Below are 56,862 nucleotides of genomic sequence, written 5' to 3' on the forward strand. Positions count from 1 at the left end.
CCGGTTCGTACACCGGCCAGGGGCAGGCCGCGTGGAGCCTGGCGGGCAACAGTCAGTACCTCGCGGTCGGCGGTGAGTTCCCGTTCGTCAACGGTGTCGCCCAGTACGGGCTCACCCGGTACGCGTTCGACAGCGTCGTGCGCAGCAAGGTCGGGCCGAACAACAACACCGCCGCCACGCCGAACGCCACCTCGCCCGCCGCAGGGCAGGCCAGGATCACCTGGACATCGACGTACGACCAGGACAACACCAACCTGAACTACAAGCTCGTCCGCGACGGCAACACCGCCAGCCCGGTCTACCAGACCAACCAGCTGTCGACGTTCTGGAACCGTCCGGCGATGGGCTTCACCGACAGCGGGCTCGCCGGGGGCAGCCAGCACACCTATCGCCTCTACGTCACCGATCCGGACGGCAACCAGATCAACCGAACGGGCAACACGGTGACCATCGCGGGCGGAGGAGCGAACCAGAACCCGGTCGCGTCGTTCGTGGCGACGCCGAACGGGCTGTCCGTGTCCGTCGACGGCAGCGCATCCAGTGATCCGGACGGCTCCATCGCCTCGTACGCGTGGACGTTCGGCGACGGGGGCACGGCGACGGGCGCCACGGCAGGCCACACCTACCCGGCCGCCGGCACGTACACGGTCGCCCTCACGGTGACGGACAACAGGGGCGGCCAGGCCAGCACCTCCAAGTCGGTGACGGTCACGGCGGCAACCGGCAACACGGTGGCACGGGATGCGTTCGAACGGTCGGTCGCGAGCGGCTGGGGCACCGCGGATGTCGGCGGCGCCTGGACGGGCGCGGGGGTCGCCACGGCGTACACCGTCGCCTCCGGGACCGGGCAGATGATCGTGCCGGCCGGGAACACCAAGACGGAGACGCTGAACGCGGTGTCGTCGAACAGGACGGACACGACGGTGACCTTCACCACCGATGTCGCGTCGTCGGGTGGCGGGATCTTCGTCTCCGCCATCGGACGCCAGGTCGGTTCCGTCGGCTACGAGGGCCGCGCCTGGATCAGCTCGAGCGGGGCCGTGCAGGTGCAGCTGCTGCAGAGCGGCAACACCCTGCAGGCCGTGCCGGTCTCCGGGCTGACATACGCGGCGGGCCAGCAGCTCTCGCTGCGCGTCCAGGTGTTCGGCACGTCGCCGACCACCGTGCGCGCGAAGCTCTGGCCGGCCATCCAGGCCGAGCCCGCCGCCTGGCAGGCGAGCGTGACGGACGCGACCGCCGCCCTCCAGGCGAAGGGCGCCGTCGGCCTGCGCGTGTACGTGTCGGCGGCGGCGACGCTCACCCCGGTGACCACCCGGTTCGACAACTACGCCGTGGCGGTCGTTCCGTGACGTCGGCTCCGGGCGAGGGGGCGCCCGAAGCCGCGCACGGGGCGGCACCGGCGGCGACCGGTCATCGGTACCGCTCCCTCGATGGCCTCCGCGGGGTCGCCGCCCTGTCTGTGGTGCTCTATCACGCACTGCTCGTGGTGCCGGCGGTCTCCGTGCTCTACATCGAGAAGGCGGACGCGACGCCGCTGACCCCGGAATGGTGGCTGTTCCGCACGCCGTTGCGACTGGTCATGCCCGGGCACGAGGCCGTGCTGATCTTCTTCGTGCTCTCCGGTTTCGTGCTCACGCTCCCGCTGCTGACGCACAGGCAGAGTCCGAGGAGCATCCTGGCGTACTACGGCAGGCGCATCCTGAGGCTGTACGTCCCGGTGTGGGGTGCCGTGGCGTTCGCGCTGCTGTTGGCCGTGGCCGTGCCGCGCGACCCATCGGTGGGGAGCAGCTGGCTGGCCACCCACCTCCCGCCGACTTTCTCGGCGGTGTGGCACGACCTGGTGCTGGTGCTCGGCACCTCCAACCTCGACAGCCCGCTGTGGTCGCTGACCTGGGAGGTGTGGTTCTCGCTGCTGCTCCCCGTGATGTTCGTGCTGCTGAAGGTCGCGCGCGTGCACGACTGGTGGCTGGGCGGCATCGCGTTGCTCATCGTCCTGTCCGCCGTCTCGCGCTTCCCGGCCGTGCTCGACGCACTCCCGCAGTCGTGGCTGACCGGAGGGATGCTGCAGTACCTGCCGGTGTTCGGGATCGGGATGATCGTCGCCTCGCGGCGGGAGACGATCACGCGGCTGGCCACGCGCATCCGGAGCTGGTGGCCGGTGATCGCGGGAGCGCTGCTGCTGATGATCTCGCCGAGCCTCGTGCCGACGGGCGCGGTGTACACGCCGCTGTCCGCGGCGCTCGCCGCTGTGAGCCTGATCGGGGTGGCCGGGGTGGTCTTCATCGCGCTCGAAGCCCCGGCAAGGCGGGTGCTGGAGACCCGGCCGGTGCAGTGGGCGGGCACGCGCTCGTTCAGCGTGTACCTCATCCACGAGCCGATCCTGGTGGCTGCCGCGCTGGTCACCAGGGCGGACGCATGGCTGCCCTGGCTGTTCGTCGCGCTGGCGCTGCTGCCGGTGATCCTGCTGGCGGCGGAGGGGTTCTACCGGGTGGTCGAGCGGCCGTCGATGCTGCTGTCGCAGCGGGTCGGGCGGGCGATCCTGGCGCCGCCGGCCGCGACACGGCGCGTGCTCGCACCGGCGCATCCGGATTCGCTCTCCCAGTAAACGCAGGTAATATACCCGGATGCGCGAATCGGACCAGCCCGATATTGGCATGCCGGACGGCTCTGAGCCGGAATCGGCCGACACCCCCGCCACCATCGTTCCCCCAGCGGACTCGGCATCGCCGAGCGATCCCGCCACGGCGTCGACCCGCGCGGCCAGGCGCTCGGAGGAGCGCGCAGGGTCGGGCGCAGGCGTCGGCGCCGGTGCGGCCGCCGCCTTCGGCGGCGTGCTCGCTGCGATCAGGAACCACCCGAAGGCGTGGATCATCGCCGGGGCATCCGCTGCGTTCGTCATCCTCGGCGCAGGATCGGTCGCCCTCGGCGCGACCGTCGGCTCGTCCGCCGAGGCGGCGGCGGTCCCGACCCACAGCGCGACCCCGACTCCCACGCCCACCCCGACCAAGACCGCCGACCCTGTGCGTCCCGTCCCCGCCAACCAGCCGGCGGCGAGCCGCGTGCGCACCTGCTCCGTCGCCGGGCTGTCACAGGACGGCAGGCTCGGCAACCTCGAAGCCCAGGTGGTGGATGCGCGCACCGGCGAGGTCGTCTTCGACAGGAACGGCGGAAAGCCGGGACCCACCGCGAGCGTGCTGAAGACCCTCACCTCCGCTGCCGCCCTGCAGGTGCTCGGCCCCGACTATCGGGTGGCGACCACCGTGGTCAAGGGAAGCGCGCCCGGCCAGATCGTCATCGTCGGCGGGGGAGACGTCACGCTCTCCCGGCTGCCGGACGGGCAGGCGTCGTTCTACACCGGCGCCCCGAAGATCCAGGATCTCGCGAACCAGGTCAACCAGGCGATGGGCGGCCAGCCCATCACCTCGATCGTCACGGACACGTCGCTGTTCGGCGGCCCGGTCTGGCAGCCGAGCTGGGACGAGCGCGAGGAGCGCGTCGTCGAAGGCTCGACCTCGTACATCACGGCGCTGCAGGTGGACGGCGACAGGGACGACCCCACCGCCGTCGAGTCCCCGCGCAGCACCGACCCCGTCGCCCGTGCCGTGCAGTACTTCCAGCAGTACCTCGGCACGAACGTCCCGGTCAGCGCAGGCACCGCCCCGGCGGGGGCCCCGCAGCTCGCGGCCGTGCAGTCGCAGCCGGTGACCACGCTGATCGACCAGGCGATGCGCGTCTCCGACAACACGATCATGGAGGAGCTGGCCAGGCTCGTCGCGATCAAGACGGGCGCTGGCAACACGTTCGACGCCGAGAACGCCGGGGTGCTCGCCGCGCTGAAGCCGTACGGGATCGACACCACGGGCATCCACATCGCCGACGGGTCGGGGCTCAGCGCGGACAACGCCGTGCCGCCGTCGTACCTGACGCAGCTGTTCATCAAGGTGCTCAACAAGCAGAACGGGCTCGGCGTCGTCTACGACGGCCTGCCGGTCGCCGGGCAGTCCGGCACGCTCGGGCCGGGATACAGCAGGTTCACCGGAGCGAACTCGGTCGCCAGGGGAGCCGTGCTCGCCAAGACCGGGTGGATCGACAACGGGTACACGCTGTCCGGGATCATCAACGCGGCGGACGGCACCCCGCTCACGTTCGCGGTGTTCGCACTCGGCAATGTGGGAGACAATGCCAAGCAGGCGATCGACACGCTCGTCACCGGCTTCTACAAGTGCGGCGGCAACCTCTCCAACCAGTGACGGAGGCCATCATGGGCAAGGCTCTGTTCATCATCGACGTGCAGAACGACTTCACGGAGGGCGGCGCCCTGGGCGTCGACGGCGGCGCTGCGGTGGCCGCGGGGATCACCCGCTACCTCGCCGAGCACGCCTCCGAGTACGCGGAGATCTTCGCCAGCCGCGACTGGCACGACGCCGACAATGACAACGGCGGGCACTTCGCGACGGAGGCGTCCCCGGACTTCGTCGTCACCTGGCCGCAGCACTGCGTGGCGGCCACGACGGGCGCCGAATACCACCCGGCGCTCGACACCTCTGCGGTGACGTTCCACATCCGGAAGGGCCAGGGCGTCCCGGCGTATTCGATCTTCGAGGGGCACACCGAGGCGGGGTCGAGCGTGCACAACCTGCTCGACGAGCACGGCATCGACCAGATCGACGTCGTCGGCATCGCGACCGACTACTGCGTGCGGGCGTCTGCACTGGATGCGCTGAGCCAGGGTCAGCGCGTCCGCGTGCTCACCGATCTGGTGGCGGGGGTGGCGCCCGCATCGTCGGAGGCGGCGCTGGCGGAGCTGGCCCGCGCGGGAGCGGAGCTCGTCACCGCGGGGTGATAGCCGGGATGCGGGGTAGCACCCCCGCGTTATGCGCGCTAAGCTGATTACTAACTTGGCTAGCTAATCCGGAGGCGCACTGATGAAGACCCGATCCGACTGGAATCCGGCACGCTGGCTGCGCATCGTGCTGCCCGCCGTCGTCATCGTCATCTGGTTCATCGCCGCGGGCGTCGGCGGACCCACCTTCGGCAAGCTCTCCTCCGTCTCCGAGAACGGCCAGGCCGCCTTCCTCCCCGCCAGCGCGGAGTCGACCGAAGTGCAGGAGTGGCAGAAGAAGTTCACGGACTCGAACGCGATCCCGGCGATCGTCGTCGTGCAGTCGGACACGAGCATCCCGAAGTCGGACCTGGCGGAGTACGCGAGCCTCGGCGTGAAGCTCGGTCAGGTCGACGGCGTGCAGAAGCCGGAAGGCGATGCGGAGACCAGCGTCGCGGGGCCGATCCCGTCCGAGGACGGCAAAGCGGTCGAGTTCATCGTTCCGATCGCGGACTCCGACCACGTCAAGACCGTGGTGGCCGACCTGCGCACCGTGGTCGCCGACAACCTGCCGGACGGCACGCAGGGCTGGGTGACCGGACCCGCCGGGCTCACCGCCGACCTCGTCAACGCGTTCGGCGGCATCGACGGCATCCTGCTGCTGGTGGCCGTCGGCGCCGTGTTCCTCATCCTGCTGCTGGTCTACCGGTCGCTCGTGCTGCCGTTTCTCGTGTTGTTCACGTCGATCTTCGCCCTGTGCGCCGCGATCCTGGTGGTCTACCTGTTCGCGCTGTGGGGCTGGATCAAGCTCAGCGGGCAGAGCCAGGGCATCCTGTCGATCCTGGTGATCGGCGCCGCCACGGACTATTCGCTGCTGCTGGTCGCCCGCTACCGGGAGTCCCTGGAACACGTCGAGTCGCGCTGGGCGGCCATCGGGCGGGCCTGGCGTGCGGCGTGGGAGCCGATCGCCGCTTCCGGTGCGACCGTGATCCTAGCCTTGCTGTGCCTGCTCTTCTCCGACCTCAACTCCAACAAGAGCCTCGGCCCCATCGCCGCCATCGGCATCGTGTTCTCGCTGCTGTCCGCCCTCACCCTGCTCCCGATGCTGCTCGTCGTGTTCGGCAGGGTCTCGTTCTGGCCGTTCCGCCCGAAGTTCGTTGGCGAGCATCCGGCGGAGCACAAGCACGCCGATGGCCGGCGCATCGCGGGCCTCGAAGGCATCACGGGACTCTGGCGCAGGGTCGGGACCCTCATCGCCCGCCGCCCCAGGGTGACCTGGGTCGTCGCCCTCGTGCTTCTCGCGGCGTGTGCTGCGGGCGTCACCCAGCTGAAGGCGAACGGGGTGCAGCAGACCGACCTCGTGCTCACCCAGTCCGACGCGGCAGACGGGCAGAAGATCCTCGCGAAGCACTTCGATGCCGGCTCCGGCAGCCCCGTGCTCATCGTGGCTGCGGAGGACGACGCGGATGCTGTCCTCTCCGCTGTCGAGAACACGGACGGCATCGCGACGGCCACGCTCTACACCGGCAACGCCCGGCCCGCCTCGGCCGGCGGCGCATCCGGTCCGGCCGGTTCGGCGCCGGAGCCGATCGTGAAGGACGGCCGCGTGCTCATCAACGCGACCCTCTCGTCGGAGGCGGACTCCGCCGCGGCGGAGCAGACGGTCCGCGATCTGAGGGAGACCCTGCCGAAGACGGACCCGACGGTGCTCGTCGGCGGCGTCACCGCCATAGCGCTCGACACCAACGACACTGCGCAGAGCGACCTGATCAAGATCATCCCGATCGTGCTCGCGGTCATCCTGGTGATCCTGATGCTGCTGCTCCGCTCGATCCTCGCCCCCGTGCTGCTCATCGCGAGCGTCGTGCTCTCGTACGCGGCAGCGCTCGGTGTCTCGGCCCTGGTGTTCAACCACCTGTTCCACTTCCCCGGAGCGGACGCCGCGGTGCCGCTGTTCGGCTTCGTGTTCCTGGTGGCGCTCGGCGTGGACTACAACATCTTCCTGATGACGCGGGTGAGGGAGGAGTCCCTCCGCATCGGGACGCGCCCCGGCATCCTGCGCGGCCTCGGCGTGACGGGCAGCGTCATCACGTCGGCCGGCGTCGTCCTGGCGGCGACGTTCGCGGCCCTCGGCGTCATCCCGATCCTGTTCCTGGCGCAGATCGCCTTCATCGTCGCCTTCGGCGTCCTGCTCGACACGGTCATCGTGCGCTCGCTGCTGGTGCCCGCCGTCTCCTACGACATCGGCCGCGCGATCTGGTGGCCGTCGAAGCTGTGGAAGGAGACCACGCACGACGAGAAGCGCGGGGCGGAAGCGGTGACGACCGCCGAGTAGGCGGTAGCGCAATCCGCCTGCCGTGCCCGAGGCCGACTGTGCACATTGTGCAGTGTCGGCGACGCATCCATATCCGGAATAGACAGGATGAGCAGCGCACGCTGAGCGTGTTGCCCACCGCATCCACCCCTGCGAGCATGGCGGCATGACCCTGACCACTCCCGAGAGCGCCGTTGGCGAGCGTGGCGACGATGCTGCGCTTCTCCGGCGGCTGTATCGCACGATGGTGACCGTGCGGCGGCTCGACCTCGATGGTGTCGCCATGCAGCGGCAGGGCATCGTGCCCGGCTATGCGCCGATGCGCGGGCAGGAGGCCGCCCAGGTGGGCAGCGCCGCCGCCCTCGACCTGGCGCGCGACTTCGCCTTCCCGACCTACCGGGAGCTGGGCGTCGCCGTGGCGATGGGGGTCGACCCCGTCGCCTATCTCGCCTCGCACCAGGGTGCGTGGCACGGCGGGTTGTGGGATGCGGCCGCCGCCAGGCTCGCCCCGATCAACGCCGTCGTCGGCGGAGCCGTCACGCACGCCGTCGGGTGGGCGCTCGGCGCCAAGCTGGACCGCAACGGAGGATGCGCGATCGCGTACTTCGGCGACGGCGCCAGCTCGCAGGGCGACATCCACGAGGCCATGAACACCGCAGGCGTCTCGCAGCTGCCCGTCGTGTTCTTCTGCCAGAACAACGGCTGGGCCATCTCGGTCCCCACCAGCAGGCAGGTCGCGGGCGGCTCGGTCGCCGCGCGCGCCGCCGGGTACGGGATGCCCGGGGTGCGGATCGACGGGAACGACGTCGTCGCCGTGTACGAAGCGACCCGCGACGCCCTTGACCGCGCCCGCGACGGGGGCGGCCCGACCGTGATCGAGGCGATGACCTACCGTCTCGGCCCGCACTCGACCTCCGACGACCCCGGGCGCTACCGCAGCCTGGACGAGGAGCAGAGCTGGCTCGCGCGCGACCCGCTGTCGCTGTGCGAGGAGCGGCTGCGGGCCACAGGGACCGTCGGCGACGACTTCTTCGCCGAGGTGTCCGACACCGCGAACGCTCTCACCGAGCGGGTGCGCGCCGACGTCGCAGCGCTCGGCGGACGGCCGGGTGAGGAGATGTTCGATTTCGTGTTCGCCGAAGCGCCTGCTGCGCTGCTCGGGCAGAAGCGCGCGTGGGAGGAGTCACGACATGGCTGAGATCACCAGGGAGCGTGAGCGACCAGCAGCGGCCGAGGTCACCACGATGCAGCGCGCGCTGAACCGCGCGCTCGACGACGCCCTCGCCGCCGACGACCGCACCCTCGTGTTCGGGGAGGACGTCGGCACGCTCGGCGGAGTGTTCCGCGTCACGGACGGGCTGAACGCCAAGTACGGCGACGACCGCGTGTTCGACACCACGCTTGCCGAGTCGGGGATCATGGGCATGGCGGTCGGCCTCGCGATGGCCGGATGGCGTCCGGTGCCGGAGATCCAGTTCGACGGGTTCTCCTATCCGGCCATCGACCAGATCGTGAACCAGGTCGCCAGGATGCACTACCGCAGCCGTGGGGCGTTCACGATGCCGATCACGCTGCGGCTGCCCAGCTTCGGCGGCATCCGCGCGCCGGAGCACCACGGAGAGAGCCTGGAGGCGCTGTTCGCGCACGTTCCTGGGCTCAAGGTGGTGTCGCCGTCGACCCCGGCGGAGGCGTACACGCTGCTCCGGCAGGCGATCGACGACCCGGACCCCGTGATCTTCCTCGAACCCAAGTCGCGGTACTGGCACAAGGCCGCCGTGGACGAGGCCGAGCTGTCCGAGCGGCTGCCGGTGGGCGCATCCCGGGTCGTCAGGCAGGGCAAGCACGTCACGCTGGTCGCCTGGGGCGCGATGGTCGCCCGCTGCCTGCAGGCCGCCGAGCTCGGCGCGGAGGACGGCGTGGAGATCGAGGTGGTCGACCTGCGCTGGCTGAAGCCGATCGACGCCGACGGGCTCGCCTCGTCGGTCGCGAAGACCAAGCGCGCCGTCGTCGTGCACGAGGCGCCGCTCACCGCCGGACTCGGCGCCGAGGTCAGCACGCTCATCACCGAGCGCTGTTTCGGCGACCTGCGCGCACCCGTGCAGCGCGTGACAGGGTGGGATGTGCCGTACCCGTCCCCGGTGCTCGAAGACGAGTACCTGCCGAGCATCGACCGCATCCTGGAAGCCGTACAGAAGACGTTGGAGTATCGCCGTGGCTGAGATCACGTTCGCCCTGCCAGACCTCGGCGAGGGCCTGCAGGAGGCGACCGTGCTGGAATGGCTGGTCGCCGAGGGGGACTTCGTCGAGCGGAACGCGCCGCTCGTCGAGGTGGAGACGACGAAGTCGGCCGTCGAGCTGCCGTCGCCGCAGTCCGGGACCGTCGCGCGGTTCCATGCGGAGGAGGGACAGACGCTCGAGGTCGGGGCGTCGCTGATCACCTTCACCGTCGACGACGACACCGCCGGGATCGTCGGCACCGTGCCCGTCGACGAGGCGCCTGCGCGTCGGGTGCGCCTCCAGCTGCCGGAGGACTGACATGACCGACTCCGGACACGAGGGCGTCGCGACCACCGGCGACGGGATGCGCATCGCATACGTCCGCCACCCGGGCGACGACCCCGTGCTCCTCGTGCACGGCTTCGCCACCACCGGAGCGCTCACCTGGGAGGCGACCGGCTGGGTCCGCGCGCTCGCCGAGGCCGGCCGTGGCGCCATCGTTCCCGACCTGCGCGGCCACGGCGGCAGCTCGGCGCCGCACGACTCGGCCGCGTACTCCCCGGAACTGCTCGCCGGCGACCTCGTCGCCGTGCTGGACGCGGAGGGTCTCGACCGCGTGGACGTCGTCGGGTACTCGATGGGGTCGTGGGTGACGCTGGCGCTGGTCGGGCTCGCGCCCGAGCGCATCCACCGGGTGGTCGTCGGCGGCATCGGAACGGTCGAGCAGTTCGCACACTGGGGGGTGGATGCTGTGCGCTCCGCCCTGCTCGACGGCACGGACACCGTTCCTCCGGAGTCTCCGCTCGCCCCGCTGCTGTCGTCGCTGCGGCAGGCGCCGGGCGTCGACACGGCAGCGCTCGCCGCGTGCGTGTCCGGGATGGCCGCGCATCCACTGCCGCTGCGGTCGAGCGCGCCGACGATGCTCGTGGTCGGCGAGGTGGATCCGGTGACCGATGGGCGGGAGGACGCGGCGGCCGCGCTCGGCGCCGAACTGGTCGTACTGCCCCGTCGCAACCACGTGACGTCGCTGAGCGCGCGAGCGTTCAAGCAGGCTGCTCTGCCGTTCCTGGGAGCCGCCGTCAGCGTGTAGGCGTTCGCACTTTCGAGTCGTACGATGTGCGAGGACCGTAGGAGGCCGCATGCCGATCGACAAGCTGGACGCCGAGCTGATCGCGCTGCTCACCGCTGAGCCGAGGCTCGGCGTGTTCGAGGCATCCCGCAGGCTCGGCGTCGCCCGGGGCACCGTTCAGGCGAGACTCGACCGCTTGCAGCGCTCCGGCATCGTCAAGGATTTCGCACCGACCATCGACAGCGAACGGCTCGGCTATCCGGTGACGGCGTTCGTGACGGCGGAGATCGCGCAGGGCGACAGGGACGTGACGGTCGTCTCGCACCTGAGCGAGATCCCCGAGGTGCTCGAGGTGCACACCATCACCGGCGCCGGCGACCTGATGATCCGCGCCGTCGCGCGCTCGAACGCCGACCTGCAACGGGTGATCGACCGCATCGTCAGCGACCCGGGCATCACGCGCACCTCGACGGTGATCGCGCTGGCGACGAAGATCGACCACCGCGCCGTGCCGCTGGTGGCCGCTGCAGTGGAGGAGCGCGCAGGCGCAGAAGACATGGGAGAAGAGAGATGAACGAGCAGGAACTCCTGGCGAAGGTCCCCGACCGGCTGTACATCGGCGGCGCGTGGGTCGACGGCACGTCGGGCCGCAGCATCGACGTCTTCGACCCGGCGACGGGGGAATCCATCAAGACCATCGCGGACGCGTCGGAGGCGGACGGTGCTGCCGCTCTGGATGCTGCCGTCGCCGCTGCCGACGACTGGGCGGCCACGGCGCCGCGCGTGCGCGGGGAGATCCTGCGCAGGGCGTTCGACCTGCTGCAGGAGCGTCGAGACGAGTTCGCCCTGTTGATGACGCTCGAAATGGGCAAGCCCCTCGCCGAAGCCAACGGCGAGGTCACGTACGGCGGCGAGTTCCTGCGCTGGTTCGGCGAGGAGGCCGTGCGCATCGCCGGTCGCTACGCCACCAGCCCGGAGGGGACAGGGCGGATGATCGTCTCGCAGCATCCCGTCGGCCCGTGCTTCCTCATCACGCCGTGGAACTTCCCGCTGGCGATGGCCACCCGCAAGATTGCGCCAGCGCTGGCGGCCGGATGCACGGTGGTCGTCAAGCCCGCCGCCCTCACCCCGCTCACCACCCTCTACTTCGCGAAGCTGCTGGAGGACGCGGGGCTGCCGGCCGGCGTGGTGAACGTGATCACCACCTCCACGTCCGGGAAGGTGTCCGGGCCGATCATCGCCGACCCGCGCCTCCGGAAGCTGTCGTTCACCGGCTCGACCGAGGTGGGGCGCTCGCTGCTGAAGCAGTCCGCACAGAACGTGCTGCGCACCTCGATGGAGCTCGGCGGGAACGCACCGTTCGTCGTGTTCGAGGACGCAGACCTCGACAAGGCGGTGGAGGGCGCGATGCTCGCCAAGTTCCGCAACATCGGGGAGGCGTGCACCGCGGCCAACCGCTTCATCGTGCACGAGTCGGTCGCCGACGAGTTCGCGGCACGCGTCGCCGAACGGGTGCGCGGGATGCGCGTCGGCCGCGGAACGGAGGAGGGCGTCACCATCGGCCCCCTGATCGACCAGGATGCGGTCGACAAGGCGGCGACGCTCCTCCAGGATGCTGTCTCCCGCGGCGCGACCGTGCTGGCGGGCGGGTCGCGCATCCCGGGCACCGGCACGTTCTTCGAGCCGACCGTGGTCACCGACGTTGCGGCGGGGAGTGACATCCTCCGCGAGGAGATCTTCGGGCCCGTGCTCTCGATCGTGCGCTTCGCCGACGAAGACGAGGCCGTGCGGATCGCCAACGACACCGAATTCGGGCTGGTCTCCTACGTGTTCACGAAAGACCTGGCGCGCGGACAGCGGATGATCGAGCGGCTGCAGACCGGGATGATGGGCCTCAACGTCGGCGTCGTCTCCAACGCGGCAGCACCGTTCGGCGGGGTGAAGCAGTCCGGGCTCGGCCGCGAGGGCGGCCTGGAGGGCATCCACGAATACCTGTCCACGAAGTACACGCTCACCCCCGACCCGTTCGGAGCCTGAGATGGCAGCCGAAGCGGTCATCGTCGACGTGATCCGCACCCCCTCCGGGCGTGGCAAGCCGGGAGGGGCGCTCTCGGACATCCACCCGGCCGACCTGCTCGCCGGGGTGCTGGTCGAACTGCTGCACCGCAACGGGCTCGACCCCGCGCTCGTCGACGACGTGATCGGCGGATGCGTCACCCAGGCGGGCGAGCAGGCCGGCAACATCACCAGGACGGCCGTGCTCAGCGCCGGCTTCCCGGAGAGCGTCCCCGGCGTCACCATCGACCGGCAGTGCGGGTCGAGCCAGCAGGCGGCGGCATTCGCGGCGCAGGGCGTGATCGCGGGCGCGTACGACATCGTGATCGCGTGCGGGGTGGAGTCGATGAGCCGCGCGCCGATGGGATCGAACGTGGGCGGCGCATCCATCGGAGGGGCGCTACTGAAGCACCGCTACCCGGACGGGCTGGTCAACCAGGGCGTCTCCGCCGAGCTGATCGCCGAGCAGTCGGGGTTCGCCCGCCCCGAGCTCGACGACTTCGCCGCCCGCTCGCACGCGCTCGCCGCGGAGGCCGCCTCGTCGGGAGCGTTCGACGGCGAGCTGGTGCCCGTGCCGACACCGGACAGCGGAAGCGTCACGGCCGACGAGACCATCCGGCCGGGCACGACACCGGATGCGCTGGCTGCGCTGAAGCCGTCGTTCCGCACCGAGGCGCTCGCCGAGCGCTTCCCGCAGCTGGACTGGCGGATCACGCCGGGCAACTCCTCCCCGCTCACCGACGGGGCGTCTGCGGCGCTCATCATGAGCGCTGAGGCCGCCGAGCGGCTCGGGCTGCGGCCGCGGGCGCGCTTCCATAGCTTCGCGGTGGCCGGGAGCGACCCGCTTCTGATGCTCACCGGCGTGCTCCCTGCGACGCGGAAGGTGCTCGACCGCAGCGGCCTGCGGCTGGACGAGATCGACGCGTACGAGGTGAATGAGGCGTTCGCGCCCATCCCGTTGCTGTGGCAGCGCGAGTTCGACACCGATCCGGCCAAGCTGAACCCGCACGGTGGCGCGATCGCGCTCGGGCACGCGCTCGGCTCGTCCGGCACGCGGCTGCTGGCCACCCTGCTGAGCGAGCTCGAAGCATCCGGTGGCCGCTACGGCCTGCAGGCCATGTGCGAAGGCGGAGGCACCGCCAACGCCACCATCATCGAAGTCCTCCGCTGACCGCGGCACACGCGAAAGGGAACACCATGCAAATCGACGGATGCTCGGCCATCGTCACCGGAGGCGCCAGCGGGCTCGGCAACGCCACGGCCCGTGCCCTCACCGAGGCCGGCGCGCACGTGGTCGTGCTCGACCTGCCCGGCTCGGAAGGCGAGAAGGCGGCGACGGCCCTCGGCCCGACCGCGCGGTTCGTGGCTGCCGACGTGGCGAACGAGGATCAGGTGCGGGCGGCGGTGGAGGTCGCGTCGACGCTCGGCCCGCTGCGGGTGGTGGTCAACTGCGCGGGGATCGCCACGGCCGCCAAGGTGCTCGGCAGGGATGGCGTCCTCCCTCTCCAACAGTTCGAGAGGGTGATCAGGGTGAACCTCATCGGGACGTTCAACGTGGTGCGGCTGGCCGGGGCAGCGATGGTGCAGACCGAGGCGCTGGGGGAGGAGCGCGGCGTGATCGTGAACACCGCATCCGTCGCCGCGTTCGACGGCCAGATCGGGCAGTCGGCGTACTCGGCGTCGAAGGGCGGAGTGGCGGCCATGACGCTGCCGCTGGCCCGCGAGTTCGCCAGGGACCTCATCCGGGTGGTCACGATCGCGCCCGGCATCTTCGAGACGCCCATGATGGCGGGCCTCCCGCAGCCTGCCCAGGACTCGCTCGCCGCTCAGGTGCCGCACCCCTCCCGCCTCGGCAAGCCGGCCGAATACGCCGCCCTCGCCCTCCACATCATCGCCAACCCCATGCTCAACGGCGAGACCATCCGCCTCGACGGAGCCATCCGGATGCAGCCCCGCTGACCGGCCGCCCCCATTGCTGGGGAAGCGGTCAGGAGGCGGAGTGGGCCTCAAGGAAGGTGTAGACGTCGGAGTCGTCGACGCCGGGGAACGAGCCGGAGGGCAACGGAGAGAGGATGTGCGCGTGCAGGCGCGCGCTCGGCCACGCCTGGCCGGCCCAGCGGCTCGCGAGCCCGGCAGGCGGGCGCTTGCAGCACGACTCGTCCGGGCAGTGCGACTCCGCCCGCGCCGTCGTCTCCCTCCCGCGGAACCACTTGGCCTGGTCGAACGGCACGCCGACGCTGATCGAGAACCCGCCGGCCGAGGTCGTGCCGGTCTGGGTGGCGCACCAGTACGTGCCGGCCGGAGTGTCGGTGTACTGGTACATCTCCGTGGTTCGGTTGGTGTGCGTGAACGCCGACCGCGCTCCCCACTTGCGGCAGACGATCTGGCCCTCGATGGATCCGGTCACATCCGTCGGCAGCGGAAGGCCGTCGTTCTCGTAGCCCTTGTAGAGCGCCCCGTCGTCGCCGACGCGCAGGAAGTGCAGCGTCATGTCGAGGTGCGTGGTCGCCAGGTTGGTGAGCCGGAGCGCCGCGGCCTCGTGGGTGACGCCGAACGCATCCCGGAAGTCCTCGACCGCGATGTCCTTGTCGTCCTTGGCCTGCTTCAGGAAGCCGACGGCCGCCTCCCTGGGCATCAGGCACGACGCCGCGAAGTAGTTGATCTCGAGCCGCTGCCGCAGGAAGTCCGCGTAGCTCTGCGGGCGCTCGTGGCCGAGCAGCCGGTGCGCCATCGCCTGCAGCGCCATCGACCGCAGGCCGTGACCGCCCGGGATGCTCGCGGGCGGCAGGTAGATGCGCCCGTTGGCGAGGTCGGTGATCGAGCGGGCGGAGTGCGGCAGGTCGTTGACGTAGATCAGGTCGAAGCCGAGCTGCTCGGCCATGATGCTGACCTCGCGGTGGGTGAGCGCGCCGTGGGTGTGCCCGGATGCGCGCACGCGCTCCTCGGCCAGCTCCTCGATCTCCGCGATGTAGTTGTTCTGCGCTCGCATCCGCTCGCGCAGCTCGGTGTTGGCCCTGCGTGCCTCCTCCGGGGTGGCGATGGCCTCCGATGCGCGCCTGCTGAGCTCCCTGTGCATCCCGACGAGCGCTTCCAGCGTCTCCGTCGGCGTGCCCTTGGTCGGCTTGACGGACGGGAGCCCGAGCGAGTTGTAGAGCGGGCCTCGCTGCGCCCTGGCGAGCTCGATCTCGAGGGCGGCCCGCGCATCCGGTGGCTCGGCGGACAGCAGATCGGCGAGCTGGACCCCGAGCGCTGACGCCAGGGTGGTGAGCAGCGTGACGCGCGGCTCGCGCTTGCCGTTCTCGATGAGCGACAGCTGGCTCGCCGCGACCCCGGTGGCCGCGCTCAGCTCGTCGAGGGTGAGGCCGCGCTGGGTGCGGAAGTGCCGGATGCGGTGGCCGAGCGTCGCAACGTCGGCGGTGGACTGCTCCATGCCTTCACGATAGCGAAAGAATCGCGATTCTTTCCAGGCTTTCGACGCAGATTAAGCCGGAAAACTCACGGATGCTTGGTTCACAGCCAAACTTTCAACCCGAGAGGACTCCGGAATGACACTCGCCGAGCTCCCGCTCTCCGACCTCGATGACCAGCCGGACGGCCTGGACGCCCTGCGCGCCTGGGTCGCCGACATCGCCGCCATCACGCAGCCGGACGATGTCGTCTGGTGCGACGGATCGCTCGCCGAAGCAGACAGGCTCACCAAGCAGCTCGTCGCGGAAGGCAAGCTCATCCGCCTGAACCCGGAGTGGCGGCCGAACAGCTTCCTCGCCCGCACGGACCCCGGCGACGTGGCCAGGGTCGAGGACCGCACCTTCATCTGCTCCGTCGACGAGACCGATGCAGGCCCCACCAACAACTGGCGCGAACCGGAAGGGATGCGCGCAGAGCTGCGCGAGGTCTTCACCGGCAGCATGCGCGGTCGCACCATGTACGTCGTCCCGTTCTCGATGGGCCCGGTCGGCGGCCCGATCTCGCAGGTCGGCGTGCAGCTCACCGACTCCGCGTACGTCGCCGTCAGCCTCGGGATGATGACCCGCGTCACCTCGACGGTCCTCACCCTCATCGAGGCAGGGCAGCCGTGGGTCGCGACCGTGCACAGCGTCGGCGCACCCCTGGTGGATGCGGGCGGCACGCGCCACGACGACGTCGCCTGGCCGTGCAACGAGACCAAGTACATCGTGCAGTTCCCGGAGACCAGGGAGATCTGGTCGTACGGTTCCGGCTACGGCGGGAACGCGATCCTCGCCAAGAAGTGCTTCGCCCTGCGCATCGCATCGGTGATGGCGCGGGACGAGGGCTGGCTGGCCGAGCACATGCTGATCGTCAAGGTGACGTCGCCGGAGGGGCGCGCGTTCCACATCGCCGCGGCGTTCCCGTCCGCGTGCGGCAAGACGAACCTCGCGATGCTCCGTCCGAGCATCCCGGGCTGGACGGTGGAGACGGTCGGAGACGACATCGCCTGGCTGCGTCAGGGGCCGGACGGCCGGCTGCGCGCGATCAACCCGGAGGCGGGCTTCTTCGGTGTCGCTCCCGGCACGGGGCCGGCCACCAACGCCACAGCGGTCGACACACTGTGGGGCAACACGATCTTCACGAACGTCGCGCTGCGCGACGACGGCGACGTGTGGTGGGAGGGCCTCACCGAGGAGCCGCCTGCGCACCTCATCGACTGGCGCGGGGAGGACTGGACGCCGGCGAGCGGCCGTCCCGCCGCGCATCCCAACTCCCGGTTCACGGTGTCGGCCGCACAGTGCCCGGCGATCTCCGACGACTGGGACGCGTTCGACGGGGTGCCGATCGACGCGATCCTGTTCGGCGGGCGCCGGGCCACCAACGTGCCGCTCGTCGCGCAGTCCCGTGACTGGAACCACGGCGTCTTCCTCGGTGCGACCATCTCGTCCGAGCAGACGGCCGCCGCGGAGGGCACCGTCGGAGAGCTGCGCCGCGACCCGTTCGCGATGCTGCCGTTCTGCGGATACAACATGGCCGACTACTGGGGCCACTGGCTCCGGATGGGGGAGAAGCTCGGCTCGAACGCCCCGGCGATCTTCCAGGTCAACTGGTTCCGCAAGGGGGAGGGCGGCCGGTTCCTCTGGCCGGGATTCAGCGAGAACGCCCGCGTGATCGAGTGGATCGTGCGTCGCGTGGAGGGCAGCGCAGGGGCAGTGGATGCTCCGATCGGCCGCCTGCCGCTCCTCGCCGAGCTCGACCTCGATGGGCTCGACCTGCCGGACGCCGACGTGGATGCGCTGTTCGACGTGGACAGGGACTCCTGGCTGGCCGAGTGCGACCTCACCGAGGAGTTCTTCTCCCGGTTCGGCGACCGGGTGCCCGCCGCGCTGCGCGCCGAGCTCGCGTCGCTGCGCTACCACCTGCGCGCCTAGCCGCAGCCGCGCCGCGTCCGCGCCGCCCCGACCCCCGCGCCTGACCGCGGGTACACAATCGAGTCCGAACCTCTTCGCTCCGCTCCCCGGCGTGTCTCGTGAAGAGGTTCGGACTCGATCTTCGTGCTAGACGAGCAGCTGGTGCTTGGCGAGGTCGCGGTAGAGGGGGGTGGAGGCGACCAGCTCGGAGTGGGTTCCGGTATTGAGCACGCGGCCGTGGTCGAGCACGACGATCTGGTCGGAGTCGACGACCGTCGAGAGCCTGTGCGCGATGACGATGAGGGTCCGGTCCTCGGCCACGGCGTCGATCGCCTCGCGCATCAGCTGCTCGTTGCGTCCGTCGAGGCTCGACGTCGACTCGTCGAGCAGCAGCACGGGAGGGGCGGCGAGCAGCGCGCGGCCGATGGCGAGACGCTGGCGCTCGCCTCCGGACAGCATGATGCCGTCTTCGCCGACCGGAGCATCCAGGCCCTTGTCGTCGCGTTCGAGCACCTCGGTGAGGTTGACGGCGTGCAGCACCTGGATGCACTCCTCGTCCGTCGCATCCGGAGCCGCGAGCTTGAGGTTGTCGCGCAGCGAGCCGGCCAGCACGGGGGCGTCCTGCTCGACGTAGCCGATCTGGCCGCGCAGTGCTGCGCGGTCGAGGGTGCGCACGTCGAGGCCGCCGAAGCGCACCTCGCCGGCGGTCGGGTCGTAGAAACGCTCGATCAGCGCCAGGATGGTCGACTTGCCTGCGCCGGACGGCCCGACGAGCGCGGTGCGCTTGCCGCGCGGGGCGGAGAAGCTCACGCCGTGCAGCACACCGGAGAGTCGGTGCTTTCCTGCCCCGTCCGTTTCCCCGTCTCCTCGCCCGGCGGCGACCTCGGCCTCGGCGACGATGTCCGTGCCGCCCATCGCCTCGAACGCGAGCCGCTCCATGCTGGCGGCGTCGTCGGCCGCGGTTGCTTCCTGCGGCGTTCCGTCCGGCGTCGGCTCCGCCTTCACCGAGGAGTCCGGGTAGGAGAAGTGCACGTCCGCGAACTCGATCGCGGGCGCATCCGGTGCGAGCCCTTCGTTGGCGGCGCCGATGCTGAGGGCGAGCGGGGCGATGTCCCTGTCGTGCTGGTCCTCGGCAGGCAGGTCGATGATCTCCTGGATGCGACCGAGCGCACCGAGCGCGGAGTTCACGGCCGTGACGGCCCCGAACGCCTGGCCGAGCGGCAGGATCATCATGAACAGGAACAGGATGAACGCCACCAGGTTCGCCACCGTGATGGCGCCGCTGGCCACGCGGAAACCGCCGACGCCGAGCACGACCAGGAACGACACCTGCATCGCGATGCCGGCGACGGGGACGACGAGTGCCGAGATCTTCGCGACCTGGATCCCCATCTTCCAGGCGCCGGTCGCGTCGGCGTCGATCGCCGCGATCTCGCGGTCCGTCGCGTTGGCGGCACGGATGGTGCGCACCGAGCTGATCGCCCGCTCGACGGAGGCGGCGAGATCCCCGACCTTCGCCTGAGCCCGCTGGCTGGCCACCCGGATGCGCCCGGAGAGCAGCGTGACGACCACGATCGACACGGCGATGACGAGCACGGTCAGCCCGAGCAGCACCGGGTCGATGATGAGCATCGCGATCAGAGCGCCGATGAAGGTGAGGGCGCCGCCGATGGCCTCCACCAGGCCCTGCGTGAGCACGGCGCGCAGCAGCGTGGTGTCCGAGCCGACCCGCGACACCAGATCGCCCGTGCGGCGGGTGTCGAACTCGCTGATCGGGAGGTTGAGCATTCGGGCCACCAGCCTGCGGCGGGAGGAGAGCACGACGCCCTCACCCGTGCGCTGCAGCAGGTAGTGCTGGTAGCCGGAGATCAGGGCGGAGACCACCACGAGGATCACGAGCAGCCAGACCAGGCCGCCGAGCGGCTGCTGCTTGCCGACGATGTCGATCACCTGGCTGACCAGCAGCGGCTGGGCGAGGCTTGCCGCAGCGCCGAGCACGCTGAGCACGATGACGACGCTCAGCACGGCCTTGTGCTCGAACAGGTATGGGAGGAGCTGGCTGAACTTCGCGCGGGGGCCTTCGTCGTCGCCCTTGCCTGGTCGGCCGAGGCGTCGCCGCGGTTGGCTGGTCTGTTCGGTGGTCATGACTGTCTCGTTCGTCTTTTCGGGATTCGTGGGGAGGTTCGGGGTGCGCCGGGAACCGAGTGCTACTTCGACCGTACTTCCTGCCGACTGCTTGTTTGCTCAGATGTCCGGGGATCGGTCTATCGTGATGAACTATGCCAACGCCTGTCATCACCGCGAACAACCTCGTCAAGAAGTACAAGGAGTTCGCCGCCGTCAACGGCATCAGCTTCGAGGTCGCGCCCGGGGAGTCGTTCGGGCTGCTCGGCCCGAACGGCGCTGGCAAGTCGACCACGATGCGGATGGTCGGGGCGGTCTCAACGCGCACGGGCGGTGAGCTGAGCATCCTGGGCCTCGACCCGAACAGCCACGGGCCGGAGATCCGGTCGCAGCTGGGGGTCGTCCCGCAGGCGGACAACCTCGACACCGAGCTCCGGGTGCGCGACAACCTCATCGTCTACGGCAGGTACTTCGGTCTGCCGGGCACCCGCGTGCGGAAGCGGGCGGACGAACTGCTGGCGTTCGCGCAGCTGGAGGACAAGGCGAAGGCCAAAGTCGACGACCTCTCCGGCGGCATGAAGCGGCGCCTCACCATCGCACGCGCGCTCATCAACGACCCGCGCATCCTGTTGCTGGACGAGCCGACCACCGGCCTCGACCCGCAGGCGCGGCACATCCTCTGGGACCGCCTGTTCCGGCTCAAGGAGCAGGGAACGACGCTCGTGCTCACCACGCACTACATGGATGAGGCCGAACAGCTCTGCGACCGGCTGGTGGTCGTGGACAAGGGCAGCATCATGGCGGAGGGCTCTCCGGCGTCGCTCATCCGCGAGTACTCCTCGCGCGAGGTGCTGGAGGTGCGATTCGGGTCCGATCGCAACAGCGAGGTGGCCGAGCGGCTCGACGGCATCGGGGAGCGCATCGAGGTGCTGCCCGACCGCATCCTGGTCTACAGCGACGACGGCGAGGCGGAGCTGGTGCGCATCACCGAGCGCGGCCTGCACCCGATCACCAGCCTGGTGCGGAGGTCCAGCCTCGAAGACGTGTTCCTCCGGCTCACCGGCAGGAGCCTGATCGAATGACGACGACAGCAGGCACAGCGCCGGATGCGCAGCTCGCCATCGCGGCCGCCGTCAAGCCGCGCAGATTCGGGGCGTGGTACGTCGCGGAGCACCGCTTCCGCGTGATGCGCTCCTACCTGCAGACGGTGCTGATGACCGCGATCGGCTACCCGCTGCTCTACCTCTTCGCGATGGGCGTCGGGCTCGGCAGCCTGGTCAGCAAGAACCTGGGGGAGCAGGGCGTCGACGGCGTCAGCTACCTTGCGTTCGTCGCGCCGGCACTCCTCTGCACGGCCGCGGTGACGATCGCGAGCGAGGAGTTCACATACCCGGTGATGCTCGGCTTCAAGTGGAACCCGACGTTCTACGGCATGAACGCCGCCCCGATCGCCGCCGGTCAGATCATCGACGGGCTGGTGATCTCGGTGGTCGCGCGCCTGTTCACCGCCAGCATCATCTACTACGTGGTCATGGTGCTGTTCGGCGCCGTCCCGTCCGCCGCCGGGTTCCTCGCCATCCCGGTCGCCGTGCTCGCCGGGGTCGCGTTCGGCGTCCCGGTGATGACGTACGTGGCAACGCTCGAACAGGACACGGGGCAGCTCGCGCTGGTGATGCGCTTCGTGCTGCTGCCGATGACCCTGTTCTCCGGCACCTTCTTCCCGCTGACCGCGATGCCGTGGTTCCTGCAGTGGATCGGCTGGCTGTCCCCGCTCTGGCACGCCTCGGAGCTCGCCAGGGTGTTCACCTACGGCATGGCGGAACCGCTCTGGCTCACGATCACGCACGTGCTCTATCTGGTCGCCCTGTTCGTCGTGTTCTGGATGTGGACCCGCCGGATCGCGGCGAGGAGGCTGAACAAGTGAGCGGGCAGAGACAGACCACCGCCGACGAGCCGTTGATCGCGACCGTGGCGCACACCAGGCCGCTGAGCGCGCTCTACGCGGGGAACGCATCCAGTGTCATGCAGCGCGGCTGGCTCGCCACCCGCAGCACCAACTGGCTCGTGATCGTCTCCGGGTTCTTCGAGCCGATCTTCTACCTGCTGTCGCTCGGCGTCGGCCTTGGGGCGATGGTCGGTCAGGTGACGACGTCGTCCGGGCAGGAGGTCGGGTACGCGGCGTTCATCGCCCCGGCGCTCCTGGCGACGGCGGCGATGAACGGCGCGGTCTACGACTCCACCTGGAACGTGTTCTTCAAGATGCACTTCGCGAAGCTCTACGAGGGGATGCTCTCCACCTCGCTCGGCCCGCTCGACGTGGCTCTCGGCGAGATCCTGCTCGCGCTCGCGCGCGGGGCGCTCTACGCTCTCGGCTTCATGCTGGTGATGCAGGCGCTCGGGCTCAACCTGTCGTGGTGGGCGATCCTCGCGCTCCCCGCCGTGCTGCTGATCGCGTTCGGCTTCGCCAGCTTCGGGATGGGCATCACCAGCTACATGAAGACCTTCCAGCAGATGGACTGGATCAACTTCGTCATGCTGCCGATGTTCCTGCTCTCGGCCACGTTCTACCCGATCACGGTGTACCCGCCCGCGATCCAGGTGATCATCCAGGCTCTCCCGCTCTGGCACGGCGTCGAACTGGTCCGCAGCCTGACCACCGGCGCCGTCGACGCCGGCCTGCTCTGGCACGTGCTGTACTTCGTGGTCATGATCGTGCTCGGGCTCATCCTGACCACGCGGCGGCTGCGCGCGCTGTTCCTGGACTAGCCGCCGCGCCGCCGCTACGAGACGTTCTCGGTGAAGTCCACGTCCTTCGTCTCCTTGCTGAGGAACAGCGCGATCAGCGTCAGCACTCCGGCGAGGGACAGGTAGACGCCGACCCAGACCGTCGAGCCGTGCGCCATCGTCCACAGCCAGACGGCGATGGTCGGTGCGACGGCCGCGCCGAGCACGCTGGCCAGGTTGTACGCGATGGCCGAGCCGGTGTAGCGCACGTTCGTGGGGAACAATTCGGGCAGCTGGGCGCCCATCGGGCCGAAGGTGAGGCCCATCAGGGTGAAGCCGACGATGAGCAGGGCCATCGTGCCGACGAAGCCGCCTCCGAAGAGCGGGACGAACAGCAGGCCGAAGACGATGATCCCGAGCGTCACCCAGATCAGCGTCTTGCGGCGGCCGTAGCGTTCGGCGAGCGGTCCGGCCACCAGGGTGAAGATTCCGAAGAACACGACACCGACGATGAGCATGATGAGGAACTCGTTGCGGGTGTAGCCGAGGCCGGGGACGAAGGCGGCGGGATCGAACGCCTTGCCCGCCTTCTCCGCCGCCGCGCGGGCGGACGCCTCGGTGGCGGCCGTCGTGCCGTATGTGAGGGTGAACGCGGTCATCAGGTAGAACAGCACGTAGGTGGCCAGCATGATGAACGTGCCGAGGATGATCTGGTACCAGCTGGTCTTGAACACGCGGGCGAGCGGCAGCTTGGCGACCTCGCCCGTGTCGACGACCTTCTGGAACGCGGGGGTCTCGACGAGCTTGAGCCGCACGTACAGGCCGACGATCACCAGGATGGCGCTGAGCAGGAACGGCACACGCCAGCCCCACGCGCTGAACGCCTCCGCGCTCATCGAGAGGTTGAGGACCAGGAACAGCAGGTTGGCGATGATGAAGCCGATCGGGGCGCCGAGCTGCGGGAAGGTGCCGTAGATCGCGCGCTTGCCCGCCGGTGCGTTCTCGGTCGCCAGCAGGGCGGCTCCGCTCCACTCGCCGCCGAGGCCGAGCCCCTGGCAGAAGCGCATGATCACGAGGAGGAACGGCGCCCAGAACTCCCAGCCCGGCACCTGAGCGGTGGGCAGGCAGCCGATGAGGACGGTCGCGATGCCCATCGTCAGCAGCGAGCCGACGAGGGTGCCCTTGCGGCCGATCCTGTCGCCGAAGTGCCCGAACAGGATGGAGCCGACCGGGCGCGCGATGAAGGCGACGCCGAAGACGGCGAACGACGCGAGCAACGCGGTGGTCGGGTCTTCGTTCGTGAAGAACAGGGCGGGGAACACCAGGACGGCGGCGGTCGCGTAGACGTAGAAGTCGTAGAACTCGATCGACGTGCCGATGAGGCTGGCGAGGATGACGCGGCCGCGCGTGTTCGCTGGTGCGGCTGGTGGGGTGACGGAGGCCGTCGAAGACATGGGGGTGCTACTTCCGGGGTGCGTGACGAACAGTGAACGATGCTGTGGATGCGGGCGTCGGTCGGGCGTCTCGCGAACTCGTGAGCAGAAAATCGGTGGGTACGGCGCTTGTGGCGCCCCTCCACCATACGTCGGAGCCGCGGCAGGCCAGAAACCGGGCGACGGACCGGATCGCTACGCTGGAGGCATGGATACTCTGTTCGCTGTTCTGCACGTCGTGTCTGCCGTCTTCATCGTCGGCCCGATGGCCATCCTCCCGATGACCGCCATGCGCGCCGTCCGCGCCGGAAACGCGGGACAGGTGACCACCCTGGCGAAGTCGACCAACATCTTCTCGCTGCTGTCGCTGCTCGTGGTCGTCTTCGGCTTCGGCGTGATGGGGATGTCCGACCCGAAGTACAAGACCTCGGTCACGACGCCCTGGATCCTGTGGTCGATCATCGCCTACGTCATCGCCCTCGGCCTGACGCTGTTCGTGGTCGTGCCCGCCATGAAGCGCGCGGCCGAAGCGCTCGAGGTTCGTGCGACATCCGGTGCACCAGCCGCCGTCGCGGCCGGGCAGACCCCGGCGGCCGAGGCCGCCGACCTGTCTTCCCGCGGCTACCCGGCGATCGCGGCGGGTTCCGGCGTCGCCTCGCTGCTGCTCGTGCTCGTCGTCGTGCTCATGGTCTGGAAGCCGTAGGCCGACCTGCCCCGCCCGTTGGCGAGATGCCACTATCTGTCGAGCATCCCGGGCGTTTCGCCGCAGTTACTGGTATCTCGCTGCCGGAGGGGGCGACCCTGTGGATGAGGGTCAGGCCCGCAGCGCCCGGAGGGTCAGCGCCGTGCTGAGCGCGGCGTGCGCCGCCTCCGCGCCCTTGTCCTCGCGCGAGCCGGGCAGGCCGGCCCTGTCGATGCCCTGCGCCTCGTCGTCGAGCGTCAGCACGCCGAAACCGACCGGCTTGCCGGTGTCGATGGCGACACGCGTGAGCCCGTCCGTCGCGGCGGAGGACACGTACTCGAAGTGCGGCGTGCCGCCCCGGATGATGACACCGAGGGCGACCACGGCATCCGCGCCCGACTCCAGCGCGGCCTTGCTCGCCACGGGCAGCTCGAAGCTGCCGGGCACGCGCACCAGCGAGAACGTCGCTCCAGACGCCTCCAGCGTGCGCTGGGCTCCCGCGATCAGGCCGTCGGTGATCTGGTCGTGCCAGGTCCCGGCCACGATGACCACGTTCAGGCCGGTTCCGTCGACGGTCTCCTCGGCGTTCGGGGCTCCCGCTCCGCTCATCGTGCTGTCCTTTCGGCTGTCTGCTCTGCAGGGGTGAAGAGGTGACCCATGCGGTCACGCTTGGTTTCGAGGTATCCCTCGTTGAAGGTGCCGACGCCCACGACGAGCGGCACGCGCTCCTCGACGGCGATGCCGTGCTCTTCGAGCTGGCGCACCTTCTCCGGGTTGTTGGTGAGCAGGCGCACCGACTGGATGCCGAGCTCCTGCAGGATGGCCGTGGCCGCCCCGTAGTCGCGGGCGTCGATCGGCAGGCCGAGGGCGAGGTTCGCATCCAGGGTGTCGAGACCCTCCTCCTGCAGCTTGTACGCGCGCAGCTTGTTGATGAGCCCGATGCCCCTGCCCTCGTGACCGCGCAGGTAGACGACCACGCCGCCCTCCCGCTGGATCGTGTCGAGCGCAGCGTCGAGCTGCGGACCGCACTCGCACTTGAGCGAGCCGAACGCCTCGCCGGTGAGGCACTCGGAGTGCACCCGCACCAGTGTTCCGGATGCGCTGGGCTGGCCGGACACGATGGCCACGTGGTCGGCGCCGGTCATCCTGTCGCGGTATGCGCGCATTTTGAACGAGCCGTGCGTGGTCGGCACCGTGGTCTCGACCTCGAAGATCACCCGAGAGGTCTCGGGGATCGGGGTGACCGTCTCGAGCTGCTGGTCGCAGTGGAACTCCTGCAGGTAGGCGATCAGCGCCTCGATGGTGATGACGAGCACGCCCTCGCGCTCGCCCAGCTCGATCAGCCCGGGCAGGCGCATCATCTCGCCGTCGTCCGCGACGATCTCGGCGATGGCTCCCACCGGGGTGAGGCCGGCGAGCTTCAGCAGGTCGACCGCAGCCTCGGTGTGGCCGTCGCGCTCCCGCACGCCGCCGTCGACGGCGCGCAGGGGCAGGATGTGGCCCGGCCGGTGCAGGCTGGCCGGCACGGAGTCGAGGTCGGCGAGGACGCGCAGCGTGTGGGCGCGGTCCGCGGCGCTGATGCCGGTGCTGAGCCGGTCGGCCGCATCCACGCTCACCGTGTAGTTGGTGCCGCGCGAGTCCTCGTTGGTGGCGACCATCACCGGCAGGTCGAGCCGGTCGGCGATCTCGTTGGTCATCGGTGCGCAGATGAAGCCGGACGAGTTCTTGACCGTCCAGGCGATCCACTCCTGGCTGGCCAGCTCCGCGGCGAGGATGACGTCGCCCTCGTTCTCGCGGCTCTCGTTGTCCGCGACGATGACCGGGCGGCCGGCGCGCAGTTCGCTCAAGGCCTGGGGGATGGTGGCGAGGCTCATGATGCGCTCCGTTCGGGTTCTGCTGTCAGTGGTCCGTAGCCGAGGCCGAGCATCCGCTCGACGTGCCTGGCCAGGATGTCGGTCTCGATGTTGACGCGGTCGCCGACGACGCGCTCGCCGAGGGTGGTGGCCGCGAGCGTCTCCGGGATGAGGGACACCTCGAACCAGCCGTCGTCGATGGTCCCGCCGACCTCGCTCACCGTGAGCGAGACGCCGTCGATGGCGATCGAGCCCTTGCGGGCGACGAGCGGGGCGTGCTCCGGGTCGAGGCTGAGCCGCACGACGCGCCAGGCGCTGCCGTCCGTGATGGCGATGACCTCCGCCGTTCCGTCGATGTGGCCCTGCACGATGTGGCCGCCGAGGCGGTCGCCCACCTGGGCTGCGCGCTCCAGGTTGACCGTGCGGCCGGGCTGAACGCCGTCCAGCGTGCTCATCGCGAGTGTCTCCGCCATGACGTCCGCCGTGAACGTCTCCGCATCCTGGTCGATGACGGTGAGGCAGACTCCGCTGACCGAGATCGAGTCGCCGTGCTTCGCGTCGCTGACGGCGATGGGGCCGCGCACGGTGATCCGTGCCGCGTCGTCGCCGAGGTCGACGGCGACGATCTCGCCCAGCTCTTCGATGATTCCGGTGAACATGCTCAGTTGCCTTCTCTCTGTGACTGCTCTGGATGCTGTCGTTCCGGCACGGCCCGGATGAACAGGTCGGCCCCCAGCTGCTCGATCGAGTGGATGTGCAGCAGCCGCTGGTCGGCGATCGTCCCCACGCCGATGTCCCCGATGGCGACCTTGCTGCCGCCGAGCAGGGTGGGCGCGAGGTAGATGGCGTACTCGTCGACGAGTCCGGCCTCGATGAACGCGCTCGCGAGGGTCGGCCCTCCCTCGACGTACACGCGGCGGAAGCCGCGCTGGTGCAGGTCGGCGACCACGTCGTGAACGTCGTGCGTCCCCTCGAAGATCACCGGGTTGGGGTGCCGGAAGACCGCCGCATCCTTGGGGACGGCGCGCATCCCGACGACGACGGGGGTGGGCTGGGTGCGCAGGAGTTCTCCGGCGTCTCCGCGGGCGGTGAGGCTGGGGTCGTCGGCGAGCACGGTGCCTGTGCCGACCACGATGGCGTCGGACGCTTCGCGCTGCTCGTGCACGCGCTGCCGGGCAGCGGCACCGGTGATCCAGGTGCTCGTGCCGTCGTCGGCCGCCGCGCGGCCGTCGAGGCTGCTCGCCCATTTGACCGTGATGTACGGACGGCCGAGGCGCGCGGCCGTGAGCCAGTCGCCGAGGAACGCCTCGACCTCGTCGGCGAGCACACCGCCGATCACCTCGACGCCGGCCTCGCGCAGCCGCGCGGCTCCTCCGCTGGAGGAGTGGCCGGGGTCGGTGGCCGCGTAGACGACCCGTGCGACGCCCGCCTCGATGAGGGCCTCGGAGCACGGACCGGTGTGGCCCCAGTGGTTGCACGGTTCGAGGGTGACGACGGCCGTCGCGCCGGCGGCTTCTCCTTCGCCGAGCTTGGAGAGCGCATCCACTTCGGCGTGCGGGGTGCCGACCCCGCGGTGCCAGCCTTCGGCGATGGTCGCGCCTGCTGCGTCGAGGATCACGCAGCCGACCCGCGGGTTCACACCCGTGGCCGGCCCGTTGTGAGCGAGTTCGATGGCGGTTCTCATCGCCGCGTCCCACGTCATCCCAGATCGGTCCTGTCTCTTGTAGCGAGACGTGTGCCGGGGTCGCGTGGCCGGCGACCGCATGCGGCCGCCACCCGTGCTGCCTCCCATCCGGACTGAGTGGCCAGGCGTTGCCTGACCCCATTACCGTCGGTGCCGGAGTTTCACCGGCTCAACAGCGCTGCGCTCTCACGCAGCCCCGCTCGCGGACTATCACCGCCGGTTCGGACTTTCACCGACCCCGGAGCACGTTTGTGTTCTGAGTCTAGTCAACGCCTCGGTGTGCGGACTATTCCCGTCGCACTGTTACGCGGGCTGCTGCGCGATCCAGCCCGCCGTGAGCGTCTGCACGGCCGACCCGTCGAGGTCGGCGAGCTTCACGCCTGCGAAGCGCTTCGCCGCCTCGGACGGCTGCACCCTGGCCGCCGGATGTTCGTCGGCGAGCAGCGCGACGATCACGTCGGCGACGCCTTCCGGAGTCTGCGCGTTCGCCGGGTCGAACGCCGCGGCCGTCCTCGCCAGGTAGGCGTCGAACAGGGGACGGTACGGGGAGTCGGCGGCCGGCGCGGAGCTGTCTGCTCCGACGTTCGCGACGAACTCGGTCGTGACGGCGCCCGGCTCGATGACGGTCACGCGCACGCCGAGCGCTCCGGCCACCGGGGTCAGCGACTCCATGAACCCCTCGACGGCGAACTTCGCGGCGCAGTACGCCTCGTTGAACGGCTGGCCGACCACTCCGCCGACGCTCGACACGGTCAGCATCCGGCCTCCCGTCTCGCGCAGCATCGGCAAGGCCGCCTTCGTCACGGCGACGACGCCGAAGAAGTTGACCTCCATCACGTCGCGCACCTCCTGGACGGACTCGTCCTCGATCGTGCCGACGTGGCCGGAGCCCGCGTTGTTGAGCAGCGCATCCAGCCGTCCGTGCTGCGACCGGATGTGCGCGAAGCAGGCGTCGATGGATGCGGGGTCCGTCACATCCAGGGCGTGCACGTCGAGCGTCACCCCTGCTTCTGCGGCGGCGGCGTCCAGTGGTCCGCGCTTGGCGAGGTCGCGCATGGTGGCGACGACGGTGTGGCCGGCGCGGGCCGCCGCGATGGCGGAGGAGCGGCCGATGCCGGTGGAGGTGCCGGTGATGAGCAGGACGGATGCGGTCATGTGCTCAGTCTCGCAGCGAAACCAGTGCGCGGGCAGTCCCTTCGTCCACGATCAGGTCGGTGATGAGCTCGGCGGAGAGCGCACCGCGGAGGCTGTGCACCTTGGACGGCCCCGACACGACGCAGACGCGGCGCGGCACGCGCTTGATCAGGTCGATGTCCGGCCCGCTCGCCCGTTCGTTCAGCGGGATGCCGTGGTGGCTGCCGTCTTCGCGGAAGAACACGGTTGCCACGTCGCCGACCACGCCGGACTCGTCGAGGGATGCGTAGTCGGCCTGGTCGAGGTAGCCGCCGGCGTAGACGTGCGAGCGCACCTCGGAGAAGGGCGAGCCGAGGCCGAAGATCGCCACATCCATCCGCTCCTGGATGTCCAGGATGCGCCGGGTGCTGCGCTCGCGCCACATCGCCGTCTTGGTCTGCGGGTCGTCGAACAGGGCAGGCACGGGGAACTCCTGGATCGTGCCGGAGAACGTGTCGCCGAAGCGGCGCAGGATCTCCGACGCGTAGAGCACGCCGGTCGTGTACGTGTTGCCCGCTCCGTTCAGCTGCACGAATTCGAGGTTGTGCAGGTCTTTCGGGATGAGGTGCCTGCTGAGGGCGCTCATCGTGGACCCCCACGCGATCCCTACCGTCTGGTTGGAGTCGATGAACCTGTCGAGAATCCGTGCAGCGGAGATGGCGACGCGCTCCAGCCTGTCCACGTCGCTGATGGCGCTCGGCATCGGCACGATGTGCGCGGCGATGCCGTAGCGCTCGTGGATGTCCTGCTGGATGCGCGTCGCCCCTTCGTGCGGGGTGGCGATCTGGATGGTGACCAGCCCGGAGGCGCGGGCGTAGCTGAGCAGGCGGGAAACGCTGGACCGCGAGGTGTGCATCTCGTGGGCGATGGCTTCCATCGTCAGGTCCTGCATGTAGTAGAGGTGGCCTGCTTTGAGAGCGTCGCGGGTCTTCTCCGGCAGGTTCTCGGTGTCGTTGGTGGGCATTCGGGTGTCGTCTTCTCTCGTCGAGCTGCGGTTGCACGTATGTGCAGCCAGCTTGAACAAAGTGTCCGGGCATCGAAAACTATAGCTGGCAGAAATCCGCCCCGAGGAAAAACAGGAGTAGCCGTGGCAACGAAGTCGAACGCAACCCGCACCGAGGTCGAACGACTTCGCGAACGCCCGAACGCCAGGGTGCTCGTCATCGGCGGTGGCATCAACGGCCTCGGCACCTTCCGCGACCTGGCCCTGCAGGGCGTCGACGTGATCCTCGTCGAGCGCAACGACTTCGTCTCCGGAGCGTCCGCAGCGTCGAGCCACATGATCCACGGCGGCGTCCGCTACCTGGAGAACGGCGAGTTCCGGCTGGTCAAGGAGTCGGTGACCGAGCGCAACGGCCTGCTCAAGATCGCGCCGCACTACGTCAAGCCGCTGCAGACCACAATCCCGATCTTCTCCACCTTCTCGGGCATCCTGGCCGCCCCGCTGCGCTTCCTCACCCACAAGCAGGGCAAGCCGAAGGAGCGCGGCGCGTTCCTCATCAAGACCGGCCTGACGATCTACGACTCGTTCTCGCGCGACGGAGGCAGCGTGCCCCGTCACCAGTTCTCCGGCAAGAAGAAGTCGCTGGAGACCCAGCCGGAGCTGAACCCCGGCATCAAGTACACCGCGACGTACTTCGACGCCAGCGTCCACGACCCGGAGCGCCTGGCCCTGGATGTGCTGGCCGACGGTCTCGCGGCCGGCCCGCACGCCCGCGCGGCCAACTACGTCGAGGCCATCGGCACGCGCGACGGGGGAGTGCTCGTCCGCGACCGCGAGACGGGCGAGGAGTTCAGCATCGTCGCCGACGTGGTCGTGAACGCGTCCGGTCCGTGGACAGACCTCACCAACGCAGCGCTCGGCCGCAGCACGGAGTTCATGGGAGGCACGAAGGGCTCGCACATCGTCCTCGACAACCAGGAGCTGCTCGAGGCGTGCAAGGGCCGCGAGATGTTCTTCGAGAACAACGACGGCCGCATCGTGCTGATCTACCCGCTCAAGGGCCGCGTCATGGTCGGCACCACCGACCTCGAAGCGGACATGTCCGAGCGCGCCGTGTGCACCGAGGACGAGATCGACTACTTCATCGAGCTGGTCTCGCACGTTTTCCCAACGATCCCGGTGACCCGTTCGCAGATCGTCTACAGCTTCTCCGGCGTCCGCCCGCTGCCGCACCACGACGACACCGCCCCCGGTTTCGTCTCGCGTGACTACCGCATCGTCCCCGGCACCATCGACGGCCTCGGCTCCGCCGCGGTCCTCAGCCTGGTGGGCGGCAAGTGGACGACGTTCCGAGCGCTGAGCGAGCACCTGGCCAACGAGACCCTGGATGCGCTCGGCGCGTCCCGCAGGGTGTCCACCGCCGGTCTCGCCATCGGTGGAGGCGCCGGCTTCCCGTCGACTCCCGCGGCGGAGCGCGACTGGGTGGCCAGGTACGGCGCAGACGTGGGTGCCGAGCGCGCATCCCAGCTGCTGCACCGCTACGGCACCAAGGCGACGTACGTGATCGACGCCATCGCGGGCAGCGACGACGACGACGCCCGCCTCGCCGGGGCGCCGGACTACTCGCGCGCAGAGATCGACTACCTGGTGCGCACCGAGCACGTCGCGCACCTCTCCGACGTCTTCCTGCGCCGCACCAGCATCGCGTTCGTCGGCGGAATCAGCGGCGGTCTGGTGCGCGAGGTGGGCGAAATCGTGGCGAACGCACTCGGATGGTCGCCAATTCGGCGGTCTGAGGAGGAAGATGCATTCATAGCGGAACTCGCCGACGCCCACCGGGTGCACCTCGAGTCGGAGGACGGCAGCGAAGCCGCGGCGCTCCGATGATGCACGAACGTGCATAGCACGGTTCTTGTCACGGTGGGCTGGCGCTAATAGCGTTCAATTGCCCACCCTGACGAGAACCACACCACATCGCACAACAGGGTGCGGGTCAACTGAACAACTGGAAGGTCAACGTGGACAATATCGGTGTAGATTTCCTGTCGGAGTTGGTGGGCACGGCGATGCTCGTCCTCCTCGGTACCGGCGTCGTGGCGAACGTCGCACTCATCAAGAACAAGGGCTTCAACGGCGGGTTCCTGATGGTGAACATCGGCTGGGGCCTCGCGGTCTTCGCCGGTGTGATCGTTTCCTACAACTCCGGCGCCCATCTGAACCCCGCTGTGACGCTCGGACTTGTCGCCAACGGCGCCAAGGCCTTCGGCTCCGCCGCCGCGCACACGCTGGTTCCGGTGAACTTCGGTGTCGTGGCCTTGTACATCCTGGCTCAGCTGATCGGTGCCATCATCGGCGCCGTCCTCACCTGGCTGGCGTACAAGAAGCACTTCGACGAGGAGCCTGAGCCCGCCAACAAGCTCGGCGTCTTCTCGACCGGCCCGGCGATCCGCAGCTACGCGTGGAACCTCGTGACGGAGATCATCGGCACCTTCGTGCTGGTGTTCGTGGTGATCGCGTTCGGTCACCAGCCCGGCCAGGCCGCCGGTCTCGCCGCCCTCGGTGCTCTGCCCGTCGCCCTGCTGGTGATCGGCATCGGCGCCAGCCTCGGTGGCCCGACCGGATACGCCATCAACCCTGCCCGTGACCTCGGTCCGCGCATCGCGCACGCGATCCTGCCGATCAAGGGCAAGGGCTCGAGCGACTGGTCGTACTCCTGGGTTCCCGTCGTCGGCCCGATCATCGGCGGTCTCCTCGCCGGCTGGCTCGGCATCATCCTGCTCCCCATCCTCAAGTAATACCCGCGGGCCGATCCGGAAACGGATCGGCCCGCGTCAGTCCCACCCCCCCAAAAACAAAGGAGTTACCTATGGCCGAGTACGTTGTCGCCATCGATCAGGGCACGACCAGTACCCGTGCGATCATCTTCGACAAGTCCGGGTCGATCGTCTCGACCGGTCAGCTGGAGCACGAGCAGATCTTCCCGAAGGCCGGCTGGGTCGAGCACAACCCTGTCGAGATCTGGAACAACACCCGCGAGGTGATCGGCCAGGCTCTGTCGAAGGCGGACCTCACCCGTCACGACATCGCTGCTGTCGGCATCACCAACCAGCGCGAGACCGCGGTGGTCTGGGACAAGAACACCGGCGAGCCCGTCTACAACGCCATCGTCTGGCAGGACACCCGCACGCAGCCGATCGTGGACCGCCTGGCGGCCGACGGCGGCGTCGAGCGCTTCAAGCCGATCGTCGGCCTTCCGCTGGCGACCTACTTCTCCGGCACCAAGATCGTCTGGATCCTGGAGAACGTCGAAGGCGCACGCGAGCGCGCGGAGGCCGGGGACCTGCTCTTCGGCACCACGGACTCGTGGGTGCTCTGGAACCTGACCGGCGGCCCGGACGGCGGTGTGCACGCCACCGACGTGACGAACGCCTCCCGCACCCTGTTCATGGACCTGGAGACGCTCAGCTGGCGCGACGACATCCTCGAGGTGTTCGGCGTCCCGAAGTCGATGCTCCCGGAGATCAAGAGCTCCTCCGAGGTCTACGGCCAGGTCGAGCCGTCCAGCCTGCTCCGCGAGGTGCCGGTCGCCGGCATCCTCGGCGACCAGCAGGCGGCCACGTTCGGTCAGGCCGCGTTCGACACCGGCGAGTCCAAGAACACCTACGGCACCGGCAACTTCCTCATCTTCAACACGGGTGAGGAGATCGTCCACTCGAAGAACGGTCTGCTGACGACGCTGGGCTACAAGCTCGGCGACGCGAAGCCGCACTACGCCCTCGAGGGTTCCATCGCCGTCACCGGTTCGCTGGTGCAGTGGCTCCGTGACAACCTGGGCATCATCTCGAGCGCTCCGGAGATCGAGGAGCTGGCGAAGACGGTCGAGGACAACGGCGGAGCGTACTTCGTTCCGGCGTTCTCCGGTCTGTTCGCGCCGTACTGGCGGTCGGATGCGCGCGGTGCGCTCGTCGGCCTCACCCGGTACGTCAACAAGGGACACATCGCCCGCGCCGCCCTGGAGGCCACGGCCTTCCAGACCCGCGAGGTGCTGGATGCCGTCAACGCGGACTCCGGCGTCGACCTCACCGAGCTCAAGGTGGACGGCGGCATGATCGCCAACAACACCCTGATGCAGTTCCAGGCCGACATCCTCGGCGTCCCCGTCATCCGCCCGGTCGTCGCGGAGACGACCGCGCTGGGTGCCGCGTACGCCGCCGGTCTCGCGACGGGCTTCTGGGAGAACCTGGACGACCTGCGCAAGAACTGGCAGGAGGACAGCCGCTGGGAGCCGAAGATGGATGCGGACGAGCGCGACCGTCAGCTCCGCCTCTGGAAGAAGGCCGTCACGAAGACCTTCGACTGGGTCGACGAAGACGTGCAGAACGCCTAGTCAGCACCACCACGACGAACGCCGCCCGGCTCAGCCGGGCGGCGTTCTCGCGTTCGGAGGCGTTCAGGGGGCGAGCAGCGCCGGCAGCTCGGCGAGCGACCGGATGCGCAGCACACCGGCCGCCGCGGCATCCGCAGCGTCCTCCGCCGACTGTGCGTCGCCGGTGCGGTCGAGCCAGACCCCGGTGAGGCCGGCGCGGGCGGCGCCGATCGCGTCGGTGCGCAGGCGGTCGCCGACGTACACGGCGTCGGACGGCGCGACACCGAAGACCTCGCAGGCGTGCAGGAAGATGGCCGGGTCCGGTTTCACGACGCCGAGTTCCCCGGACGCGATCACGTGCTCGACCCGCTGGTCGAGGGCCACGGTCGTCACCTTGCGCGTCTGGAACGCCAGGTCGCCGTTGGTGATGAGCCCGAACCGCACGCCGGGGATGCGCTCAGTCAGCGCATCCAGGCACGGCAGCGCGTCGTCGTGCAGCGCCCAGCTCTCCACGTAGTGCTCGAAGTACGTCGCGAACCACACGCTCGCTGCGGCGTCGTCGAGGGCGACGCCGTGGCGGGCGGCGAAGTCGCGGGCGCGCGCCTGACGCTGGCCCTCGAAGTCGAGCTGCCCGGCGAGGTAGGAGTGGTAGTGCGTCTCCTCCAGCTGGTGCCAGTACGCGACCGTCGTGGCCGCATCCAGGGCGCCGTACGGCTCTCCCAGGGTGGCGACGTGCCGCTGGATGCCGCGGGCGACGGCAGCCCGGTGGGCGAACAGGGTGTCGTCCAGGTCGAACAGCACCACCGACGGAACGGTCACGAGCCGTCCGCGTGAACGTAGGTGGCGTCCGGCCAGTCGCCCGACTGCTCGCGCGGGTCGTCCGGCAGCAGGGCGGCCTGCCAGTCGTCGAGCCTGGCGCCGCGCTGGATGCCTCCCGCGCGACGCGTGCCCTCGAACCGGAACCCGGCGCGCCGCGCGACGGAGGCGCTGGCGGCGTTGCCGACGAACGCCCGCCACACCAGCCGCGCGAGGCCGAGGCCGCCGGGGGCCGCCGCGAGCGCGTGATCGACCACGAGCGAAACGGCGGCGCTCATGAGGCCGCGCCCTCTGGCCTCCGGCGCCAGCCAGAAGCCGATCTCGCCCTCACCGTGGTGGATGTCGTCCACTCCGATCATGCCCATCAGTGGGCCGTCCGCCGTCTCGCGGATCGCCCAGGTGCACGAGCTGCCCGCTGTCCACCCCGCAGGGACAATGTCGAGCACGAACGTCTCCGCGTCGCCCCGCGTGTACGGAGACGGCACCGTCGTCCAGTGCGCGATCGCCGGGTCGGAGCACAGCTCGGCCACCCGGTCGATGTCAGAGGCGCCCGGCACGGAGAGCATGATACGCGAGCCCGTCAGGACGACGGGCTCACGCGAGTTCGTCTCTGCGCTCGTCACGGTGATCCCTCAGCGTACTCGGCGCAGGAAGCCGACGCGGTCGTACACGGTCGCGAGGGTGGCCTCGGCGATCTCCTCCGCCCGCTCGGCGTTCCTGGCCAGGATGCGGTCGAGCTCTGCCGGGTCGGCCAGCAGATCGAGGGCGCGCTCGCGGATCGGCGAGAACGTCTCGACGACCACCTCGGCCAGCCCCTTCTTGAAGTCCCCGTAGCCCTTGCCGTCGTACTCCACCTCGATGGACTCGATGCTGCGGCCGGAGAGCGAGGAGTAGATCGTCAGCAGGTTGGAGATGCCCGGCTTGCCGTCGCGGTCGAAGGACACGACGCCGTCGGTGTCCGTCACAGCGCGCATGATCTTCTTCTGCGTGACCTTCGGCTCGTCGAGCAGCCACACCACCCCGGCGTGCGACTCCGCGGACTTCGACATCTTGGCCGTCGGGTTCTGGAGGTCGTAGATGCGAGCGCTCTCCTTGAGGATCATCGCCTGCGGCACGACGAACGTCTCCCCGAACCGGCTGTTGAAGCGCTCGGCCAGATCGCGGGTGAGCTCGACGTGCTGGCGCTGGTCGTCGCCGACCGGGACGACCTCTGCACCGTAGAGCAGGATGTCCGCGGCCATCAGCACCGGGTAGGCGAACAGCCCGACCGAGGTGGCCTCCGCGCCCTGCTTGGCCGACTTGTCCTTGAACTGGGTCATCCGCGACGCCTCACCGAAGCCGGTGATCGTGTTGAGCACCCAGGCGAGCTCCGCGTGGGCGGGGACGTGCGACTGCACGTACAGGGTGGATGCGGACGGGTCGATGCCGGCCGCGATGTACTGCGCGGCCGTCCTGCGGGTCTTCTCGCGCAGTTCCGCCGGCTCCTGCGACACCGTGATGGCGTGCATGTCGACGACGGAGAAGAAGGCGTCGTGTGTGGTCTGCAGTTCTTTCCACTGCAGCAGAGCGCCGATGTAGTTGCCGAGCTGCAGGGAGTCTGCAGACGGCTGCATGCCCGAATAGAGGCGGGGGAGTGTTGTCATGGTGTGTCCTTGAAAGCTCAGTATGGGAGGCGGGTCAGATGGCGTAGTCGACGACCACGGGAGTGTGGTCGGACCATCGCTCGTCGTACGCCTCTGCGCGGTCGACCGCGTAGTGCTTCACCGTGGCCGCCAGCGCCGGGGTCGCCAGCTGGTAGTCGATGCGCCAGCCGGTGTCGTTGTCGAACGCCTGCCCGCGCCACGACCACCAGGTGTACGGTCCGTCGACCTCTCCTGCCCACTTGCGCCCGACGTCGACCCAGCCGAGGCCGCCGCCCGCGTTGTAGTCGTCGTCGCCCTCCGCGCCGATGAAGCGGTCGAAGTACGCGCGCTCCTCGGGGAGGAAGCCGGCGCGCTTGACGTTGCCCTTCCAATTGCGGATGTCGAGCGTGCGGTGCCCGACGTTGAGGTCGCCGAGCACGACCGCGTACTCGCTGTGCTTCTGCAGCTCGGGGAGGCGGGCCTCCATCGCATCCAGGAATTTGTACTTCTCGACCTGCTTGGGGGAGTCCGCCTCACCGGAGTGGACGTAGGTGCTCACCACCGTGATGATCGTGCCGCCCACCTCGTAGTCCGCTTCGAGCCAGCGCCCAGCGCTGTCGAAGTCCTCTGCTCCGAGCTCCACCCGGTGGATGGATGCGCGGTGCCTGCTCGCGATCGCGACCCCGGCCCTGCCCTTGGCCGTCGCAGGGTCGTGCAGGATGTCCCACTCCTCGCCGAGCAGCGCCTGGATGTCTTCCGTGGAGGCGCGCACCTCCTGGATGGCGAGGATGTCGACGTCGCGCGTGTCGAGCCACGCTCCCATGCCCTTGCGGAAGGCGGCGCGGATGCCGTTGGTGTTGATCGTGGCGATACGCACGGGCTTCGAAGGCATGGATCAAGCCTACCGGGGACGACCGACGGTCCCCTCGTCGAGCACGTCGTTGAGCTCGTTCTGGGCGCGTTCGACCGCCCGCTGCGCTCGCAGCCGCCCGAGCCATTTCGCGGAGGCGAGCTCCCGCTTCGCCTGCTCCAGCTCCGCCTTGGCGACGACGACGCGCGCGCTGTGCTCCTCCGCCGCCTTCTCCGCCGCCGCCTGCTCGGGGGTGACCATGCGCGGGGAGAGGCCCCTGTCGAACATCCCGACGGCGATCCAGGATGCGGACAGCAGCATCACCCGCGAGACGAAGTTGAACCAGATCAGCAGACCGATGAACACGGCGAAGGTCGCCAGCAGCGGGTTCTTGGTGGCGCCGTTGAAGAACACCCCGGCGAGGGTGCTCAGGCCGGCCAGCGTCAGGCTGCCGAGCAGGGTGCCGAAGAAGAGGTTGCGCCACGGCACGGCCACCCGGGCGAGCACCCGGAACATCGCCCCGAGCGTGACGATGTTGAGCAGCACGGAGACGAACAGCCCGGAGACCCTGGCCACGAAGTTGGTCCAGAACGTGTCGCTCAGTCCGACCAGGTCGAGCACGAAGGTAAGTGCCTCGGTGCTGACGATGGTGAGCACCGCCGAGATCAGCAGCACGACGCCGAACATCAGCGCGAGGCCGAGGTCGCGGATCTTCTGCAGCACGTAGTTGGTGGTGTCACGGGAGAGACCGAATACCGCGCGGACGGCCTGCCTGGTGTAGTACAGCCAGCCGATGGCGGTCCAGATCAGGCCGATGGCGGCGATGATGCCCGTCCAGCCGAACGAGGTCGCGCCCTCCAGCTGCGACAGCTGGATGGCGCCGGGATGGCCGTTCACCGCGATGAGGCCGGGGATGGCGCGGTTGATCACGTCGGTCAGCGCTTTCAGAACATCCGGGTTGCTTGTCAGCCAGATGCCTGCCACCGAGAACGCCACCCAGATCGCGGCGAACACTGCGAACAGGGACTGGTAGCCCATCCCGGCGGCGCGCAGGTTGCCATCGCTGTACGAGAAGTTCATGTAGACCCGGTACGGCCGCAGCGCCTTCACCCACTTGGCCCAGATGGTGACCCGCGCGACCGGCCGTTCGAGCCGCTCGCGGAGCGGTTCGGTCGCCTCGGTGATCCGGTCCTTCAGCGACTCGGACTCCGGCTCGATCGTGCCCTCCGCGCGCTGCAGTGCCCGGTCGGGACGCACAGGCGCGACGTCCCGCTTCGACTTCTTGGCCACGGTGTCAGCTTATCGACCGCCAGATACCAAGAACTGCGCGATCTCCGGGTGGAAATCGCGCAGTTCGTGGTGTTTCGTGCTGGTGCTTAGGGCTTGCCTCGCATGATGGCCTGCTTGACCTCGGCGATGGCCTGCGTCACCTGGATGCCACGCGGGCAGGCGTCGGTGCAGTTGAAGGTGGTGCGGCAGCGCCACACGCCTTCCTTGTCGTTGAGGATGTCGAGACGCACCTGCGCGTTGTCGTCGCGGGAGTCGAAGATGAAGCGGTGCGCGTTGACGATCGCGGCGGGACCGAAGTACTGGCCGTCGGTCCAGAACACCGGGCAGGACGAGGTGCACGCCGCGCACAGGATGCACTTGGTCGTGTCGTCGAAGCGCGCGCGGTCCGCGACGGACTGGATGCGCTCCTTGTCCTTCGGGGGAGTGCTGTTCGCGACGAGGAAGGGCTGCACCTCGCGGTAGGAGGCGAAGAACGGCTCCATGTCGACGATGAGGTCCTTCTCGAGCGGCAGGCCCTTGATCGCCTCGACGTAGATCGGCTTCGAGATGTCGAGGTCTTTGATCAGCGTCTTGCAGGCGAGGCGGTTGCGGCCGTTGATGCGCATGGCGTCCGACCCGCAGATGCCGTGCGCGCAGGAGCGGCGGAAGGTCAGCGACCCGTCCTGCTCCCACTTGATCTTGTGCAGCGCGTCCAGGATGCGGTCGGTCGGGAACATCTCGACGTCGAAGTCCTGCCAGCGCGGCTCCGTGTCCACATCCGGGTCGAAACGCCGGATGATCAGGGTCACGGTGAACGACTGGATCGGCGCCTCAGGTGCGGGCGGAGTCTCGAGCACGGCGTTCGACATCAGTACTTCCTCTCCATCGGCTGGTAGTTGGTCACGACGACCGGCTTCCAGTCGAGACGAATGTGGTCGGCGGCGTCGGACGAGTGGGGGTCGCCCGACAGGTAGGCCATGGTGTGCTTCATGTAGTTCTCGTCGTCGCGCTTCGGGTAGTCGTCGCGCATGTGGCCGCCGCGGCTCTCCTGGCGGTTGCGGGCCGAGAAGACGACGACCTCGGCGAGGTCGAGCAGGAAGCCCAGCTCGACGGCCTCGAGCAGGTCGGTGTTGAACCGCTTGCCCTTGTCCTGCACGACGATATTGCGGTACCGGTCGCGCAGCTCGTGGATGGTCTGGGTGACCTTCGCGAGGGACTCATCGGTGCGGAACACCTGAGCGTTCTTGTCCATCTCGTCCTGCAGCTCCTTGCGGATGGCTGCGATGCGCTCGGTGCCGGTTCCGTTGCGGAGACCGTCGATCATGTCGCGGACGGCCTTGGCCGGGTCGGCGGGGAGCGGGACGGCGGTGGCGGTCTTGACGTACTCGACCGCGTTGTTGCCCGCGCGCTTGCCGAACACGTTGATGTCGAGGAGCGAGTTGGTGCCCAGACGGTTGGAGCCGTGCACGGACACGCAGGCGCACTCGCCGGCGGCGTAGAGGCCGGGGACGACGGTGGTGTTGTCGCGGAGGACCTCGGCCGCCGTGTTGGTCGGGATGCCGCCCATCGCGTAGTGCGCCGTCGGCATCACGGGGACCGGCTCGACGACGGGGTCGACGCCCAGGTATGTGCGGGCGAACTCGGTGATGTCCGGGAGCTTGGTCTCCAGGACCTCCGCGCCCAGGTGGGTGCAGTCGAGGAGCACGTAGTCCTTGTGCGGACCGGCGCCGCGGCCCTCCGCCACCTCCTGGACCATGCAGCGGGCGACGATGTCGCGCGGCGCGAGGTCTTTGATGGTGGGGGCGTAGCGCTCCATGAAGCGCTCACCGCTGGCGTTGCGGAGGATCGCGCCCTCACCGCGCGCACCCTCGGTGAGGAGGATGCCGAGCCCGGCGAGGCCGGTCGGGTGGAACTGGAAGAACTCCATGTCTTCCAGCGGGAGCTTCTTGCGCCAGATGATGCCGACGCCGTCACCCGTGAGGGTGTGGGCGTTGGAGGTGGTCTTGTAGATCTTGCCGAATCCGCCGGTCGCGAAGATGATCGCCTTCGAGTGGAAGACGTGCAGCTCACCGGTGGCCAGCTCGTACGCGACGACGCCCGCGGGCTGGTCGACCCCGTCCACCTCGTTCATGATCACGTCGAGGACGTAGAACTCGTTGAAGAAGTTGATGCCGAGCTTGACGCAGTTCTGGAACAGCGTCTGCAGGATCATGTGGCCGGTGCGGTCCGCCGCGTAGCAGGCGCGGCGCACAGGGGCCTTGCCGTGGTCGCGGGTGTGACCGCCGAAGCGGCGCTGGTCGATCTTGCCCTCTGGTGTCCTGTTGAACGGCAGGCCCATGTTCTCGAGGTCGATGACCGCGTCGATGGCCTCCTTGGCGAGGATCTCCGCCGCGTCCTGGTCGACGAGGTAGTCGCCGCCCTTGACGGTGTCGAAGGTGTGCCACTCCCAGCTGTCCTCCTCCACGTTCGCCAGCGCAGCGGCCATGCCGCCCTGCGCGGCTCCCGTGTGGGAGCGGGTGGGGTAGAGCTTCGAGATCACCGCGGTCCTGGCGTGCGGTCCGGCTTCGATGGCGGCGCGCATCCCCGCCCCGCCTGCTCCGACGATGACGATGTCGAACTCGTGATAGTGGACGCCGTCGATGACGGTCGATTCAGAGGTTTCAGTTGTCACAGCGTTTTCCGTAGTCGTTGGCTACTAGGTGATTACTTGACCGGGCAGAACGACGGCAGAAGATCGGCCGGAGCGCCTGCAGGGCACGGTTCGAAGGTGAAGATCACGAGGGTTCCGAGGACGACCAGCACCACGACGGCTGCCAGGATGGCGCCCTTCAGGATGCGGTTGACCACACGGTTGTGCGAGTAGTCGTTGACCAGGGTGCGCATCCCGTTGCCGCCGTGGATCATCGCGAGCCAGAGCATCAGCAGGTCCCAGACCTGCCAGAACGGGGTGGCGTACTTGCCGCCGATGAAGGCGAAGTCGATCTGCTTGACGCCCTCGCCCATGACGAGGTTCACGAACAGGTGCCCGAAGATGAGGACGATCAGCAGCACGCCGGACGCGCGCATGTAGATCCAGCCCCACTTCTCCCAGTTGACGCCCTTCTTGCGGGCGGGACGGGACGGGGTGCGGGGAGCTTCGATGGTCGTCATGGTCAGTGCCCCTCTCCGAAGATGTGGATGAGCTGCACCGGGACGAAGCCGGCCATCAGCACCACCCAGAGCACGATGACGGTCCAGAACATGACCTTCTGGTACTTGACGCCCTTGCTCCAGAAGTCGATGAGGATGATCCGGATGCCGTTGAAGGCGTGGAAGACGATGGCCGCGACCAGGGCGATCTCACCGAGTCCCATGATGGGGTTCTTGTACGTCCCGATCACCGCGTTGTACGCCTCGGGGCTGACCCGGATGAGCGAGGTGTCGAGGATGTGCACGAGGAGGAAGAAGAAGATGGCGACGCCCGTGATGCGGTGCAGCACCCACGACCACATTCCCTCTCGGCCCCGGTACAGTGTCCCGCCCGGCCTGTTCTTGGTCGGCTGCAGGGTTCCTGCCGCTTGATCTGGCACGAACAACCCTCCCTGGTTGTGGTCGCTTGCTGACGCGCTGGAGCGCTGCACCAGTCTATGCCGCACGGCTGTTCCACGCTGCTTAGGCGTGCCTAAGTGTCTCGACGTCGAGACAAATCGGCTCGCATCGGCTCAGGAGGGTGCGGCGAGTCCGAGAACCGGATAGAGCACCCGGAAGCCCTCTTGCAGGCCTCCGGTGAGTGCCTTCTGCACGTGGCCGCCGTTGTGCACCTCGTGGTAGTCGACGTTCATCCCGACCTGCCTGGCCGCTGCGGCGACCCGGAGGGCGACGGGCCGGTACATCGCGTCGTCCGAGCCGACCGTGAACACGGCGGTGGTGTGCCGGAAGTCCTTGCCGCGCATGAGCCGCAGCGGCTTCTGGTCCTCGTAGGCGTCCCTGTCGCCGCCGAAGACGTCGTGCAGCACGGCCGCCTCGTGGTCGGAGCCGGGGAACTCTTCGCCGGAGATGTCGATCAGGTTGCTGAACAGGTCGGGTCGCTTGACCGCGATCGAGAGGGCGCACTGCCCGCCGTTGGAATAGCCGGCGATGGTCCAGAACCGGCGGTCGTGGGTGATGTTCAGGTGCTTCTGCGCCCAGTCGACGACATCCTGGGTGAGGAAGGTCTGCGCCTTGCCGAACCGCTTCGTGTCGAGGCACAGCGGATCCTTGAGGGGGTCGCCGAGCTGGTCGGCGACGATCACGATGGGCGCGAGCCCGCCGTGCTTCGCCGCGATCGGGTCGAGCACCGCCGCCGCCTGGTACGGGTCCGGGTTGCCCGGCTGGCCCATCAGCATCACGACGAGGGGGAGCGGAGGCGGGTTCTTCACGAGCGCCGCCGGCGGGAGGTAGATGCCGGCGGGACGGGAGGGGAAGCCCGATCCGGTGTTCGGGATGACCTGGCTCCCGGTCTTGCCGTGCTCGGGAAGGTCGGCAGGGGGCGTCCAGTGCTTCCAGAGCTGCGTGTCGTATCCGGATGCCGCCGTCGGAGGAGTGAGCCGGATGGGCTTGTCCGTCGAGATGGAGAGCAGGTTGCCGAGCGTGCGATTGATCCCGTATGTCGCGTTGACCGCCAGCGTCCCCGCCGCGATGAACACCGGGATGCACGCCACCGCCACGATCTTCCGCCACCGGGGCGACCGCCACAGGTTCGCCACGGCCAGCGCGACAGCGCAGCAGGTGGCGGTGATCCACGCGTAGTTCACCAGGCCGAGCGATGTGCCGAAGAGGTCGAGCCAGCGCACGGCGACCAGCCAGATGCCCACGGAGACCACGAGTCCGGCCGCGACGGCGGAGAGGGCGGTGACCAGCCAGCGCGCCGTCGGACGGCGCACCAGCAGGAACGTGACGGCGACGCCCGCGAGCGCGAGCACGGCGACGATGACAGGGCCATCGACGACATCGGTCGTCAGCAGCGCGTCGAACATTGAATCCACCCCCGGCTGCCTGTCGGGATCTTCGGGTGCGCGACAGGTGCCGGACGGAACGCTAGCGCATCCGGATGGCTGCGCCCTTACAACACGTCGCTGGAACCGGTGAGCTTCAGCGCGTCCACGACGGCCTTCACGCGCTGGGCGTTCTCGCTCGTGGTGACGAGCAGTGCGTCCGGGGTGTCGACGACCACGATGTCCTTCACGCCGATGAGGCTGATCACCCGGCCGGACTGGCTGACCACGATGCCGCTCGATGCGTCGGAGAGCACGCGGGCGTTCTCTCCGAGGATCGCGAGGTCGGACTTGCGACCGCCCGAGTTGAGCTTGGCGAGAGATGCGAAGTCTCCGACGTCGTCCCAGTCGAAGTAGCCGGGGATCACCGAGAGCACGCCGCGGCTGGCTGCCGGCTCCGCCACCGCGTAGTCGATGGCGATCTTCTCGAGGCCGGGCCAGATGCGGTCGACGGCCGGCCCGCGGGTGGCAGGGTCGTCCCAGGCCTCTGCGAGCTCGAGCAACCCGGCGAGCAGTTCGGGCTTGGAGCGGCCGATCTCCTCGAGCAGACGGTCGGCGCGGGAGATGAACATGCTGGCGTTCCAGAGGTACGCGCCGCTCGCGAGGTAGCCCTCCGCCGTCTCCAGGTCGGGCTTCTCCACGAACTCGGTCACCGAGATGGCGCTCGGCGCCCCGTCGATGGCGAGCCCGTCCCCGGTGCGGATGTAGCCGAAGCCGACGGCAGGCTCGGTAGGCCGGATGCCGATGGTGGTGATGTACCCCGCGTCCGCGGAGGCGATGGCCTCGCGGACGGCAGCGCCGAACAGCGGCTGGTTCTTGATGACGTGGTCGGCCGCGAACGAGCCGATGATCACGCCGGGCTCCCGCCGCTCCAGGATGGCGGCGGCGAGGCCGATGGCCGCGGTGGAGTCGCGCGGCTCGGACTCGAGCACCACGTTGTGGTCGGCCAGGGTGGGCAGCTGCGCCTCGACGGCCGCGCGGTGCGCGCGCCCGGTGACCACCATGATCCGCTGCTCGCCGGAGAGCGGGGAGAGCCGGTCCCAGGTGTCGCGCAGCAGGGTCTGTCCCGAGCCTGTGAGGTCGTGCAGGAACTTCGGCGCGTCCGCCCGGGAGAGCGGCCAGAGCCTGGAGCCGATGCCGCCCGCCGGGATCACTGCGTAGAAGCGATCGAGCGCGCTGGAGGTATGTGCCATATCGAAAGGATACCGAGCCCTCCCGGACACGAGCCGTTCACGCCGGGGTCACCCGCCCTGCCTAGCCTGGCGGCATGCGCGTAGCGGTGGTCAGCGAGAGCTTCCTCCCCACAGTGAACGGGGTGACCACGAGCGTCCTCCGGGTGCTCGACCATCTGGCGGCCGCCGGGCACGAGGCGATCGTGGTGTGCCCGGATGCGGGAGCGCCGGCCGAGTACGCCGGGTTCCGAATCCACCAGGTGCCGTCTGTGGCGTACCGCCAGTTCCCCGTCGGGCTGCCGAGCCCGCAGGTGCAACGCATCCTGGCCAGGTTCGAGCCGGATGTGCTGCACGCGGCATCCCCGTTCCTGCTCGGCGCGCAGGCCATCGCGGCGGCGAACAGGTTGGCCGTGCCGTCCGTCGCCGTCTACCAGACCGACGTCGCCGGGTTCGCCCGCCGCAACGGGCTCGGGATGACCTCGGCCATCGCCTGGAAGTACGTGCGCTGGGTGCACGACGGGGCGGACCTCACCCTCGTACCGTCCGCCGCGTCCGAGTACGACCTGCGCACGGCGGGCGTGCGAACGCTCGCACGCTGGGGGCGCGGCGTCGACCTGGAGCGATACCACCCCAACAACAGGAGGACGCCGGCCGCCATCGCACTGCGCGACCAGCTGTCCCCGGACGGCGAGCTCGTCGTCGGCTACGTCGGCCGCATCGCCCCGGAGAAGCAGGTGGAGCGGCTGAGGGCGCTCCGCGGCATCCCGGGCCTGCACCTCGCAATCGTCGGCGACGGCCCTGCCCGAGCGGCGGTGTCCCGCGAACTGCGGGGGATGCCCGTGACCTGGCTGGGCAGGCTCGGCGGCGCCGACCTCTCCGCGGCGTATGCGAGTTTCGACATCTTCGCGCACACCGGAACGGAGGAGACGTTCGGGCAGACCCTCCAGGAGGCGCACGCCTCCGGTGTCCCGGTGGTGGCGCCGCGGGCGGGAGGGCCGATCGACCTGGTCGAGCACGGCGTCGACGGCCTGCTCGTGCAGCCATCGGACGACAGGGCGCTGCGCGCAGCGGTCGGCATGCTCGCCGCGGACGCACCGCTGCGGTTCCGGATGGGCGAGGCGGGCAGGCGGGCCGTGCTCGGACGGAGCTGGGACGCCGTCTGCAGCGAGCTCGTCGCGCACTACGCACGAGTCATCTCCGGGGCGCGCACGCGCGTCCAGCGTGGCGGCAGACAGCGCGCGTACAGTTAGGTGGCCCTGCGAGCAGGACCGGTCCACCCGTACGCTCCACTCCGGAGGTGACTCATGGCCTCGAACACCAATCGACGCGGCATCCCGATGCCCTTCGTCTCTCGCTCCCGCCGGGTCGACCCTCCCTCCGACGAGTCGGTGGAGCAGAATCCGCCCCGCCAGCCGCGCCCGAGCATGGTCGACAGTGCGATCTACTCCAACGGCCACCGGGTGGCATCTCCGCAGAGCCTGGCCGAGACGTACCGCGCGCTCGACGCGACGGAGGACGGCGTGGCCTGGATCGGTCTCTACCGGCCGACCGCCGAGGAGCTGATGTCGCTCGCCGACGAGTTCGGCCTGCACCAGCTGGCCATCGAGGACGCGATCGTCGCCCACCAGCGTCCCAAGCTGGAGCGCTACGACACCGTGCTGTTCGTGGTGCTCAAGGCGGCCAACTACCTGGACGTGCCGGAGGAGGTCGACTTCGGCGAGCTGCACCTCTTCGTCGGACCGAACTTCGTCATCACGGTGCGCCACAGCGAGTCGCCCGACCTCTCGCACGTGCGCCAGCGCATGGAGAGGGAGCCGGAACTGCTCGCCCTCGGCACGCAGGCCATCCTCTACGCGATCATCGACGCGGTGGTGGATGCGTACAGCCCGGTCGTCGCCGGCCTCGCCAACGACATCGACGAGATCGAGACCCAGGTGTTCGGGCGGGATGCCCTGGTGTCCCGGCGCATCTACGAGCTGTCGCGCGAGGTCATCGACTTCCAGAGGGCGACGCATCCACTGACCGCGGTGATGGATGCGCTGGAGCACGGGTCGTCGAAGTACGGCGTCACCCAGGAGCTGCAGCGCGGGCTGCGCGACGTCGCCGACCACCTCACGGTGGTCAACGAGCGGGTCGACGGCTTCCGTCAGCTGCTGCGCGACATCCTCACGGTGAACTCGACGCTCGTCTCCGAGCGGCAGAACGAGGAGATGACGAGACTCGCGCACTCCACCCACCGGCAGGGCGAGGAGGTCAAGCGCATCTCGTCCTGGGCGGCGATCCTCTTCGCACCGTCACTGGTCGCCGGCGTGTACGGGATGAACTTCACGCACATGCCGGAACTCGACTGGACGTTCGGCTACCCGCTGGCGATCCTGGCCATGCTCGGGCTGAGCGGACTCCTCTACTTCGTGTTCAAGAAGCGCGGGTGGCTGTAGACGGGGGACACGCGATGGGGGCCGGGATGCTCAAATGAGCAGGTGCCAAACAGGCGTGCGTTTGTAACGCTTGCATGAAGAAGCCGGATATTCGAACGGAGCAGTTCGTCACATTCGGTAACGTGAACAGCAAATGGCCTCCTTCACCCGCGGAGGCCTGCATCTTGGAGGACACCACCTTGACAATCACAGCCCGTAAGGCCGGAGTGCTCGGCCTGGTAGCGGTCGGCGTCATGTCGATGCTGGCCGCGTGTTCGGCTGCCCCGTCGGACACCTCGACCACCGGAGCGGCGAAGAGCGACTTCCTGCCCTGCATGGTCTCCGACGCCGGCGGATTCGACGACAAGTCGTTCAACGAGACCAGCTACAACGGCATGGTCAGCGCGACGAAGAGCCTCGGCATCAGCTACAAGAAGGCCGAGTCGAAGAACGCGAACGACTACAGCCCGAACATCCAGAGCATGGTCGACCAGAACTGCAACCTGATCATCTCGGTCGGGTTCAACCTGAAGGACGCCACCGAGAAGGCCGCCAAGGCCAACTCGGACATCGACTTCGCCACGGTCGACGACAACGAGATCACGGCGGACAACGTGCGCCCGATCATCTTCGACACCGCTCAGGCCGCCTTCCTCGGCGGATACGCGGCGGCCAGCTACTCGAAGTCCGGCATCGTCGGCACGTTCGGTGGCATGCAGTTCCCGACCGTCACGATCTTCATGGACGGCTTCGCGGACGGCGTCGCGTACTACAACCAGCAGAAGGGCAAGTCCGTCAAGGTCGTCGGCTGGGACGTCAAGGCTCAGAACGGTGCGTTCACCGGCGGCTTCGACGCCAACGACACCGCCAAGACCACGGCTCAGGGCATCATCGACCAGGGTGCTGACGTGATCATGCCCGTCGGCGGTCCGATCTACCAGTCGGCAGCGCAGGCGATCAAGGACTCCGGCAAGGACATCGTGATGGTCGGCGTCGACACCGACGTCTTCATCTCGGACCCGTCGGTCAAGGACATCCTGCTCACCTCGGTGATGAAGGGCCTCGACACCGCGACCGCGTCTGTCGTCAAGGACGCGGCGAAGGGAAACTTCACCAACACGCCGTACGTCGGAACGCTGAAGAACGACGGCGTCGGCCTGGCCCCCTTCCACAACTTCGAGTCGAAGGTGGACAAGGGCCTGCAGGGCGAGCTGGACAAGATCAAGGCCGGCATCATCGACGGCTCGATCACGGTCGAGTCGCCGTCGTCGCCCAAGGCGTAACAGCGACATCGCACTATCGGGGAGGTCAGCTCGCGCTGGCCTCCCCGTCTTTTGGCCCTTGTCACTGCTGCTCAACTGAGCACACACTGACATATGTGCAAAAGGTAGGGTGAAGACGCGCAACGAGGCCCATCCGCCGTTTCGCGCGTCATCGCTCCACCCGGGCGAGTAGAGAAGGAACCCCACCCGAATGAAGCTCGAACTTCGCGGCATCACCAAACGGTTCGGTGCCCTGGTCGCCAACGACCACATCGACCTCACGGTCGAACCAGGCGAGATCCACTGTCTGCTCGGCGAGAACGGCGCAGGCAAGTCCACCCTGATGAACGTCCTGTACGGCCTCTACCAGGCCGACGAAGGCGAGATCCTGCTGGACGACGTCGTCCAGCACTTCGCCGGACCGGGCGACGCGATGAAGGCCGGCATCGGCATGGTGCACCAGCACTTCATGCTGATCCCCGTGTTCACGGTCGCCGAGAACGTCATGCTCGGCCACGAGGAGACCGGGTTCGCCGGGCGCCTCGATCTCAACGCCGCCCGCAAGCGGGTGCGCGAGATCTCGGACCGCTTCGGCTTCGATGTCGACCCGGATGCACTGATCGAGGACCTGCCCGTCGGCGTCCAGCAGCGCGTCGAGATCATCAAGGCGCTGTCCCAGAACGCGAAGGTGCTCGTGTTCGACGAGCCGACCGCCGTGCTCACCCCGCAGGAGACCGACGAGCTGATGGCGATCATGCGTCAGCTCAAGGAGCAGGGAACGGCCATCGTCTTCATCACCCACAAGCTGCGCGAGGTGCGCGAGGTCGCGGACCGGATCACGGTCATCCGCCTCGGCAAGGTCGTCGGCGAGACCGAGCCGACCGCCACGAACACCGAGATGGCGTCGATGATGGTCGGCCGCGCCGTCGAGCTGACTGTCCACAAGGAGCCGGCGACGCCGGGCGCTCCCGCCCTCATCGTCCGCGACCTGTCGGTGATCGACCCGATCGGGCAGCTCGTCGTGAACAACGTCAGCTTCGACGTCAAGGCGGGCGAGATCCTCGCCATCGCCGGAGTGCAGGGCAACGGTCAGACCGAGCTCACCGAGGCGATCCTCGGCCTGCAGCCGCGCGTCGAGGGCACGATCGAGCTGGACGGCAAGCACATCCAGGGCCACAGCGTCCGCCGGGTGCTCGACGCCGGTGTCGGCTTCGTTCCGGAGGACCGCAACGAGGACGGCCTGGTGGGCGAGTTCACCATCGCGGAGAACCTGATGCTCGACCGCTCGAACGGCGAGCCGTTCGTCAAGGGAGGCAACCTGCAGCTCGGCTACCGCGCCGAGTTCGCCGAGGACAAGATCAAGGAGTTCGACGTGCGCGCTCAGGGCGTCGACACCAAGGTCGGCAAGCTCTCCGGCGGCAACGCGCAGAAGGTCGTCCTCGCCCGCGAGCTGAGCCGCGACCTCAGCCTGTTCGTCGCCGCTCAGCCCACTCGTGGCCTGGACGTCGGATCCATCGAGTTCGTGCACAAGCGCATCGTCGCGACACGGGATGCCGGCATCCCCGTCATCGTCGTCTCGACCGAGCTCGACGAGGTCGCGGCCCTCGCCGACCGGATCGCCGTGATGTACCGCGGGGGAATCGTAGGAATCGTGCCGGGCAACACCTCGCGTGCCGTGCTCGGCCTCATGATGGCCGGCGAGCTGCCGGCGGATGTGGAGCTCGCAGCATGAGCCAGACCGCCCAGGCCCCCGAACCCACCAAGGGTCCGGAGCCGACGAAGGCCCCGGCCGTCGAGCCGCCGTCCCGCTGGCAGGTCGCTCTGCGCGACATCGCGGGTGGAAGCGTGGTCATCTCGATCCTCGCCGTCGTCATCGCCCTGGTGATCGGCGCCATCCTGATCGCGGTCACCGACCCGAACGTGCAGAAGGCGTCCGGCTACTTCTTCGCCCGCCCGGGCGACACCTTCGGGGCCATCTGGCACTCGGTGTCGAGCGCCTACGTCTCCCTGTTCCAGGGCTCGATCTACAACTTCCGCCGTCCGTCGTTCGCGGCGGGCATCCGGCCCCTGACCGAGACGCTCACCTTCGCCACGCCGCTGATCGCCGGTGGCCTCGGTGTCGCCCTCGCCTTCCGCGTCGGCATGTTCAACATCGGTGGCCGCGGCCAGATGCTGATCGCCGCGGGCGCAGCAGGCTGGGTCGGCTGGTCGTTCAACCTCCCTCCGGTGCTGCACCTGGTGCTGGCGATCGCCGCCGGTATCGCCGGTGGAGCGATCTGGGGCGGCATCGCCGGTCTGCTCAAGGCGCGGACCGGTGCGCACGAGGTGATCGTCACGATCATGCTCAACTACATCGCCTTCTACCTGCTGGCGTATTTCCTCCGCACACCCGGCCTCTTCCAGATGGCCGGATCGAGCAACCCGAAGTCGCCTCCGGTGAAGCCGAACGCCATCCTGCCCCCGCTGTTCGGCAACCAGTACAACCTCACCTGGGCGTTCGTCATCGTCATCGCGCTGACCGTCTTCGTGTGGTGGCTGCTCAACCGTTCGGCGATGGGCTTCCGGTTCAAGGCGGTCGGTGAGAACCCGAACGCCGCCCGTGTCGCCGGCATCGACGTCAAGAACGTCTACTTCGTCGCCATGCTGATCGCCGGTGGCCTCGTCGGCTTCGCCGGTGTCAACCAGGCGCTCGGAACGTTCCCGCAGGGCATCACCTCCGACCTGGATGCCGGCATCGGCTTCGACGCGATCACCGTCGCGCTGCTCGGCCGCTCCCGGCCGTGGGGCACGTTCATCGCGGGACTGCTGTTCGGCGCTCTGAAGGCGGGAAGCTTCGCCATGCAGGCGGCCAACGACATCCCGATCGACATCGTGCTCGTCGTGCAGTCGCTCATCGTGCTGTTCATCGCGGCCCCGCCGCTCGTGCGGGCGATCTTCCGCCTGCCCACCCCGGGCGTCGCGTCCAAGAAGTCCCCCCTTCCCGTCGTCAGCAAGGAGGTGGCAGCGAAGTGAGCACCGTCACCGAGACCCAGCCAGGCATCCCGTCGAGTGACCAGATCGTCCTCGAGCGCACCCAGATCAAGAGCTGGAAGGCGCCGATCGCGCTCGGCGTCTTCGCCCTGCTCGCCATCGTGCTCTTCGTGTTCCTGCCCAGGCAGGGGGAGAGCAGCTTCCGGTTCGCCGACCCTGGCGACTTCTTCGCCATCCCGCTGCTGACCGTGCCGACGCAGGCGACGAGCATCGTCTGCGCCATCCTGTGCGCGATCCTGGCCGTCGGCGCGTACTTCTACATCGCCTCCGGCCGCAAGGTGCCGATCTGGTACGCCATCGTGTTCGCGCTGGTGTTCATGTTCGGGTTCCTCACCTGGGCGGCCGCCGGCCACACCGTGCCGTTCACCGGCCTGCTGCTCGGCAGCGTGAGCCTCTCCGTGCCCCTGGTGTTCGGCGCGCTGGGCGGCGTCATCTCCGAGCGCGCCGGTGTCGTGAACGTGGCGATCGAGGGCCAGCTGCTCGCCGGGGCGTTCGTCTCCGCGTTCATCGCCTCCGTGGCGCAGCACGTCTGGCACCTGCCGGTCGTCGCAGCGCTCATCATCGGGATGCTGTCGGCGATGCTCGCCGGTGTGCTGGTGTCGTTCGTGCTCGCGGCCTTCGCGATCAAGTACCTGGTGGAGCAGGTGATCGTGGGTGTCGTGCTGAACGTGCTCGTCACCGGACTCACGAGCTTCCTCTTCTCCACCGTGCTGTCCAACGACATCCCCGTTCTGAACAACCCTCCGCGGTTCGAGCGCCTCCCGATCCCGCTGCTCAGCGAGATCCCGGTGATCGGCCCCGTGCTGTTCAAGCAGACGATCATCGTCTACCTGATGTACATCGCGGTGTTCCTGGTCTGGTTCGGGCTGTTCAAGACCCGCTGGGGTCTGCGCGTCCGCGCCGTCGGCGAGCACCCGAAGGCGGCGGACACCGTCGGCATCAACGTCAACGGCACCCGGTTCTGGAACGTGTCGCTCGCGGGAGCCGTGGCCGGCCTCGGCGGGGCGTACTTCACGCTCGCGTCCGTCGGCGCGTTCGGCAAAGAGATGACGAACGGCGCGGGCTTCATCGCTCTCGCGGCCGTCATCTTCGGGCGCTGGGACCCCATCCGGGCCACCCTGGCCGCCCTGCTGTTCGGCTTCGCGTCGTACCTGCAGACCACGCTCGGGATCATCGGAGCTCCGGTGCCCAGCGAGTTCATGCTGATGCTGCCGTACGTGGTGACGATCTTCGCGGTCGCCGGCCTCGTCGGCATCTCCCGCGCCCCAGCGGCCGACGGCAAGCCGTACATCAAATCATGAGTGCGGAAGACGCCGTCGACTGGGATGCGCTCCGTGCCGCGGCCAGAGAGGCGATGACGCACGCGTACATCCCGTACTCGAAGTTCGCGGTCGGCGCTGCTGCACTGGTCGACGACGGCCGGATCGTGTCCGGCTGCAACGTCGAGAACGCCAGCTACGGCGTGACCCTGTGCGCAGAGTGCGGACTCGTCTCCGCGCTGCACATGTCCGGCGGAGGCCACCTGGTGGCGTTCACCTGCGTGGACGGCGACGGGAACGTGCTGATGCCGTGCGGGCGCTGCCGCCAGCTGCTCTACGAGCACTCGGCGGAGGGCATGGTGCTCGAGACCGTCTCCGGTTTCCGCACCATCGACGAGGTGCTGCCGGATGCGTTCGGCCCCCGCCAGCTGACCGAGTACGCCGCAGCGCACAACCACTGAGAGAGCACACATGAGCGAGACCGCAGGCACGGTCGAGGCGTTCGACGCCGTCGACCTCATCCACACCAAGCGCGACAGCGGTGAGCTGTCGACGCCGCAGATCGACTGGCTGATCGACGCGTACACCCGCGGCTACGTCGGCGACGAGCAGATGGCGGCCATGACGATGGCGATCTTCCTGAACGGGATGACCCGCCGCGAGATCAAAGACCTCACCATGGCCATGATCGCCTCCGGCGAGCGGATGAGCTTCGAGGGCCTCGGCAAGCCGACCACGGACAAGCACTCCACCGGCGGCGTCGGGGACAAGATCACCCTGCCGCTGATGCCGCTCGTCGCGACGTTCGGCGCAGCGGTGCCGCAGCTGTCCGGGCGTGGGCTCGGGCACACGGGAGGCACGCTCGACAAGCTGGAGAGCATCCCGGGCTGGCGGGCCAACCTGACCAATCAGGAGATGTTCGACCAGCTGCGGGATGTGGGCGGCGTGATCTGTGCCGCGGGCTCGGGCCTCGCTCCCGCCGACGGCAAGCTGTACGCGCTGCGCGACATCACCGGCACAGTCGAGGCCATCCCGCTGATCGCGTCGTCGATCATGAGCAAGAAGATCGCGGAGGGCACCGGCGCGCTCGTGCTGGACGTGAAATTCGGCTCCGGTGCGTTCCTCAAGGACATCGAGAAGTCGCGCGAGCTGGCGCGCACGATGGTCGACCTCGGGCGGGACGCCGGCGTCGCGACCTCTGCGCTGCTCACCAACATGAACGTGCCCCTCGGCTTAGCCATCGGCAACGCCAACGAGGTGCGCGAATCCGTCGAGGTCCTGGCGGGTGGAGGACCGGCGGACGTCGTCGAGCTGACCATCGAGCTGGCGCGCGAGATGCTCGCACTCGCGGGCAAGACCGACGTGGATGTCGAGGCAGCCCTCAAGGACGGCCGCGCGATGGACAAGTGGCGCGAGACCATCCGCGCGCAGGGTGGAGACCCGGACGCTCCTCTTCCGGTCGCCAAGGAGACGCACACGGTCGTCGCCGACCGCGACGGCGTACTGGTCGAACAGCAGGCGCTGCCGTTCGGCATCGCGGCCTGGCGCCTCGGCGCAGGACGCGCCCGCAAGCAGGACCCCGTGCAGCACGCTGCGGGCGTCGACCTGCACGCGAAGCCGGGGGACACCGTCCGCGCCGGCGACCCGCTGTTCACGCTCTCCGCCGACGAGCCGGCCCGCTTCGAGCGCGCGCTCGAAGCCCTCGACGGTGCGTACCGCATCGGCGACGCGGGCGAGCCCGTGCTCACCGGCGGCCCGCTCATCGCGGACCGCATCTCCTGAACCGGCCACCATCGCTGAGATAGATTGAAGGACATGAGTAAAGAAGCAGACGGCGGGTACAGGCTCAGCGACGGCACGAGCATCCGGGAGTTGCCGAAGGTGTCGTTGCACGACCACCTCGACGGCGGGCTGCGCCCGTCGACCGTGATCGAGCTGGGCGCCGAGATCGGCCTCGAGCTGCCGACCTCCGACGCGGGCGACCTGGCCAGCTGGTTCGGCGAGAAGTCGAACTCCGGTTCCCTCGTCGAGTACCTCAAGACCTTCGACCTCACCACCGCCGTCATGCAGACGAAGGAGGGGCTCAGCCGCGTCGCGCGCGAGTTCGTCCAGGACCTCGGAGAGGACGGCGTCGTCTACGGGGAGGTCCGCTGGGCGCCCGAGCAGCACCTCGGCCGCGGCCTCAGCCTCGACGAGACCGTCGAGGCCGTGCAGGACGGCATCGAGCAGGGCATCGACGACGTCCGCTCGACCGGCAAGCGCATCCGGGTCGGCCAGCTGGTCACTGCGATGCGTCACGCGGACCGCGGGCTGGAGATCGCCGAGCTGGCCGTCCGCCACCGCGACAACGGCGTCGTCGGCTTCGACATCGCCGGTGCGGAGGCCGGGTTCCTTCCCGCGCGCCACCGCGACGCGTTCGACTACCTCGCCGCCCAGTTCTTCCCGACCACCGTGCACGCCGGAGAGGCGGACGGCCTGGAGAGCATCAAGAGTGCTCTCATCGACGGCCGCGCCCTGCGCCTCGGACACGGCGTGCGCATCGCGGAGGACATCACCATCGAGCGCCAGGACGACGAGAACACCTACGTCACCCTCGGCTCGCTCGCCCAGTGGGTGAAGGACCGCGAGATCGCGCTGGAGACCAGCCCGACCTCCAACCTGCAGACCGGCGCCATCGCCGCGTGGGGCGACGACATCCTCGACCACCCGTTCGACCTGCTCTACCAGCTCGGCTTCCGGGTGACGGTGAACACCGACAACCGCCTGATGAGCGGCACGTCGCTGACCCGCGAGCTGAGCATCCTGGCCGACGCGTTCGCCTACGACCGCACCGACCTCGAAGTGTTCCAGCTGAACGCCGCGGGCTCCGCCTTCCTGCCCCTGGAGGAACGCGAAGAGCTCGCCGACATCATCACAGCGGGTTTCGAGGGTTCGTAACCCGCGGGAAGCTACGCTTGAGCCATGCCACTGCCACCGTTGCCCGATTCCGCCATCACCATCGGAGCTCACGCCTCCGACTGGCGTGAGGCGGTCGAGCTGGCAGGGGCGGCTCTCGCCGCTTCCGGTGCGACGCAGGAGAGCTACGCGGAGCGGATGATCCAGGTCATCGATGAGTTCGGCGCATACATCGTGATCGCGCCGGGCCTCGCTCTCGCGCACGCCCGTCCTGGGCCGGATGTGCTGGCGGACGGCCTCTCGGTCGTCACCCTGGCCGACCCGGTCGTCTTCGGGCACCCGCACAACGACCCGGTCTCGGTGGTCATCGGCCTCGCCGTGTCGTCGCCGGAGGCGCACGTGACGAGCGTGGCCCAGCTGGCCAACGTATTCAACGATC

At 68.9% G+C, this 56,862-nt stretch carries 51 protein-coding genes and 1 riboswitch (2 of these 52 running past the window's edge); of the genes, 31 read left to right on the forward strand and 20 right to left on the reverse strand.

The genetic code is table 11. The features are described 5' to 3' along the window. The 13 genes from AC1ROC_RS10945 to AC1ROC_RS11005 form a co-directional block, all read left to right on the forward strand. Positions 1 to 1,349: the 3' portion of a PKD domain-containing protein gene (locus AC1ROC_RS10945; RefSeq protein WP_493000126.1), read on the forward strand. The gene continues 1,207 nt to the left of window position 1, outside the view; 1,349 of the gene's 2,556 nt are visible here — the last part of the coding sequence; the start codon falls outside the window, past its left edge; its stop codon occupies positions 1,347 to 1,349. Further along, entirely contained in the window at positions 1,346 to 2,605 is a 1,260-nt protein-coding gene (locus tag AC1ROC_RS10950) for an acyltransferase family protein (protein WP_493000128.1), read from the forward strand. The genes AC1ROC_RS10945 and AC1ROC_RS10950 overlap by 4 nt, the downstream gene beginning before the upstream one ends. Before the next feature lie 19 nt (positions 2,606 to 2,624). Then, positions 2,625 to 4,250, forward strand: coding sequence for a D-alanyl-D-alanine carboxypeptidase/D-alanyl-D-alanine-endopeptidase (locus tag AC1ROC_RS10955; RefSeq protein WP_493000130.1), 1,626 nt, complete (start codon positions 2,625 to 2,627; stop codon positions 4,248 to 4,250). Positions 4,251 to 4,261: 11 nt separating this feature from the next. After that, positions 4,262 to 4,843 (forward strand): isochorismatase family protein, encoded by a 582-nt coding sequence (locus AC1ROC_RS10960; protein ID WP_493000132.1) that lies wholly within the window; start codon positions 4,262 to 4,264, stop codon positions 4,841 to 4,843. Positions 4,844 to 4,925: 82 nt separating this feature from the next. Beyond that, positions 4,926 to 7,157: an MMPL family transporter gene (locus tag AC1ROC_RS10965; RefSeq protein ID WP_493000134.1), complete on the forward strand. Its 2,232-nt coding sequence runs from the start codon at positions 4,926 to 4,928 to the stop codon at positions 7,155 to 7,157. Between the two features lie 145 nt (positions 7,158 to 7,302). Then, positions 7,303 to 8,334 carry a thiamine pyrophosphate-dependent enzyme gene (locus AC1ROC_RS10970; protein WP_168688817.1) on the forward strand — a complete coding sequence of 344 codons (1,032 nt, stop codon included), beginning with the start codon at positions 7,303 to 7,305 and terminating at the stop codon, positions 8,332 to 8,334. Next, positions 8,327 to 9,355 (forward strand): alpha-ketoacid dehydrogenase subunit beta, encoded by a 1,029-nt coding sequence (locus AC1ROC_RS10975; RefSeq protein WP_085369211.1) that lies wholly within the window; start codon positions 8,327 to 8,329, stop codon positions 9,353 to 9,355. The genes AC1ROC_RS10970 and AC1ROC_RS10975 overlap by 8 nt, the downstream gene beginning before the upstream one ends. Beyond that, on the forward strand, positions 9,348 to 9,671 hold the full coding sequence (locus AC1ROC_RS10980) for a biotin/lipoyl-containing protein (protein WP_085369210.1): 324 nt from the start codon (positions 9,348 to 9,350) through the stop codon (positions 9,669 to 9,671). The genes AC1ROC_RS10975 and AC1ROC_RS10980 overlap by 8 nt, the downstream gene beginning before the upstream one ends. 1 nt (position 9,672) lies before the next feature. Beyond that, the gene (locus AC1ROC_RS10985) at positions 9,673 to 10,443 is read left to right on the forward strand and encodes an alpha/beta fold hydrolase (RefSeq protein WP_493000137.1); all 771 of its coding nucleotides are present in this window, start codon (positions 9,673 to 9,675) and stop codon (positions 10,441 to 10,443) included. A gap of 49 nt (positions 10,444 to 10,492) precedes the next feature. Further along, positions 10,493 to 10,996 carry an Lrp/AsnC family transcriptional regulator gene (locus tag AC1ROC_RS10990; RefSeq protein ID WP_085369209.1) on the forward strand — a complete coding sequence of 168 codons (504 nt, stop codon included), beginning with the start codon at positions 10,493 to 10,495 and terminating at the stop codon, positions 10,994 to 10,996. Beyond that, positions 10,993 to 12,459 carry an NAD-dependent succinate-semialdehyde dehydrogenase gene (locus AC1ROC_RS10995; protein WP_493000140.1) on the forward strand — a complete coding sequence of 489 codons (1,467 nt, stop codon included), beginning with the start codon at positions 10,993 to 10,995 and terminating at the stop codon, positions 12,457 to 12,459. The genes AC1ROC_RS10990 and AC1ROC_RS10995 overlap by 4 nt, the downstream gene beginning before the upstream one ends. 1 nt (position 12,460) lies before the next feature. After that, the gene (locus tag AC1ROC_RS11000; protein WP_493000142.1) at positions 12,461 to 13,648 is read left to right on the forward strand and encodes a thiolase family protein; all 1,188 of its coding nucleotides are present in this window, start codon (positions 12,461 to 12,463) and stop codon (positions 13,646 to 13,648) included. Between the two features lie 26 nt (positions 13,649 to 13,674). After that, on the forward strand, positions 13,675 to 14,436 hold the full coding sequence (locus AC1ROC_RS11005; RefSeq protein ID WP_493000144.1) for a 3-hydroxyacyl-CoA dehydrogenase: 762 nt from the start codon (positions 13,675 to 13,677) through the stop codon (positions 14,434 to 14,436). Positions 14,437 to 14,464: 28 nt separating this feature from the next. Here AC1ROC_RS11005 and AC1ROC_RS11010 read toward each other — a convergent pair whose 3' ends face one another. Next, positions 14,465 to 15,907, reverse strand: a complete 1,443-nt coding sequence (locus AC1ROC_RS11010; RefSeq protein ID WP_493000146.1) for a helix-turn-helix domain-containing protein — start codon at positions 15,905 to 15,907, stop codon at positions 14,465 to 14,467. A 115-nt stretch (positions 15,908 to 16,022) separates the two neighbouring features. On the opposite strand from AC1ROC_RS11010, the gene AC1ROC_RS11015 reads away from it, so the two are divergent. Further along, complete coding sequence (locus tag AC1ROC_RS11015) at positions 16,023 to 17,858, forward strand: phosphoenolpyruvate carboxykinase (GTP) (RefSeq protein WP_493000148.1); 1,836 nt, start codon at positions 16,023 to 16,025, stop codon at positions 17,856 to 17,858. A gap of 126 nt (positions 17,859 to 17,984) precedes the next feature. Here AC1ROC_RS11015 and AC1ROC_RS11020 read toward each other — a convergent pair whose 3' ends face one another. After that, entirely contained in the window at positions 17,985 to 19,982 is a 1,998-nt protein-coding gene (locus AC1ROC_RS11020; protein ID WP_493000150.1) for an ABC transporter ATP-binding protein, read from the reverse strand. Positions 19,983 to 20,116: 134 nt separating this feature from the next. Between AC1ROC_RS11020 and AC1ROC_RS11025 the strand changes: the two genes are divergently transcribed. The 3 genes from AC1ROC_RS11025 to AC1ROC_RS11035 are packed head-to-tail and all read left to right on the forward strand — an operon-like array spanning position 20,117 to position 22,727. Further along, entirely contained in the window at positions 20,117 to 21,043 is a 927-nt protein-coding gene (locus AC1ROC_RS11025; protein ID WP_168688824.1) for an ABC transporter ATP-binding protein, read from the forward strand. Next, complete coding sequence (locus tag AC1ROC_RS11030) at positions 21,040 to 21,885, forward strand: ABC transporter permease (protein WP_085369201.1); 846 nt, start codon at positions 21,040 to 21,042, stop codon at positions 21,883 to 21,885. Before AC1ROC_RS11025 ends, AC1ROC_RS11030 begins: the two co-directional genes overlap by 4 nt. 32 nt (positions 21,886 to 21,917) lie before the next feature. After that, the gene (locus AC1ROC_RS11035; RefSeq protein ID WP_247597406.1) at positions 21,918 to 22,727 is read left to right on the forward strand and encodes an ABC transporter permease; all 810 of its coding nucleotides are present in this window, start codon (positions 21,918 to 21,920) and stop codon (positions 22,725 to 22,727) included. Positions 22,728 to 22,741: 14 nt separating this feature from the next. Here the strand turns inward: AC1ROC_RS11035 and AC1ROC_RS11040 are convergent, their stop codons facing one another. Then, entirely contained in the window at positions 22,742 to 24,139 is a 1,398-nt protein-coding gene (locus AC1ROC_RS11040) for an MFS transporter (RefSeq protein ID WP_168688829.1), read from the reverse strand. Positions 24,140 to 24,326: 187 nt separating this feature from the next. On the opposite strand from AC1ROC_RS11040, the gene AC1ROC_RS11045 reads away from it, so the two are divergent. Further along, positions 24,327 to 24,821: a DUF2269 family protein gene (locus tag AC1ROC_RS11045; protein ID WP_085369198.1), complete on the forward strand. Its 495-nt coding sequence runs from the start codon at positions 24,327 to 24,329 to the stop codon at positions 24,819 to 24,821. Between the two features lie 111 nt (positions 24,822 to 24,932). Here AC1ROC_RS11045 and ribH read toward each other — a convergent pair whose 3' ends face one another. The 6 genes from ribH to AC1ROC_RS11075 all read right to left on the reverse strand — a co-directional run bounded on the left by ribH (position 24,933) and on the right by AC1ROC_RS11075 (position 30,474). Beyond that, a complete protein-coding gene (gene ribH / locus AC1ROC_RS11050) occupies positions 24,933 to 25,409 on the reverse strand; it encodes a 6,7-dimethyl-8-ribityllumazine synthase (RefSeq protein ID WP_168688830.1) in 477 nt (158 codons plus the stop codon). Beyond that, on the reverse strand, positions 25,406 to 26,674 hold the full coding sequence (gene ribA, locus AC1ROC_RS11055; RefSeq protein WP_434951923.1) for a GTP cyclohydrolase II: 1,269 nt from the start codon (positions 26,672 to 26,674) through the stop codon (positions 25,406 to 25,408). The genes ribH and ribA overlap by 4 nt, the downstream gene beginning before the upstream one ends. Beyond that, complete coding sequence (locus AC1ROC_RS11060; protein ID WP_085369194.1) at positions 26,671 to 27,312, reverse strand: riboflavin synthase; 642 nt, start codon at positions 27,310 to 27,312, stop codon at positions 26,671 to 26,673. Before AC1ROC_RS11060 ends, ribA begins: the two co-directional genes overlap by 4 nt. 2 nt (positions 27,313 to 27,314) lie before the next feature. Next, a complete protein-coding gene (gene ribD / locus AC1ROC_RS11065; protein ID WP_493000155.1) occupies positions 27,315 to 28,337 on the reverse strand; it encodes a bifunctional diaminohydroxyphosphoribosylaminopyrimidine deaminase/5-amino-6-(5-phosphoribosylamino)uracil reductase RibD in 1,023 nt (340 codons plus the stop codon). A gap of 90 nt (positions 28,338 to 28,427) precedes the next feature. After that, positions 28,428 to 28,588: riboswitch (FMN riboswitch) on the reverse strand. Between the two features lie 52 nt (positions 28,589 to 28,640). After that, a complete protein-coding gene (locus tag AC1ROC_RS11070) occupies positions 28,641 to 29,492 on the reverse strand; it encodes an SDR family oxidoreductase (RefSeq protein ID WP_085369192.1) in 852 nt (283 codons plus the stop codon). 4 nt (positions 29,493 to 29,496) lie between these two features. Then, complete coding sequence (locus AC1ROC_RS11075) at positions 29,497 to 30,474, reverse strand: sugar-binding transcriptional regulator (RefSeq protein ID WP_085369191.1); 978 nt, start codon at positions 30,472 to 30,474, stop codon at positions 29,497 to 29,499. Positions 30,475 to 30,597: 123 nt separating this feature from the next. Between AC1ROC_RS11075 and AC1ROC_RS11080 the strand changes: the two genes are divergently transcribed. The 3 genes from AC1ROC_RS11080 (at position 30,598) to glpK (ending at position 34,840) form a co-directional block, all read left to right on the forward strand. Continuing rightward, positions 30,598 to 32,340, forward strand: a complete 1,743-nt coding sequence (locus AC1ROC_RS11080) for a glycerol-3-phosphate dehydrogenase/oxidase (RefSeq protein ID WP_493000158.1) — start codon at positions 30,598 to 30,600, stop codon at positions 32,338 to 32,340. 179 nt (positions 32,341 to 32,519) lie between these two features. Further along, positions 32,520 to 33,248 carry an MIP/aquaporin family protein gene (locus AC1ROC_RS11085; RefSeq protein ID WP_247597407.1) on the forward strand — a complete coding sequence of 243 codons (729 nt, stop codon included), beginning with the start codon at positions 32,520 to 32,522 and terminating at the stop codon, positions 33,246 to 33,248. A 71-nt stretch (positions 33,249 to 33,319) separates the two neighbouring features. After that, a complete protein-coding gene (gene glpK / locus AC1ROC_RS11090) occupies positions 33,320 to 34,840 on the forward strand; it encodes a glycerol kinase GlpK (RefSeq protein ID WP_085369188.1) in 1,521 nt (506 codons plus the stop codon). Between the two features lie 63 nt (positions 34,841 to 34,903). Here glpK and AC1ROC_RS11095 read toward each other — a convergent pair whose 3' ends face one another. The 11 genes from AC1ROC_RS11095 to AC1ROC_RS11145 all read right to left on the reverse strand — a co-directional run bounded on the left by AC1ROC_RS11095 (position 34,904) and on the right by AC1ROC_RS11145 (position 45,581). Continuing rightward, positions 34,904 to 35,638, reverse strand: a complete 735-nt coding sequence (locus AC1ROC_RS11095) for an HAD family hydrolase (RefSeq protein ID WP_493000160.1) — start codon at positions 35,636 to 35,638, stop codon at positions 34,904 to 34,906. Continuing rightward, a complete protein-coding gene (locus tag AC1ROC_RS11100) occupies positions 35,635 to 36,258 on the reverse strand; it encodes a GNAT family N-acetyltransferase (protein ID WP_493000162.1) in 624 nt (207 codons plus the stop codon). The genes AC1ROC_RS11095 and AC1ROC_RS11100 overlap by 4 nt, the downstream gene beginning before the upstream one ends. 9 nt (positions 36,259 to 36,267) lie before the next feature. After that, positions 36,268 to 37,278, reverse strand: coding sequence for a tryptophan--tRNA ligase (trpS, locus tag AC1ROC_RS11105; protein ID WP_493000164.1), 1,011 nt, complete (start codon positions 37,276 to 37,278; stop codon positions 36,268 to 36,270). A gap of 34 nt (positions 37,279 to 37,312) precedes the next feature. Beyond that, positions 37,313 to 38,149: an exodeoxyribonuclease III gene (locus AC1ROC_RS11110; RefSeq protein ID WP_085369184.1), complete on the reverse strand. Its 837-nt coding sequence runs from the start codon at positions 38,147 to 38,149 to the stop codon at positions 37,313 to 37,315. Positions 38,150 to 38,158: 9 nt separating this feature from the next. Further along, positions 38,159 to 39,397, reverse strand: coding sequence for a YihY/virulence factor BrkB family protein (locus AC1ROC_RS11115; RefSeq protein ID WP_085369183.1), 1,239 nt, complete (start codon positions 39,395 to 39,397; stop codon positions 38,159 to 38,161). 86 nt (positions 39,398 to 39,483) lie between these two features. After that, the gene (locus tag AC1ROC_RS11120; protein ID WP_085369182.1) at positions 39,484 to 40,245 is read right to left on the reverse strand and encodes a succinate dehydrogenase iron-sulfur subunit; all 762 of its coding nucleotides are present in this window, start codon (positions 40,243 to 40,245) and stop codon (positions 39,484 to 39,486) included. Then, positions 40,245 to 42,047 (reverse strand): succinate dehydrogenase flavoprotein subunit, encoded by a 1,803-nt coding sequence (sdhA, locus tag AC1ROC_RS11125; RefSeq protein ID WP_085369181.1) that lies wholly within the window; start codon positions 42,045 to 42,047, stop codon positions 40,245 to 40,247. Before sdhA ends, AC1ROC_RS11120 begins: the two co-directional genes overlap by 1 nt. A 32-nt stretch (positions 42,048 to 42,079) precedes the next feature. After that, positions 42,080 to 42,526: a succinate dehydrogenase hydrophobic membrane anchor subunit gene (locus AC1ROC_RS11130; RefSeq protein WP_085369180.1), complete on the reverse strand. Its 447-nt coding sequence runs from the start codon at positions 42,524 to 42,526 to the stop codon at positions 42,080 to 42,082. A 2-nt stretch (positions 42,527 to 42,528) separates the two neighbouring features. Then, positions 42,529 to 42,945, reverse strand: coding sequence for a succinate dehydrogenase, cytochrome b556 subunit (gene sdhC, locus AC1ROC_RS11135; RefSeq protein ID WP_085369253.1), 417 nt, complete (start codon positions 42,943 to 42,945; stop codon positions 42,529 to 42,531). 132 nt (positions 42,946 to 43,077) lie between these two features. Beyond that, on the reverse strand, positions 43,078 to 44,370 hold the full coding sequence (locus tag AC1ROC_RS11140) for an alpha/beta hydrolase (protein WP_168688836.1): 1,293 nt from the start codon (positions 44,368 to 44,370) through the stop codon (positions 43,078 to 43,080). A gap of 86 nt (positions 44,371 to 44,456) precedes the next feature. After that, a complete protein-coding gene (locus AC1ROC_RS11145) occupies positions 44,457 to 45,581 on the reverse strand; it encodes a mannose-1-phosphate guanylyltransferase (RefSeq protein WP_168688837.1) in 1,125 nt (374 codons plus the stop codon). Between the two features lie 74 nt (positions 45,582 to 45,655). Between AC1ROC_RS11145 and AC1ROC_RS11150 the strand changes: the two genes are divergently transcribed. The 10 genes from AC1ROC_RS11150 to AC1ROC_RS11195 form a co-directional block, all read left to right on the forward strand. Further along, a complete protein-coding gene (locus AC1ROC_RS11150) occupies positions 45,656 to 46,810 on the forward strand; it encodes a glycosyltransferase family 4 protein (protein WP_493000172.1) in 1,155 nt (384 codons plus the stop codon). A gap of 54 nt (positions 46,811 to 46,864) precedes the next feature. Next, positions 46,865 to 47,998: a magnesium and cobalt transport protein CorA gene (locus AC1ROC_RS11155; protein WP_085369176.1), complete on the forward strand. Its 1,134-nt coding sequence runs from the start codon at positions 46,865 to 46,867 to the stop codon at positions 47,996 to 47,998. A gap of 179 nt (positions 47,999 to 48,177) precedes the next feature. After that, positions 48,178 to 49,260, forward strand: a complete 1,083-nt coding sequence (locus AC1ROC_RS11160; protein WP_493000174.1) for a BMP family lipoprotein — start codon at positions 48,178 to 48,180, stop codon at positions 49,258 to 49,260. A 190-nt stretch (positions 49,261 to 49,450) separates the two neighbouring features. Continuing rightward, positions 49,451 to 50,971, forward strand: a complete 1,521-nt coding sequence (locus AC1ROC_RS11165) for an ABC transporter ATP-binding protein (protein ID WP_434951956.1) — start codon at positions 49,451 to 49,453, stop codon at positions 50,969 to 50,971. After that, the gene (locus AC1ROC_RS11170) at positions 50,968 to 52,251 is read left to right on the forward strand and encodes an ABC transporter permease (RefSeq protein ID WP_085369174.1); all 1,284 of its coding nucleotides are present in this window, start codon (positions 50,968 to 50,970) and stop codon (positions 52,249 to 52,251) included. Before AC1ROC_RS11165 ends, AC1ROC_RS11170 begins: the two co-directional genes overlap by 4 nt. Next, positions 52,248 to 53,570: an ABC transporter permease gene (locus AC1ROC_RS11175; protein WP_085369173.1), complete on the forward strand. Its 1,323-nt coding sequence runs from the start codon at positions 52,248 to 52,250 to the stop codon at positions 53,568 to 53,570. The genes AC1ROC_RS11170 and AC1ROC_RS11175 overlap by 4 nt, the downstream gene beginning before the upstream one ends. Next, positions 53,567 to 53,989: a cytidine deaminase gene (locus AC1ROC_RS11180; RefSeq protein WP_168688841.1), complete on the forward strand. Its 423-nt coding sequence runs from the start codon at positions 53,567 to 53,569 to the stop codon at positions 53,987 to 53,989. The genes AC1ROC_RS11175 and AC1ROC_RS11180 overlap by 4 nt, the downstream gene beginning before the upstream one ends. A 10-nt stretch (positions 53,990 to 53,999) precedes the next feature. Further along, entirely contained in the window at positions 54,000 to 55,310 is a 1,311-nt protein-coding gene (locus AC1ROC_RS11185; protein ID WP_493000178.1) for a thymidine phosphorylase, read from the forward strand. Between the two features lie 33 nt (positions 55,311 to 55,343). Further along, positions 55,344 to 56,465: an adenosine deaminase gene (locus AC1ROC_RS11190; protein WP_168688843.1), complete on the forward strand. Its 1,122-nt coding sequence runs from the start codon at positions 55,344 to 55,346 to the stop codon at positions 56,463 to 56,465. A 24-nt stretch (positions 56,466 to 56,489) separates the two neighbouring features. Continuing rightward, positions 56,490 to 56,862: the 5' portion of a PTS sugar transporter subunit IIA gene (locus AC1ROC_RS11195; protein WP_085369169.1), read on the forward strand. 86 nt of this gene lie beyond the right edge of the window; only the first 373 of its 459 coding nucleotides appear in the window; it begins with the start codon at positions 56,490 to 56,492; the stop codon falls past the right edge of the window.

The organism is Leifsonia sp. GW821-FHT13C05, assembly GCF_058806515.1.

Coding starts and splice junctions, on each gene's coding strand:
- ribH (WP_168688830.1), bottom strand. CDS start 25,409: ATGAGCGGAGCGGGAGCCCCGAACGCCGAGGAGACCGTCGACGGAACC.
- AC1ROC_RS11005 (WP_493000144.1), top strand. CDS start 13,675: ATGCAAATCGACGGATGCTCGGCCATCGTCACCGGAGGCGCCAGCGGG.
- AC1ROC_RS10960 (WP_493000132.1), top strand. CDS start 4,262: ATGGGCAAGGCTCTGTTCATCATCGACGTGCAGAACGACTTCACGGAG.
- AC1ROC_RS11140 (WP_168688836.1), bottom strand. CDS start 44,370: ATGTTCGACGCGCTGCTGACGACCGATGTCGTCGATGGCCCTGTCATC.
- AC1ROC_RS11020 (WP_493000150.1), bottom strand. CDS start 19,982: ATGACCACCGAACAGACCAGCCAACCGCGGCGACGCCTCGGCCGACCA.
- AC1ROC_RS10995 (WP_493000140.1), top strand. CDS start 10,993: ATGAACGAGCAGGAACTCCTGGCGAAGGTCCCCGACCGGCTGTACATC.
- glpK (WP_085369188.1), top strand. CDS start 33,320: ATGGCCGAGTACGTTGTCGCCATCGATCAGGGCACGACCAGTACCCGT.
- AC1ROC_RS11045 (WP_085369198.1), top strand. CDS start 24,327: ATGGATACTCTGTTCGCTGTTCTGCACGTCGTGTCTGCCGTCTTCATC.
- AC1ROC_RS11190 (WP_168688843.1), top strand. CDS start 55,344: ATGAGTAAAGAAGCAGACGGCGGGTACAGGCTCAGCGACGGCACGAGC.
- AC1ROC_RS11170 (WP_085369174.1), top strand. CDS start 50,968: ATGAGCCAGACCGCCCAGGCCCCCGAACCCACCAAGGGTCCGGAGCCG.
- AC1ROC_RS11155 (WP_085369176.1), top strand. CDS start 46,865: ATGGCCTCGAACACCAATCGACGCGGCATCCCGATGCCCTTCGTCTCT.
- AC1ROC_RS11070 (WP_085369192.1), bottom strand. CDS start 29,492: ATGACCGCATCCGTCCTGCTCATCACCGGCACCTCCACCGGCATCGGC.
- AC1ROC_RS11040 (WP_168688829.1), bottom strand. CDS start 24,139: ATGTCTTCGACGGCCTCCGTCACCCCACCAGCCGCACCAGCGAACACG.
- AC1ROC_RS11025 (WP_168688824.1), top strand. CDS start 20,117: ATGCCAACGCCTGTCATCACCGCGAACAACCTCGTCAAGAAGTACAAG.
- AC1ROC_RS11180 (WP_168688841.1), top strand. CDS start 53,567: ATGAGTGCGGAAGACGCCGTCGACTGGGATGCGCTCCGTGCCGCGGCC.
- AC1ROC_RS11075 (WP_085369191.1), bottom strand. CDS start 30,474: ATGCCCACCAACGACACCGAGAACCTGCCGGAGAAGACCCGCGACGCT.
- AC1ROC_RS11060 (WP_085369194.1), bottom strand. CDS start 27,312: ATGTTCACCGGAATCATCGAAGAGCTGGGCGAGATCGTCGCCGTCGAC.
- AC1ROC_RS11030 (WP_085369201.1), top strand. CDS start 21,040: ATGACGACGACAGCAGGCACAGCGCCGGATGCGCAGCTCGCCATCGCG.
- AC1ROC_RS11110 (WP_085369184.1), bottom strand. CDS start 38,149: ATGCCTTCGAAGCCCGTGCGTATCGCCACGATCAACACCAACGGCATC.
- ribD (WP_493000155.1), bottom strand. CDS start 28,337: ATGAGAACCGCCATCGAACTCGCTCACAACGGGCCGGCCACGGGTGTG.
- ribA (WP_434951923.1), bottom strand. CDS start 26,674: ATGAGCCTCGCCACCATCCCCCAGGCCTTGAGCGAACTGCGCGCCGGC.
- AC1ROC_RS10985 (WP_493000137.1), top strand. CDS start 9,673: ATGACCGACTCCGGACACGAGGGCGTCGCGACCACCGGCGACGGGATG.
- AC1ROC_RS11015 (WP_493000148.1), top strand. CDS start 16,023: ATGACACTCGCCGAGCTCCCGCTCTCCGACCTCGATGACCAGCCGGAC.
- AC1ROC_RS11010 (WP_493000146.1), bottom strand. CDS start 15,907: ATGGAGCAGTCCACCGCCGACGTTGCGACGCTCGGCCACCGCATCCGG.
- AC1ROC_RS11145 (WP_168688837.1), bottom strand. CDS start 45,581: ATGGCACATACCTCCAGCGCGCTCGATCGCTTCTACGCAGTGATCCCG.
- AC1ROC_RS11130 (WP_085369180.1), bottom strand. CDS start 42,526: ATGACGACCATCGAAGCTCCCCGCACCCCGTCCCGTCCCGCCCGCAAG.
- AC1ROC_RS10965 (WP_493000134.1), top strand. CDS start 4,926: ATGAAGACCCGATCCGACTGGAATCCGGCACGCTGGCTGCGCATCGTG.
- AC1ROC_RS11120 (WP_085369182.1), bottom strand. CDS start 40,245: ATGTCGAACGCCGTGCTCGAGACTCCGCCCGCACCTGAGGCGCCGATC.
- AC1ROC_RS10975 (WP_085369211.1), top strand. CDS start 8,327: ATGGCTGAGATCACCAGGGAGCGTGAGCGACCAGCAGCGGCCGAGGTC.
- AC1ROC_RS11185 (WP_493000178.1), top strand. CDS start 54,000: ATGAGCGAGACCGCAGGCACGGTCGAGGCGTTCGACGCCGTCGACCTC.
- AC1ROC_RS10970 (WP_168688817.1), top strand. CDS start 7,303: ATGACCCTGACCACTCCCGAGAGCGCCGTTGGCGAGCGTGGCGACGAT.
- AC1ROC_RS11085 (WP_247597407.1), top strand. CDS start 32,520: ATGCTCGTCCTCCTCGGTACCGGCGTCGTGGCGAACGTCGCACTCATC.
- AC1ROC_RS11165 (WP_434951956.1), top strand. CDS start 49,451: ATGAAGCTCGAACTTCGCGGCATCACCAAACGGTTCGGTGCCCTGGTC.
- AC1ROC_RS10955 (WP_493000130.1), top strand. CDS start 2,625: ATGCGCGAATCGGACCAGCCCGATATTGGCATGCCGGACGGCTCTGAG.
- trpS (WP_493000164.1), bottom strand. CDS start 37,278: ATGACAACACTCCCCCGCCTCTATTCGGGCATGCAGCCGTCTGCAGAC.
- AC1ROC_RS10990 (WP_085369209.1), top strand. CDS start 10,493: ATGCCGATCGACAAGCTGGACGCCGAGCTGATCGCGCTGCTCACCGCT.
- AC1ROC_RS11000 (WP_493000142.1), top strand. CDS start 12,461: ATGGCAGCCGAAGCGGTCATCGTCGACGTGATCCGCACCCCCTCCGGG.
- AC1ROC_RS11150 (WP_493000172.1), top strand. CDS start 45,656: ATGCGCGTAGCGGTGGTCAGCGAGAGCTTCCTCCCCACAGTGAACGGG.